Source organism: Terriglobales bacterium, from assembly GCA_035567895.1.
In the GTDB taxonomy this organism is placed as follows: Bacteria; Acidobacteriota; Terriglobia; order Terriglobales; family Acidobacteriaceae; genus Gp1-AA112.
In genome coordinates, this window is the sequence record DATMPC010000034.1 from 1 (window position 1) to 57212 (window position 57212).

Here is a 57212-nt window from a genome sequence, read left to right on the forward strand (position 1 = left end):
CTCCTTTCGCCCGAGCTCTTGGTCGTAAGGCAACCACAGTGTATCGGGCGTCTGGAGCCGTCGTGGTTATGGGATCACGCTCCGCCGCGATGCCGGTTGTGTCTCCAAGCCTAGCGGTGCGGCGCGGGGGACCTGCTGTTTGTGTGCGATATCGAAGGGTTGAAAAACAGCAGGTCCCCGCGCAAAAACGCGAGAGAGATGACAGTACTAAGAGAAACGTCGAGTGAGAATCGAAGCCTGCCGTAAGCGTTGGCGCAAGAACGCTGTAGTATCATAGAAACGCCCCAGTCCCGCTGCCGGCGGGATCTTTCTCTCCTGTCGGGACGTGGCTCAGCCTGGTAGAGCACTCGCTTGGGGTGCGAGGGGTCGGCAGTTCAAATCTGCCCGTCCCGACCAATATTTGTCTGCCGCCCGATGCCATGGCCTCGCCCGAAGACCCAAGCTTAGTCACTGGCAATCACTCAGGTCGGTCTCTATCGATCAATTGAACTCTCGGTTAAAGGGCGGACAGTAATCCGGCTTGGGCAGCAGACGGTCACGGTCGTAAGGTGGGTCGTCGTGCGCAGGGAGGGAATCATTGGGGAAATCCTCGTGCCAATGCTGGCGCGAAGCATCATCAGCGTAATACTTGAGGTAGAGGTAATTATCTTCCTCGCTGCAGCCGCCGAGCATTTGGATGTGCCACGCCGAATTTGCAGCCGACGGCAGCAGCTTGGTTTCCTCCCGTAGGGAATCGGTCCAGAGATGCGTATAGAGGTCGCGGTCACTGAGATGATCTGTCTGCTCGATAAAGACTCGAAGTAGCGCGAGCTTATCGATCACCTCCCAAAGCCTTGCCGTCAGTTCCTGGTCGTTGAGCGAATCCGGCGGCGGGAGCGATACGCCGGCCATCTCCAACTGGTGAAGGTGAGTCGTCCACGGAGCTTCCTCGTAGTCCACCACGTGTTTCCAGAATGACTCTTCCGCTTCAACCGGGCACTCGTCCAGTCTGCCCACCTCGATCTTGCCGTCACAAATCTCTTCTGCACGGCGTTTCAAGTCCTCGGTCCTTTTATCCCGCTGATCCTCAGCATCCTGCCTTGCCACATTACCTCCCGGCACATCGTCCGAGCCTGCCTAATTCAGGGGCCGATGCTACGCGAGTCTGGACTGGTTTACAACCGACAGAATGTTCTCGGCAAGACCAAAAATAGCGGCATAACCCAGCGTTTTCCATTGGCATTAATTCCAGCGTTCTAAAATCGTCTGCTAGGGCCGACCATTTCTCAAGCTTGAGACGGCCACTAGTGCAAACGATTCTGACGCCTAGATCCCATCACTCTAGGATAAGACTCAGCGGTGGCGAACCGCTCAGCATGCATCTCAGCAGGTGAGTCCGGCAGTCGCGGAAGCACCTCCCGCAGCGCCCATTGAATTCGTTCTACAGCCTCGACCACGCCAACTTCCTGTTTCTCGCCTTTGCGACTGTAGAACGTAATCACCTGAAGTGCGTTGCGGATATGGTGATTCATCTCGGCGATTACGCGCAAACGGCAATCGACGTAGGCTCGACGTTGCCGCTCTCGAACAGAGAGAAGATAGACCAAGACTCCGGCCACGAGCCCTACCAGGGAACTGGATAGTACGATCAGATCACGGCTCGGCAGCCCATCGCGATGGAGGCGCAGTTCAAGCACGTAGCTGCTCAGAGCGACTAAGAGGAGAGCAAGCAGGCTTTTGGCAACGCTTCGGAGCGTCATATCTTGTAGACGCTGAAGGCGGCGCCGTTGATCTACGGTAACAACCTTAGATTGACGAGCGGGTTCCCTGTCGTCACGCGTTGGGACGGTTCGGTCCCTTAGATCTTTTGAGCGGATTACAGCAGTCGACTCGAGAGGTTAGTTCGATCCGTCAATTCCCAATTTTGCATATGCCTCAGCGAGAGTCCTGACTACGGTGATGTTCGGCCGCGTACGTAAGGCGAGAACCTGAAACATACGCGACGTTCCATAGGCTACGTCGGAGGGAGCGACCATCACCCGTTGGGCTTCAGCAAGCGGGGATTCGCTATCGGCAACAGAGCGAATCTCGCTCGACGAAATATTGAACTGTGTCACCTGTGTAAAGTCGGTGATCGCGCGATACGCCGGTCCATACGGCGCCTGCTCCCTAACCTGGGAGATCTGATGGGCGACATCCGCGTCTGTGACATCACCGGAGTAGGTGGTGATGACAAGTTTTCTGCGGCGATCTACAGAAACGTTAACCGGCATCGGGCTATTTCGTTGGATTCCCAAAAGCAACTTCAATCAACGTCTTCTGTTCCAAATCGTGAGCCTTGGCCGAGCCAGTGGCGGGACTAGCGCTCGCAGACCGTTTCACGGTTAGGACCTGCCGCCCGCCGGAGATCCGTCTTAAGCGCGGTACGACGAACCAAAGGGCGCCCATGTTAGAAGGCTCTTCCTGCACCCAGACAATCTCGCGCGCATTTGCGTGACGCTGTAATTCGGCCATGAGTTCCGCTTCGGGCCAGGGATAGAGTTGTTCGATAAAGATGATTCCAGTGGAATCATCCTTCCGCTTCTTGCGTTCCATTCGCAGCTCGTGCCCGATCTTGCCTGTGCAGATCAGCAGACGCTTCGGATCGGCAACTTCCGTTTCGGGAAGCACGTTGAGGAACTGGGGACGGCTGAACTCCTGTAACGACGAGCTCGCATCTGGATGCCGCAGCATACTCTTCGGGGTAAAGACAACCAACGGCTTGCGCCATGGACGCAGCACTTGCCGTCGCAACAAATGGAAGTACTGCGCGGCAGTAGATGGCTGACAAACCTGCATGTTGTCTCTGGCAGCAAGCTGCAGATAACGCTCGATGCGCGCGCTCGAGTGCTCCGGGCCTTGACCTTCGTAGCCGTGAGGCAGGAGCAGTACGACCCCGCTCAGCAGGCCCCATTTGTCTTCACCTGCGGCGATGAACTGGTCGATCACGATCTGCGCGCCGTTGGCGAAATCGCCGAACTGCGCTTCCCACAAAACCAGGGACTCGGGATAGTCGCGGCTGTATCCATATTCGAAACCAAGCACACCTGCTTCCGACAGGATCGAGTTGTACACCTCGTACTTCGCCTGCTGCGGAGCAAGATGATTGAGCGGAATGTATTCGGCTTCGTTTTCGACATCGATCAGCACGCTGTGGCGTTGGTTGAAGGTGCCACGTTTGCAATCCTGCCCGCTCAAGCGCACCGGAACTCCTTGCAGCACGAGCGAGCCGAAAGCAACAGCTTCAGCCATGCCGTAGTCGAAGGAACGCTTGCCGTGTCCCATTTCGGCACGCTGTTCCAGCAGCTTCTTGATTTTCGGATGAATGTGGAATTCTTTGGGATAGCTTGTCAGCTGGTCTGAGATCTGCGCAATTTGCTCTGCCGAGATTCCAGTCTCGACGGCGTATTCAGGCTTGAATCGCCCGCCACGGTACTTATCCCAGTACTCAGGAAGCTTGGCCAGCCGGGGCATCTTCTTCAGTTTCGTCGCCTGCTTCTGCGCCTCTCCGATCTCGGCCGTAATCTCTTGTACGCGCTTAGCGTTATCGACGCCGATCCGCTTTGCATAGATTTCGTGCAGCGGCGGGTGATCTTTAATTCGCGCGTAGCGAATGGGTTGCGTGATAGTCGGATCGTCAACTTCGCTGTGTCCGTGACGGCGATATCCCACGAGATCGATGACGACATCGCTGTGGAACGTGTAGCGGTATTCAGTTCCTAGTCTCGCGATGCGCAGCACAGCGTCAGGATCTTCGGAGTTGACGTGAAAGATTGGGATCGGCAAGCGCTTCGCCAAATCCGAGGAGTAGCGCGACGAATTGGTCTCGCACGGTTCAGTTGTAAATCCGATCAGATTATTCGCGATGATGTGCAGACCGCCACCAACTGTGTATCCGTCCACACCCGCGAGATTCATCGTCTCGGCCCAGATGCCCTGCCCGGCAAACGCTGCATCTCCGTGGATCATTACGGGAAGAACCTTCTCCTCGCCCCCCATGCGAATCTGTTTGGCTCGCACGCGTCCGGTTGCAACAGGGTCAACAGCTTCGAGGTGACTTGGATTCGAGACGAGATGGAGATTAATCGTCTGCCCATTGCGGGACGTGAAGGTGCCGGTTGCACCCTGATGATACTTCACATCGCCACCACCAAGCACGCTGCGCGGATCGACGTCTTCAAACTTGGCAAACATATCCGCTGCAGTTTTGCCGACGGTATTCACCATTACGTTGAGGCGTCCCCGGTGGCTCATCGCGATCACAACTTGAACGGCTCCGCGCTCTGCGGCGTCGTTCAGCACTTCGTCAAGAAGCGGGATAAGAGCGGTCACACCTTCGAGTGAAAAGCGCTTGGTGCCGAGATAGCGCGACTGTATGACCTGCTCAAACAGGTCTGCCTTGGTCAGGAGTTCGAGTATGTGCTTCTGGTCAACAGGAACGGGATCGCCTTCGAGACGCTCCTGAATCCACTCGCGCCGCGCCGCATCAGGAATATGCATGAACTCGGCCGCAATGGTGCCGCAGTAGTAGCGCCGAGCTTCGCTGGCGAAGTCTCCCTGAATGTCAAGTTCGGGAACCATTTGGGGAGCGAAATATTGTCCGAGCGGGTCAAGTTGAGCCTGAAGGTATCCCCACCGCCGGAACGCCTCAAAGACGCGCTCCCGGTCATGTGGATCAATGAGAAGTGAGCTCCTCTGATATTCCTGAGTAGTAGAGGCCATGTATTGATTGTAATTGGCGAATTAAATGATTTGAGAATCGGGTGATCGGGCCATCGGGTGATGTCTCGTCTTACCGGAACATCGAAACCTGAAACTCGTCTCCCGGTTTTACTTCACCCGATCACCCGATTTCCTCTACGCCTTCGCTGGGTCAATCTTTTCCGGGTTAATGTTCAGCTCCTGCAGAGCTTTCTGCGCCTTCTTCGCATCGAACTTTTTCTCCCGCGAAAGACGCGAGAGTGCTGCAGCGGCGATGGACTCAGCGTTGACCTCGAAATGCTTGCGCAGGTACTCGCGATTATCGCTGCGACCAAAGCCATCGGTGCCGAGTGTCACCAGCCGCTCGCGCAGCCATGGCGAAAGTTGGTCGGGAACAATCTTCATGTAGTCGCTGGCGGCGATGATCGGCCCATCGGCTCCTTCCAGAGCTTTCAGGATGTTGGGCTGCCTTTCTTTCTCAGCAGGGTGCAGCAAGTTCCAGCGGTCGGTCGCCAGTGCCTCGCGGCGTAGCTCGGTGTAGCTGGTTACACTCCACACGTCGGCCTGCACACCATATTTCTCAGCGAGGATCGCCTGAGCCTTGAGAGCTTCGTTCAAGATTGGTCCACTGCCGAAGAGCTGCATAGTTGCTTTGCCGCCCGGAGCCCCTTTGTACTTGTATATGCCACGAAGAACGCCCTCCTCGACGCCCCTCGGCATCTCGGGCATGGCGTAATCCTCGTTGTACATCGTGATGTAGTAATAAATATCCTCACCGTTCTGATACATGCGCCGCAGACCATCCTGAACGATGATGGCCATCTCGTACGCAAATGCCGGATCGTAGGTAATGCAGTTTGGATAGACACTCGACATCACCACGCTGTGTCCGTCGCAGTGCTGCAAACCCTCGCCGGACAAGGTGGTACGGCCTGCGGTGCCGCCCATGAGGAAACCCTTGCCACGCGCGTCACCGAACGCCCAAATGAGGTCACCCACGCGCTGGAAACCGAACATCGAGTAGTACATGTAAAACGGAATTGTCGGTACGCGGTAGTTTGAATAGGCCGTGCCGGCAGCCGCAAACGAAGCCATCGATCCCGCTTCCGTAATTCCTTCCTCCAGAATCTGCCCATCCTTCTCTTCGCGGTAGTAGAGCAGGATGTCCTGATCGTGCGGCGTATAGAGCTGCCCCTGGCTGGCATAAATACCAACTTGGCGGATCGCAGATTCGAGTCCGAAGGTACGTCCCTCGTCCGGAACGATAGGGACCACGAGCTTTCCTATTTCGGGATGCTTCATCAGCGTACGTAACATGCTCACGAAGCCCATCGTGGTTGAGACAGCACGACCACGCGAGCCGCCCAGCGCATCGGAGAAGAAGTCCAGCGCAGGCGCGTTTAGGTTAGGCTCCTTCTTCTCGCGTGCCGGCATGTAGCCGCCCAGTTCCTTGCGCCGCTGCTTCATGTAGACGATTTCTGGCGTGTCATCTTTCGGGCGATAAGGCACTCCATCCTTCGCGGCTTCTTTCGGCACGGGAATGTTGAAGCGGCGTTGGAAGGCGACAAGTGCTTCGTCAGTCAGTTTCTTTTCCTGGTGCGTGGCGTTGCGCGCCTGTGCGGAGCCGAGTCCGTATCCCTTCACAGTCTTGGCCAGAATGACGGTTGGCCCGCCTTTGTGCTCCACGGCGCGCAAATACGCGTTGTAGATCTTCTTGGGATCGTGGCCGCCGCGGTGCAGGTTCTCGAGTTGCTCGTCGTTCATATCTCGGACGAGTTCGAGCAATTCCGGATATCTGCCAAAGAACTCCTTGCGCACATAGGCACCGCCTTTAGCCTTAAAGCTCTGGTACTCGCCGTCAACGGACTCTTCCATCCGCTTGAGCAAGAGGCCCGAGCGATCGCGAGCAAAGAGTGCATCCCAATCACTGCCCCAGATGACTTTGATTACATTCCAACCAGCACCCCGAAAAGCTCCCTCGAGTTCATTAATGATCTTTCCATTTCCACGCACCGGGCCGTCTAGGCGCTGGAGATTGCAGTTCACGACGAAGATCAGGTTGTCGAGCTTCTCTCGCGTGGCGACGGTAAGAGCACCGAGGGACTCTGGCTCATCAGTCTCGCCGTCTCCGAGATAGGCCCAGATCTTGCGTGGTGTGTTCTCGATCAAATTTCGATTTTCGAGATACCGCATAAAGCGCGCCTGATAGATGGCGTTGATCGGACCAATCCCCATCGAGACCGTCGGAAAGCGCCAGAAGTCTGGCATTAGCCATGGGTGTGGATAAGACGACAAGCCTGGCTCACCACGAGTTTCATGGCGGAAATTCAAAACCTGCTGCTCGCTTATGCGTCCCTCGAGAAATGCGCGGCCGTAAACACCGGGCGAGGCGTGTCCCTGGAAATAAATCATGTCGCCCGGCTGATCACCGTAGCTGGCACGAAAGAAGTGATTGAAGCCCACTTCGAGCAACGTGGCGAGGGAAGAGTAAGTGGCGAGGTGTCCGCCGATGCCGGAATCTTTCTTGTTCTGGCGATGCACCATCGCCATTGCATTCCAGCGGATCAGAGATTCGATCCGGCGCTCCATATCGCGATCGCCTGGATAAGGCAGCTCCTGCTCGACTGGAATCGTGTTCTTGTAAGGAGTGTTGAGCTGAGCCGGAGGCTCTATGCCCGATTCGCGCGCCCGGCGCGAGAGTGCTTCAAGCAGCTCGCCAGCCCGGCTGGGGCCCTCGTCCTGAACAATCTGATCGAAGGCTTCAAGCCACTCGGCAACTTCGCCCTGATCGGACTCAGCCGGCTCAGCCGGCGCAATTGGGAAAGCGTTCATAACCATGATATTTAAAGGGAAACATACCATCATATCGCGGGAGCGAGACGATGTGTTTCATCCGAGAACCGCAAAAACAAAACGCCGGGCCATAGCGCCCGGCGCTCCGTTCCAAAGTCTCGGAACTTACTGTTTTGTTTCCTCTGCTGCGCTCGGAAATTTCGTCTGCGCAATCGTCCAGCTCTGCTCGCCTACCTTGAAGCGGGCGAAGCGGCGGACGGAGATGTTCTCGCCCAGCTTGCCGATCTTAGTAGCGATCAGTTGCGAGACGCTGATGGTCTGCTCCTTGATGAAGGGCTGATCGAGCAGGCACACTTCCTCGTAGAACTTCGCCATCTTTCCTTCGACGATCTTCTCGACTACCGGAGCAGGTTTGCCGGTTGCCGCCGCTTGTGCGCGGTAGATCTCCTTCTCACGGTCGTAGTCTTCAGGCGTAACATCTTCGCGGCGGATGTACTTCGGATCTGTGGCGGCGATGTGCATGGAGATGTCGTGCAGCAGCTCCTTGAAGTCGTCGGTGCGGGCGACGAAGTCGCTCTCGCAGTTGAGCTCGAGCAACACGCCGATCTTGCCGCCGGCGTGGATGTAGCTGGCTACAGACCCTTCGTTTGTACTGCGTGACGCTTTCTTGCCCGCCATGGCGACGCCTTTTTTCCGCAACAGGATAATCGCTTGCTCAACGTCGCCGTTGGCGCCCACAAGAGCGGTCTTGCAGTCTCCGAACGGAGCACCGGTCTTGTCGCGCAGCTCCTTCACTAGTTTTGCGTCAATGTTCACAGTAGTAGTGCTCATGTCCATTATGCCTTCTGCCGGGTTGTAAATCCGGCCTAACAAGTAATGACCCGAGCGCCACAGCGGCTCGGGCCATGAATGTCGCGTTTCTTTCGTGTGTCTATTTGGATGACTTTCAGCAGCAATCCGACTCAGGAGCCCAGCCGCCCCATGAACCCCGGATTAGCGTTCCTCGACAGCAGCTTCTGCTTCCACCGTCGCAGCTGCGGCCGAAGACTTCCGGATATTGCCGCCCAGCACCTCTTCGAGGTTTATGTCGTCGGAGCCCGCCTCGCCGTCCTCAGCGTATTCGCTACCCACGGTGCTCTCGCCAGCAGGCGTTTCAGTGGCAGCTCCCACAGCGCCGACAAACTCTGCGTCTTGCTTGTCTGTCGCAGCCTGCGCGCCTTCCACGATTGAGTCAGCGATCTTCGAAGCAAACAGCCGGATCGCGCGCAGCGCATCGTCGTTGCCGGGGATCACATAATCCACTTCGGTAGGATCGCAGTTCGTGTCTACGACCGCGACCACTGGGATTCCAAGCTTGCGGGCTTCCCGCACTGCAATCTGCTCCTTGTTCGAATCGATCACGAACAGCGTGTCGGGCAGACGTTTCAGCGACTTGATTCCCGCCAGGTTCGCCTGGAGGTGCTTGCGCTCGCGCTCCAGCTTAATGACTTCCTTCTTCGGCAGAAGATCATAGCGGCCGTCGGTCGCCATGTCGTCGAGTTCCTGAAGCCGCTTCACCGATTTCTGGATGGTGACCCAATTCGTAAGCAGTCCGCCAAGCCAGCGCTGGTTCACGTAGAACATTCCACAGCGGGTGGCCTCTTCGGCGATCGCGTCTTGCGCCTGGCGCTTGGTGCCGACGAACATGATCGTCTTGCCTTGCGCGGCCATGTCTTGCACGTACTTGCTCGCGTCTTTGAACATCTTGAGCGTTTTCTGCAGGTCGATAATGTAAATTCCGTTGCGTTCCCCGAAGATGTATTCCTTCATCTTGGGATTCCAGCGCTTCGTCTGGTGCCCGAAGTGGACGCCCGCTTCGAGCAATTCCTTCATGGTGATATTCGCCAATTGACCTCCTTTTTGTGGTTTGCATTCCCAGGATCAGTCCTGCATCCCGAGAATTACATTCCCGGCCCGGACCCGTTGATTGGATTTCGGGTTCGGGAAGATTTACGAGGACTTCGAAGCCACAGAGCTCCGAAGCCTTCGCAGTTTTACCGCTTCGAGAACTGGAAGCGCTTTCGGGCTCCCTTTTGTCCGTACTTCTTGCGCTCTTTACCGCGCGCATCGCGCGAGAGCAGACCTTCGCCCTTCAGCTTCTTGCGCAGCTCGATGTTGAACTCGAGCAGCGCCCGGGCGATGCCCAGCTTTATTGCATCGGCCTGCCCGTTTACGCCGCCGCCATTTACGGTAGCAACCACGTCGAATGTTGTGCCGGTCTCGCTGCTAACCAGCGGGGACTTCGCACTCACGCGCTGGGCTTCGGTCACAAAATAGTTGTCGAACGGACGCCCGTTCACTTGAAAACTTCCGCTGCCGGGACGCAGAAAGACGCGAGCAATGCTCGACTTGCGACGTCCCGTGCCGTAGTACTGAACCAGATCAGCCATAGATTCCTTGTTTGCTCAATCAGCATGGTAGAGACGCAGCATGCTGCGTCTCTACGAAAACCTTTACTTCGCCAAAACCAGCGGCTCGGGCTTCTGGGCCGCGTGCGTGTGCTTGTCGTCGCGATACACCTTCAGCTTGCTTGCCATTGCGCGTCCAAGCTTGGTGTGGGGCAGCATGCCCTTGATCGCGTCTTCCACGACCGCTTCTGGACGGCGAGCGAGCTTTTTGTCGTACTGCTCAGAACGCAATCCACCCGGATATCCGGTATAGCGGTGATAAACCTTTTGTCCTGCCTTCATCCCGGTCAGCTTGACCTTGGCGGCGTTAATCACGACCACGTGATCGCCGGTGTCGATGAAAGGCGTGTACTGCGGGTTATGCTTGCCCGCGAGGATGTGTGCAACCCTAGTCGCTAGGCGTCCCAAGGTCTGGTCCGTGGCATCGACCACGTACCACTTGCGCGCGATTTTCCCCTCAGTGGGGAAAGTAGTAGACATTCCAGTTCTCCAAAACGGATAAAAAGGGACAGGCAGACTCGGCGACCGCCAATCCTTACGAAAAAGAGCAATGAAACCGCAGGCTGAAACTCACCGGCCGATTAGCGCGATGTGACCACCCAGGCGGGCACTTGCAGGACCACAAAGTATAGATATTAGCGGAGTTGTAAAAGGAGTGTCAAACGACGGACGAGGCGAACACGAAGGTCACGAAGGCAAAACAAGAGGTCACAAAGAAATTTTTCGTGACCTCTTGTTTTGCCTTCGTGACCTTGGTGTTCGCCTCTCTTTTGGTCATGATCCAATCCGCCCTAATCCAATCCCGATAAAGTACGTCACTATACCCTCCACGGCGCCAACCAGCGTCATCTCCATGCCGCTCGACCACCAGGAGCGTACCGTAATCAACGATTTGGCGGCTCCGACGGCAAAATGGGCAACCAGTGAAACGATGGCTGCGGTGATTACAGCAGGGTACCCGCTCATGAAAAAGAACGGCACGATAGGGATGAAAGCTCCCACAGCGGTTGATAAAGCGCCGGAAGTCGCGGACACCATTGGATTCCGCAAGCCCTCTTCAGTCGCATTGAGGCGCTCGGCCGCGAGCGTACGCACAAATTGCTCTTTGTCGCGCGCGAGGTGATCGACAAACTTGTCGGCGTCGCTGGAGGGCAGCCCCTTCACCTGGTAGTAAAGGGAGAGCAACTCGCGAGCTTCCGATTCATTGAAAGTGATGGCTTCCCGCTCACGCTCGAGTTCGGCCTCATAGATCTCGCGTTCGCTCTTCGCTGCCAGGTACGCTCCAGAACCCATCGAGAGAGCACTGGCGACCATGCCGGCGAGGCCGGCGATCAAGACGAACTTACTGTTTCCCAACGTCGCTCCCGAGACTCCGGAGACGATGCCGAAAATCGCGCCCAGCCCGTCGTTGATCCCATAGATGGCATCGCCGATCCATCCGGCGGCATGAGCTTGTCCTTGGTCGCGCTTGGCAATCAGCTCATCGAGAAGCTGGCGCGCCTCACCCGGCTTGAGTTGACGCACCCGATGCGGATACGGTCCGCTAGTGCGGATCAGGTCACGCAGCGTTTTGTAGTGCTCGCGCTCGTCCTGGATGACCTGGTGAAGAATCTCAACGCTGCGCCGATCGCCAAGCTCCTTGAGCTGACGTCCGTAGCGCGCGATATCGCGACTCTCATCGAGCTCGAGCCTGCGTAGTGCCATATCGGGACCACCGATGCGATTGGCGAGAGAATCCGCCTCTCCGGTAGGACTGCCGTCGTACTTAGGCTCGGGACCGCCCAGTTCTCGGATGCGCTGCTCCCATAGCTGCGCATGATGAAGCTCGGCCTCAGCGAGGTGATGAAGCTTTTCTTTGCGGACAGGATCCCGCTCCCGCGAAGCCAACGTTTCGTAGGTGTAATAGCCGGACTTCTCTGCTTGCCAGTTCTTTTCCAGCGCGGCAAGGATTTTGCGCGTGGCTGCCGGGGTCGGGCTCGGCGACTGCGGCGTCGTACTCATGGGGGCGAATACGATGCTAGCAGCCGCCGTTGAAACTTGCGGGGTATTGGATAGGAAACTATTTGCCGCTCAGAACCGCTACTTGAGCAGTCTCTTTCGCCGCATTCACGTGGGAGAAGCCTCTCCAGATGCACACGATCGCGTAGACGTGGAAGGCGAACGAGATCCAATCCTGTGCCATAGCAGTTAGGGCGGCATCAAGGGCATAGAACCCCATGCCCATCACGAAGGCCCATTTGTGAAACTTGCCGGCCATGTAGCCGCACATCAGGAAGAAACCAAGGACTAGCAGGTCGATGAAGTACCCGACCATGCGAGCTTGCGGAGAGCGAAACGCATCGGTGACTTCGGTGATGCCCAGTCCGAGCACGAAATGAAAGTTTCCGCCAGTGATGGCGACGATCGTGTTCACGAGCGAGAGGCCCGCGATCCAATAAAACCAGTTGGCGCCACGTTTCACGGCTACTGCAGCGGCCAAGGACTGCACAGTCCGCTGCTGCTGCACGCCGGCGTTATTCCCGTCGTACGTAACTCCTTGCGTCGGAGTCTTGATGACCGTGCTTGTTGTGGACCCAGTTGCCGGCGGTTGGCCGACGAGTGTATCTGGCATGATTCGCCTCCACGGGGAAACTGGCTGATTTCAGCACAGGTGGAGTCGGTAAGACCACCGCAAACAAGTAACGTGACCCAATCGGAAGGTCAGGTCCAACAGAGATGTTTCAGGCTGCGGTTCCTGAAACGAAACCAGGGACCCGCTGGAAGACTAGGTGCAAGGCTAATGCGATCGCGTAGGGTTAATTCCCTGCTTCAGGGAATTGACCAGGGAATTTTTCCCGGGGGGAAAATTCTTCTTGCGAAAACCCGCATGGATACTGGCGATTTGAGAGACACCAGGGAATCTGCAGGGAATTAGCAGGGAAATCCCTGCTGGATCGGCGATCATGCTCGTTCACACCTATTTATCTTTATCCACATCAACCGACGCATTCCCGATCTAGATATCCACTCTTCCTTGCTACGATGCGGACCGCTTCGTGTCAATGCTTTTTTCGGTTGTCGGATCTGCAGGAGAGTGCCGCTGAACTATTCCGCAAACGCAATCACGCACTTGAGGTAAGCCGTCTCCGGAATCCCGGCGACTACTGGATGATCCTGACTCTGGCCGCGAACCTCCAGCAGGCGAATACGACGACGCGCATCGCGTGCCGATTCTGCCAGCATTCCTAAAAACTCCTCCTGAGAGACATGATGCGAGCACGAACAAGTCAAGAGAATCCCGCCCGAGTCGAGCATCTTCAAAGCGCGAAGATTCAGCTCTTTGTAACCACGCAGCGCGGTCGGAAGCGCCTTCTTCGTCTTGGCAAAAGCTGGCGGATCGAGAATGATCGTCTGAAACTTCCGTCCGGTGTCGGACCAATCGCGCAGCAGATCAAAGGCATTCGCCTCCAGCCACTCGATCTCCGGAACAGCCAGCAAACTGCGATTCAATTCAAAATTACGCTCACCTGCTTCCAGCGCTGCACGCGACGCGTCCACTCCCGTTACCTGTTGGCACACGCGAGCAAGGTGTAACGCGAACCCTCCCTGGTAGCAGAAAACGTCCAGCGCGCTTCCGTGCGCGTAACGCTGGGCCGTCGCGTAGTTCTCTCGTTGATCGAGGAACGCTCCCGTCTTTTGTCCCGCGGCTGCATCGTATTCAAAACGCAGCGGAGGCTTCTCGGGCTCTGCTCTCATCTCGATGATCGTTCGCGTCTTGTCGCCACGGATGAGACGGCCTTCTATCGCAGGCAGTTCTTCCAGTTCGCGAATTCGCTCTTCTACTCGCTCGACAATGCCTGCAGGACGAATCTCCGCTTCTAAGGTCTCGAGAATTGCTTCGCGAACGTCGGTTCGATCCATCGCCTGTGTGAGCACCTGAAAGGCGAGCACGTCGTTGTAACGATCGATGATCAGCCCGGGAAGTTGATCGGCTTCACTGAACACCAGCCGATAAGCGTTGCTCTTCTCCGGAATGTTGAGCGCATTACGGTATTCGATCGCGGCCTTGGTCCGGGCAGACACAAGGGAAGGAAGTTCAGCCTCGTCGCAGTCCCGATCTGAAATCATCCGCAAGGCGATTTGAGAGCTGGAGCTGGAAATCGCGCAGCCGAGAAAACGGCCACCTTCTTCAAGCACACGAACCACTCCAGCACGCGGGAGTGTGGGCGATCCTTCCAGGTCGGAGCGGTAGACCCAGGGATGTCCATTGCGCAAACGCAGTGATCCTCTCCAACTCACACGGACTGACTGCTCGGTGCGTGGTTCCTGCTTCGTCAGGGTGGAGGATCGAGGCGTCATCCAACTTGATTGTAAGTCCTTGTTCTAGCGGAGCGTCCGGGCGCCCTCGCCCGGCGAACTTTGAACACCGGAATTCTGCAGAGTTCTACCAGCGCATGCCTCACGCCGGGCGAGGGCCCGGACGCTCCGCTCTAATCCCAAGAACCACTCAAGGTAAGGCAATAGTCGCCGCGTCGCGTGATATCCTCACATGTTTTACCCTCATGCGCTTTCCCGCTTGAGGAACCTTCCCCGAATTACGATGTCTTCTCCTTATGGACTTTCAATTCACTGAAGAACAAGAGCAGCTCAGGCGTTCAGTGCGCGAGTTTGCCGAGCGGGAGATTCGCCCACATGTAATGGAGTGGGACGAGAAATCCGAATTCCCGCTGGCCACGATCAAAGAACTCGGCAAGATGGGGCTGATGGGTGTCGCCTTTCCCACGGAGTACGGCGGCGCCGGGCTGGGCTATGTCGAGTACGTAGTCGCAATCGAAGAGCTTTCGCGCGTCGATGGCTCGATCGGAATCATTGTGGCGGCTCACAATTCGCTCTGCTCGAACCACATTTACGTCGCAGGCAACGAAGAGCAAAAGCGAAAGTACCTCCCGAAGCTGGCAACTGGCGAGTTCATCGGCGCATGGGGATTGACCGAACCCGGATCAGGCTCCGATGCCGGAAGCGCTCGCATGACAGCGGTGCGTAAAGGAAAGAGCTGGGTACTGAACGGGACCAAAACGTTTATCACCAACGGACATTACGCGGATGTTGCGGTCATCATCGCTGTCACTGATCGGACTACAGGCACGCATGGATTGTCTGCATTCGTCGTGGAGAAAGGCACGAAGGGTTTTCGTCCGGGCAAGAAGGAAAACAAGCTGGGACTTCGCGCCAGCGATACCGCCGAGCTGATCTTCGAGGATTGCGTCGTCCCGGCCGAGAACCTCGTGGGCAAAGAAGGCGACGGATTCATCGATGCTATGCGAGTCCTCGATGGTGGACGAATCTCCATCGCTGCCCTTTCTCTCGGCATCGCGCAAGGCGCATTCGAAGCTGCGCTGAAGTACTCGAAAGAGCGCAAGCAGTTTGGGCGTCCGATCTGCGACTTTCAGGCGATCCAGTGGAAGCTCACGGACATGGCCACGGAGATCGATGCCGCACGTCTGCTCACCCTACGCGCCGCGTCTATGAAAGACGCTGGAATGAAGACGACGCAAGAGTCCTCAATGGCCAAACTCTACGCCAGCGAAGTTGCAGTGCGATGCGCCAATGAAGGTGTGCAGATTCACGGTGGATATGGCTTTATCAAAGACTATCCAGCGGAGAAGTACTACCGCGACGTGAAGCTCTGCACGATCGGCGAAGGAACCAGCGAGATTCAGCGGCTCGTGATCGCGCGACAGTTGCTCAAGAGCTACTGAAGGAGCCGCCAAACTTCTGAGCTGTTGAGCCGTGGCGATTTCGTTCAGCGGTATTCAAAATCGAAGAACAGCGAAAATAACAGTGAATTTCCCGAATCTCACCGGGATGTTATCGACTTTTGCCCAAAATCCGCGAACTCGATTTTAGGAACAGTGAATAACAGTGAATCAACAGTGAATTTTGGCCGCATGGGAGTCGACTGTATGCTGCCCTTTTTCCAGTAAGCTCGTGAGTAAAGCTCCTCGACGAGCGAGCGCCTAACAGCAGCTCAGGAGCTTAGCGGCTGGCTTTCCAGTTGCTTGAAGGCTGAGTAAATGAATTTCCCGAGATGCCAGCCGTCGATGAACTTAAATGGGATTTCACCGACCGTGTAGTGGCCGCACGGGAGAGCTACCGCTTTGAAGTCGATCTCGTATTCGCGGAAGTGTTGGACTACCTGCTCTGAGAATTCGCGCAAGAAAGTCAAATCGTACTTGGCGTAGACCACAAGTACCTTCTTGCCGTGAGCAGCGAACTTCCTCATGTAGGCCGCGGGGCTGATCGCTAGCCAGATTTGCCGCAGGCGATCGAGGTCCATCACGCTCTCAAGAGCGGCGCGGATGTGGCGCGTGGATTGTCCCGTCCAGACAACATCGCCGAAGTACGTGGATGCGTGATTGAACGCATTTACCTCCAAGCGCGGATCGTGCGCGCTGGCTATGAAGGCGTAACAAGAACCCAGACTCGTCCCCAGAATGCCGAAGCGTTCGCACCCTTGCGTCTCCAGCCAGTCGAGACAGCAACGGATGTCGATAACGCCTTGCCGGCAAGAGTCGAGTGTGCGGCCGATGTTCGCTGAGACGGCGTAATCGCTGCGTTCGATCTCAGCCGGGCGGCGAATGTCGTGGTAGGGCTTGCTCAGGCGGAGAGCCGACACGCCATAGCGATTCATGATCGCGCAAAGGGCGTTATGGCTGAAGGCGTCGGCGTTCCATTGTGGGAGGACGACAACTGCTTTCTTACTCGGCCTGCCTTCACGATCGAAAGCCGGGAACCAGCGCGCGTTGACGACGTCGTTTTCCGGGTAAGGTGTGCGGACCGGCGATGTGAATCGCAAGAATTGCGCCGGCCGTAATTTCCCGGTCCGCGACATCTTCTCGAGCTTCTCGAGCTGTTTCTGCTGCCGCATGTTCGTGGGAAAGAGCTTGGGCAGCCGTTCCTCGAGGTAAAAATCGGTTGGGGTCTGATAGCTGAAGAAGCGATCGCTATCGGAGACGATGCGCCGATTCAACTCGTTGAAATAGCGTTCGGCGCGGGCGTTGTCGTATTCCGAAGACGATGCCGGAAAGCTGCCGTTTACTTGTGGCCACTGACGCGTCCACTCAATGCCCCACTCCAGAGGACGCACGATGCGATTGGTGTCGCGCGTGGTGAGACGCGTCTCCCACGCGAACATCCACTTCTCCCAAAGTTTGAGCATCGTAATTCAATTTAGCAAACCTGAAGCTCCGAGGTAACGAAGACAGGGCGAGCCGGCGCTCAGAACAGTTTTTCGGAATCGATCAATATTGTTACTGGACCGTCGTTCACAAGAGATACATGCATCATCGCCTGAAACTCCCCGGTGGCGCATTCAATGCCCTGCTCGCGGATCTTGGCGACGACATATTCATACAGAGCACGCGCTTGTTCCGGTCGGGCAGCATCATCGAACGACGGACGTTTCCCCCGTCGCAAGTCACCGAAGAGTGTGAACTGCGACACGACGAGCATCGCTCCACCGACGTTGCGGACGCTTAAGTTCATCTTTCCGCCATCATCGTCGAAGATTCTCAGGCCAAGGAGCTTCTCAACTATGTAATCGGCGGAGGCCTCAGTATCGCCCCGACTTACACCAAGCAGCACCAGCAGCCCGAGCCCAATCGCTCCGACGACGGAGTCTTCTACCGTGACCGCGGCTTTTGTGACTCGCTGAACGACGGCACGCATAGCGGGAGGATAAAGCAGCGGTTAGCAATTAGCGATTAGCCATACACAGATTTTTGCTTACTGCTAATCGCTAATTGCAGCGTTTGCTAATTGCTGCTTCTCCCATTTACTCTGCTGTGTCTCTGTCGTTTTAATTCCATCCTCACAACTCATTAAGGAGAATCGCGATGGCAATATTTCTCCGGGCGTTCCGCCTGGGTTTCATTGCGCTCGTATTCACTCTTTCTGCTTTCGCCCAAAGTGCAGGTGACGCGCAAACACCTGCCAACACGCAGTCTCAAGCGGATCTGCTGATCAAAAACGGCACCGTGCTGACGGTCACTCATGGAGTCATCCAGAACGGCAGCGTGCTGGTACACAACGGCAAAATCGCTCAGGTCGGAGCAAACATCTCTGCCCCTGCGGGAGCAACAGTGATCGATGCTACCGGCAAGTTCGTAATGCCCGGCATCATCGACGCGCACTCACACCTCGCACTCGATGGCGACGTAAACGAGGCAACCAGTCCGATCACGCCGGCGATGAACATGCTTGATGCCTTCGTCAATACCGACAAAGGCCTATATCACGCGCTGGCTGGCGGAGTGACATCGCTATTGCTGCTGCACGGATCGGCCAACATGATTGGCGGCCAGGCTGTCGTCATCAAGAACAAATTCGGATTGAGCCGCGATCAAATGCTCTTTCCCAACGCTCCGCGCTCGATCAAGTTTGCCAGCGGCGAAAATCCTAAGCGCGTCTATGGGTCGCGAAATCAGTCACCTTCCACACGTATGGGCAACTTCGCTGTGCAGCGCGATGCTTTGCAGCAGGCGAAGGAATATATGCGCGATTGGGACGATTACAACGCCAAGGTACAAAAGGGTGACAAGGAAGCTCGAGCGCCAAAGCGGGATCTGAAACTGGAAGCATTGGCCGACGTGTTGCGCGGCAAGCTTCTCGTACAAATTCACTGCTATCGTGCCGATGAATTTCTGACTGAGATGGCGATGGCGCGCGAGTTCGGATACAAGGTACGCGCCTTCCATCACGCGCTCGAAGCCTACAAGGTTGCAGACAAGATCGCGGCTGAGGGAGTTGCGATCGCCACGTGGCCGGACTGGTGGGGCTTCAAAGATGAAGCCTGGGACGCACAGCCGTGGAACGCCATCATGTCTTCGCGGCACGGAGTGCGCGTCGCGTTGAAGAGCGACTCGAACGATGTGGTCCGTCGGTTGAATCAGGATGCAGGCAAGGTAATGCGCTACGGCGGAGCAACAGAGGAAGAGGCGCTGAAGATGATCACGTTGAATCCCGCGTGGATCATCGGTGTGGACGATCACGTGGGCTCTCTCGACGTCGGGAAAGACGCCGACATCAGTATCTGGGACAAGGATCCACTCTCCAGCTACGCCAAGGTCGAGAAGACGATCATCGACGGAGAAGTCTACTTTGACAGTTCACTGCCGCGCCTCGGGCTCACTCACTGGAAGGATGCGCCGATGTCTGGCGCTGATTTCGATGGCAGTGAGATGGACGAGATGGGCAGTGGGAAGGCGCACTGATGAAACATCAACTAACGGTGGGAGCGCCCTGCTTCAGCGGGGGATTGGACTTCAGTCCAATGAACGGCAATTGGGGATGTGCGGAGGGCTTTAGCCCCGGGCTTTACGGCCCAGCGCTAAAGCGCAAGAGAGGATTGGGACCTTCCGTGAGCGCTAAAGCGCTCTCCCCGCATAAATGCGGGGGCTTCCACCCAAATTCCTTCAAGCTTCTTGATCTGTTGCTAACTATTTGCTTGCTTACTCTGATGCCGGGCTTCTCGTTTGCGCAAGCTTCGAAGCAAAAGACAAAAATAGCTACCTCGCAGGCTGAGGCCACTGGTCCCATCGCAATTCGCGGAGGCAAGCTGCTTACCATCACTCACGGCGTGATTGAAAACGGCGTCGTGGTAATGGAGAACGGCAAGATCACGGCTGTCGGCCCGGCGGGAACGTCGATTCCGCGCGGCGCAACGATTATTGATGCAACCGGCATGACGGTATATCCGGGGCTCATCGACTCGGAAACGAACCTCGGTCTTGTGGAAGTTGAAGCCGATCAGATGAGCAACGACATGAACGAACCGAGCGACGAGATCATGCCGCACATGCACGTCGCCGATGCGTTCCACTCCGAAACTCAACGCATTCCCGTGGTCCGGGTGAATGGGATCACGAACGCCATCGTTGCTCCCGGAACCGAGGACAGCCTGCCTGGGCAGGACATCTTCATCCAACTCGACGGCAAGGATCGCGATCAGATGATCCTGGTTCGCGACGTTGCCTTGGCGTTGAACTTCTCCGGAGACCAGCGCCGGCGTGGCGGACGCGGCGAAGGCGGCGGTGGCGGTATCGGCAATCGTTACCCCTCGACCAGAATGGGACTCGCCACGCAGCTACGGCAGGCGTTCATGGACGCACAGGATTATGAAACCAAGATGAAAGCTGCCGAGAACAGAAAGCCCGAGGCCAGCGGCGGAAGCGGTGGGGGAAGGAGCGGGGGCGGAAGCGATCGGCAGAAGCGCGATTTGAAACTCGAAGCTCTGCTCCCATATCTGCACGGGCAGAAACCGGTCGTAATTGGAGCTCGTGACGCTTACGACGTCGAGAATGCCATGCGTGTGGCGAAAGAGTTCAATCTCAAGGTCGTACTAAACCACGTAACGCACTCGCAGCAGATTCTGGACGAGATTGCTTCCTGGAAGGTGCCGGTCATTGTCGGTCCCATCTACGACTTCCCGCGAAGCGACGAACGCTACGACGCCGTGTATTCACTTCCCGCTGAACTTGCGAAGCGAGGAGTGAAGATCGCCTTCGCGTCCTATCGCGTGGAGCACAATCGCAATCTGCCTTACGCGGCTGGGTATTCGGTTGCGTTCGGCTTGCCCTATGAGGAAGCGCTGAAGGCGGTGACCATTAATCCCGCAGAAATATGGGGCGTCGCTGACAGACTGGGTTCCCTCGATGTGGGCAAGACCGCGAACGTGGTCATCGCCAACGGAGATCCGCTGGATGTGAAGACCGACGTGAAGCAGGTCTTCATCGACGGCCGTAGTATCCCGATGGAGAACCGCCAGACGCACCTGCGGGACCAGTACGGCGGGGTGCCATCGGCTCCCTCTGCCTCGAAATGAGCCGATTCCCCACGGAGTCACGGAGTCACGGAGAAAACCAAAAACTTACCACAAAGGACACGAAGGAGCACGAACGGAAACAAGCCCGAATCCATTGTGATCCTTAGTGTCCTCTGTGGTTTCTCTCGGCGCTTTTCTCCGTGACTCCGTGTCTCCGTGGTGAAAAGGTGTTCCCTTGCCAGCTTTTCCTAGCGCCATATAGACTGAGGAGTTTGTGGTGTGCGCATTTGCGCATCTAGGAGGAGTTTGCATGCCTGGGGTAGAAGACAAAGTTAAGCAGATCATTGTGGACCAGCTCAGCGTGGAAGAGGGCGAGGTCACACCCAGCGCATCTTTCGTGGACGACCTCGGCGCCGATTCGCTCGACCGCGTAGAACTCATCATGGCTTTCGAAGAAGCTTTCGATCTGGAAATCCCCGACGAAGAAGCCGAGAAGATTAAGACCGTGCAGGACGCCGTCAGCTACATTGAGAAGAATTCCAAAATAGCCAAGCAATAGGAATCGATTCGTATGAACGATTCTCTCGATTGCCTCAAGTTGATGATGGCTTTCGAAGAGGCTTTCGACATAGAAATTCCTGACAGTGAGATGAAAAACGTCGGAACCATGAATCAGGCCAGAGAGCTGATTAATCGGTTAAAAATAGAGCAGGACAAAAAGAAATCAAAGAAAAAGCAGTAGCGGTTGCAGTCACATCCCAGAAGAGCGAGGAACGCGAATGGCCGCAGTAGACGAGAAGGTTAAGCAGATTATTGTGGAGCAACTTGGCGTCGATGAAGGCGAAGTCACCCCCAACGCGTCGTTCGTGGACGACCTTGGCGCCGACTCGCTCGATACTGTCGAACTCGTGATGGCATTCGAAGAGGCCTTCGACATCGAGATTCCCGACGAAGAAGCCGAGAAGATCAAGACAGTCAAGAACGCCATCGACTACATCAATGCCCACGCGAAAGGCGGCAAGTAAGCTTGAGTCGTAGAGTTGTCGTCACTGGATTGGGCCTGATTTGCGCCGTGGGCAACACCAGTGCGGAGGTCTGGACGAATCTTCTGGCGGGCAAGAGCGGCGTCGCTACGATTACGGGATTTGATGCTACCGGATTTGCCTGCACCATCGCCGCCGAAGTCAAGAACTTCGATCCACTGAACTTCATCGAGAAAAAAGAAGTCAAGAAGATGGGCCGCTTCATTCACCTGTGCATGGCGGCCACCGATGAAGCGGTGAAGATGTCGGGTTTGAACGTCACGCCGGAGATCGCGGAGCGCGTGGGCGTTCACATCGGCTCGGGCATCGGCGGATTCGACATCATCGAGCGCGAGCACTCAAACCTGATCAACGGCGGCCCGCGCAAGATCTCGCCGTTTTTTATTCCTGCAGCCATCATCAACCTGGCTGCTGGGCATGTGAGCATCCGCTACAACGCCAAGGGACCGAACGAAGCGACCGCGACGGCGTGCACGACGAGCGCGCACTCCATCGGTGATGCATACAAAATCATTGCTCGCAATGACGCCGACGTGATGATCGCCGGCGGCACTGAGGCTGCGATCACTCCAATGGGCGTCGGTGGATTCGCGGCTATGCGGGCACTCTCCACGCGCAATGATTGTCCGGAAAAGGCAAGTCGGCCATTTGACGTCGATCGCGATGGCTTCGTGATTGGCGAGGGCGCGGGCATTCTAATCCTCGAAGAGTTGGAGTTTGCTCGCCGCCGTGGCGCCAATATCATGGCCGAAATAATCGGCTACGGTATGAGTGCCGACGCTTACCACATCACTCAGCCTGCCGAAGAAGGAGAGGGCGGATATCGCGTGATGCTGAATGCGCTGCGCGACGCCAACCTCAAGCCGGAGCAGGTGGATTACATCAACGTGCACGGTACTTCGACTCCGCTGGGTGACGTGCTCGAAACCAAAGCCATCAAGCGCGCATTCGGAGATCATGCCAAGGATGGCCTTGCGGTAAGTTCCACGAAGTCGATGACCGGGCACCTACTCGGAGGCGCCGGCGGCCTCGAAGCAGGCATTACCGTTTTGGCACTACGTAACCAAATGCTCCCACCGACTACTAATCTCGACAATCCAGATCCAGAGTGCGACCTGGACTACGTTCCAAATAAGTCGCGCAAAGCCAAGGTCAACATCGCGCTCTCGAATTCGTTTGGATTCGGCGGCACCAACGGCTCGTTGATCTTCCGCCGCTGGGCTGAATAAAGAAAAGCAAGAACACGGATCGAACTGATTTAACGGATCTGACGGATACTTCTCGACTTTGCTCTGGTTTATCCGTCCGATCCGTCATATCCGTTTAATCCGTGTTCTTGCTTTCTTAAGTGGGCGCACAACACGCCAATACGAATTGCCCATCGCGGCTCTCCCATTGAGATTCGATTCGAAATCCTGCACGCGCAACTAGATTGAGCAAACTGTCTCGATTCGTGTATTTGATCGAGCTGCTCATGCGCAGCTTTTCTCCCGAGCGAATGTCGATGGAATGCCTACCCACATTCACACGCAGGTCGCGCGTCGCGGTGAAGTGCTTCGTGACGGCGAACAGACCGTCTCCTGCCGGTGCAGTAGAAAACTCCAGCTTTCCATCGTTGTCGGTGATCCCCACCCCAGTAAGGGGCCCCCACGCAAAACGCCGATTCGTCGGATTATCGTAGCCTCCAAGCGTTTGTTCACTGAATATCTCGCCGTCGAAGAGGAAGCGGTCCTGGCTGCGCATATGGATTCGAAGGCGTCGGGGAAACTTGCTCGGCTCGAATGCTCCGAGAGTGTTACCCAAAACTGAGAACAAGACAGGCCCGTCGAGGCTCTCGGCAGCGCCGACAGTCGCAGCCAAATGACCGTCCTCGAAAATATCGAGCTTGCATCCGAGACTTGACTGGGCAATGCCGTCCGCCTGATCAGCAGCAAGTTCCAGCAACGACTGGCTGAAATCGGCAGCCACGTAGTTCAGGCGATTGCCGCTGTTAGCAAACTGTTCGAGCAACACGAGATCTTTACTTCCTTCTCCGCATCCGAGACCACAAAGCGTGCGAATGTGGGAAAGCTCTACTGTCAAGCGCGGAGCCGCAAGGTTCAACACTTCGAGCGCGCGACTTGCGTTTTTGTATTCGGTTGAACGGCACAGATCCACCCACGCCCGAACCGACGACGGCAGCCAGTAAAACAGGTGCTCCGGAAGGTATCGCTGCTGAAAGGCCATCCGTAGCTGTTCGACAATCTCCTGCTCGCGCAGCAGCACGATGGTATAGAAAGGCAGTTTCGCTGGATCAGGTACCGAATTGGAAGCCATCTCAACCGCATTGTATCGGGCACCAGATCGCGCCAATCAACGTCAGGGATGTAAAAACTGCTCAATTTGCCCAAATCCGGCCGGTCTGAGAAAATTTCGAACACCAGTTTGGATTCTGGGGCATCTAGTTACTGGCTGTACCGCAATTCGGAGAATTACAAGGAGAAACACTGAATGAAGATTATCGAAATCAGCGAAGTAGCTCCGACATGTCACTCCAACGTAAAACTGGTTGAGGCCGCCGAGGTGGCCCCAACCTGTCATAACAGCGTAAGGCTGGTTGAGAGCACCGAGGTCGCTCCCACCTGCCACTGATCAAGGTTTGGTAGAGACGTTCGCCGTGGCGAACGTCTCTACCGATTCTGCGCATGCCTTCCATTCCTCAAGACCGGCTCTCCATCGGCACTTTCTACAATCCACATCTTGCGCAATTCACGCTCGATCATGCTGAGCTGATCGATCATCTATCGATGGCCGATCCGCCCGCGGCGGACGACGAATTCTTCACGCAAATCCAGCAGGAATTTCCGCTGCTGCTGCACGACTATCTCGGACAGCTTTCCGATCCGCTCAGCGAGTTCGCCCTCACGCGTGCGAGAGAACTCCAGCAGCGCTACCAAGGCCCCTGGATCGCAGAACACTTTCAATGCCTCCACACCCAGGACCGGGCGCGATCGCTCGATTACGTCTTTCCTCCGCTATATACAGAGGAATTTCTAAAGCGCTTTTGCGAAAACGCTGTCATTCTGCGCGACGCAGTCGGTGCGCCATTAGTGATGGAAAATATTCCAGGTTTCTTTTCGGTCCGGCGCGCGCAAATGAATGAAGCAGAGTTTCTGCGACGTTTCTTCGAACAAACAGGATGCGGATTTCTAATAGACCTGCCGCACACCTGGCTTGCCGCTCACTATCGTGGCATCGATCCCCGACGGTATCTCGAAGATTTTCCTCTAGACCGTGTGGTTGAAATCCACGTCGCTGGCGTCGAGTACGACCGTGACTTGCAGGGTCCGTGGATTGCGCCGACTCCGCCGACCAATGAGATCCTCGACCTTGCCTGCTGGGTAGCGGAACGTGCACCAGACTTGCGGGCTGTCACTGTCGACGTCTTCTCCCCAACGGTAACTGCTGCTCAACTTGAGGACGGCATGAGTCGCACGCGAGCTGCCTTCGCCACGAGAAGTGCCGCAGCGAGCTAATCAAATGCCACCCACCGGACGCGGACCAAGCCAACGCTCGGATAGAAATCTTCACGATCAGCTAATCCGTTATCTGACCGATGCCAGCTTGCGATCTGCGAACAAATATCCCGATTTCCTGGACGAGAACGAAGCCGAGCGCGCGGAGCGTTTCTCCCAGTTTCTCGCGCGGCGCTATTACCGCGATCGACTCCATCGAGGATTTCGCCACTCAGCGCGCCTGCTTGGGTCGGAAGGCGCAGCAGCAAGCCTCGTAGACACTCCGGCTTTTGACGTGATCTTGGAGAGCTTTGTTCTAGGATCGCTCGCGACAGCCAGAACAGTTGGTGATCTGGTGCTCTCGGCACTAAGAGGAAAACGATCAGAGGAGTGGCGGACCGAGCTGTTGCAATACGAGTTTGCATTTTTTATACAGCTTGCTACTTCTGAACCGACTCCACCGAGGAGTTTTCCGCAGCGTGGCGTCTCCGCTCTGGTTCGGGAGTTCCAGTTCTCAGTTCCCGAGATCCTCGAAAAAATAAAGAACGGACATGGTCCAGAAGATGCCCGATGTGTCTCAACGACGCTGCTGTTTTCGAGAACTCAGCACGGCAGAATCTATGTCGTACAACTCGATGCAACCGCATGCAGAGTGATGCATGCAGTGAACGGATCTCGAGAGCCTGCGGAGATCGCGGAGACTGCTGGTGTCTCAGAAGAGGAAACAAACCGAGTCCTTAACGATCTGATCGGCATCGGTGCGGTGTTGCCTCCCGTCCGCGAGGCTGCTTGAAGCGCTTGCAAGCCGCACGACAACTCTACGATTGATTTATCATCGCCGGTTGGCCTTCGCGGGCTGAACTTGCAAGATAAAAAAGGAGAAAGCCGTGGCGCACTCACTTCCGCCGCTTCCGTACGACTATTCCGCGCTGGAGCCTACCATCGACGCGCAAACCATGACGTTGCATCATGACAAGCATCATGCTGCTTATGTAAACAATCTGAACGCAGCGCTCGAGAAGCATCCGCAGCTTGGCAGTAAGAGCGTTGAGGACCTACTACGCGACATAAACAGCGTTCCCGAAGATATTCGTGCCGCTGTTCGCAACAACGGCGGCGGTCACATGAATCACACGATGTTCTGGCAGATCATGAAGCCGAAGGGGGGAGGCCCTCCAACCGGGCGCGTTGCCGACGAGATCAAGAAAGCATTTGGTAGCTTTGAAGAGTTTCAGAAGCAATTCAATGACGCAGGCGTAAAACGCTTTGGCAGCGGATGGGCGTGGCTGATACGCAGCAAGGCCGGAAAGCTGGAAATCATTTCGACTGCGAATCAGGACAATCCCATTATGGATGGACATCACGCCATTATGGGAAACGACGTGTGGGAGCACGCCTATTATCTGAAGTATCAGAACCGGCGGCCCGATTATCTGGCGGCTTGGTGGAATGTCGTCAATTGGGATGAGGTCAATAAGCGATTCAAGTAGCGGGCTCGGGAAAAAACAAAGGCCGCCATCTTTGTGGCGGCCTTTTCCCTATGCCCCTGTCTTATCTTCTGAAGTCGGTTCTAGGCTGGCTCAATGCAATCAACTCACCTACCAACGCGTGGCTCCAGGCCACAAGCCAGTCGTGAAGCTCGCGGATTCGATTCACAATCTGCATGATTCACGCCTCGAAGCGAACGATTCTTGTGACGAGAGTTGCCGGTTCGTTCATTGAGTGGGATGAAAGTTGGCACCAGCGGGTTACCGGGAAATCGCGTGCTCCTGCGTTGAAATCTGAGCTGCTGCGATCTTTTAACACGGTTGAAACCTGAACTTCAGGAATCCTTCGCCAATCGCCACCTTCACGGAACGGTCTTTCAAGTTTGTTTGGCGAAGTTGGTTTCGACGAATGAAATTGCTTCTTCGTGTGTGTGCAGCACTCCTTCCAGTTGGGCATCCTCGACAGCCTGAAGCACGGTGCGAAACTGCGGTCCCGGCTTCCAGCCACGTGCGATTAAATCCTTGCCTGTAATGAGCGGTGACGGACGAATCTCCTCCTCTGGTGTGTTCTCCAGCTTCTCACGCACAAATTCATACAATGCAAGATCCCTGTGGCTCGCCGAACAGTCGAGCCGATGCAGCTCGAGGTGCTCCTGGAAGGCCGGCAACCGCATGAAGCGCTTGAGCGTAGACTCCTTCATCTTCTTCACATCGCCGAAGCGCATGTGGTTCGCAACTAAAGCGCTGACTTGTTCTGTCGTATCGTTTGGGAAGCGCAAGCGTCTGCAAATCTCCTCGGCCATACGCGTTCCGACCTCCGCATGCTGATCGAAGCGAATGCGATCGGGAGCAACACGAAACGTTGGCGGCTTGCCGACGTCATGCAGCAACACTCCCCAGGCCAGTGACTTAGAGCAACCCTTTTCCAACCCACCTAGAAGCAGCAAGGTGTGAATCCACACATCGCCCTCGGGATGATATTGAGGCGGTTGCTCCACTCCTTTCAGCGCGCTCACTTCAGGCAATACCTCAACGAGTTGGCCCGTGGCATCCAGCAGCTCGAAGCATTGCCGGGCGTGGCCTTCAGTAAGCATCTTGTCCAGTTCGTCGCGAATGCGCTCGCGGCTTACCTGATGAATCTCGCGTGCCCGTTCGCGAATCGCAGTCATCGTGGTTGGCTCGATCTCGTATCCCAGACGGGCGGCGAAGCGCACGGCGCGCATCATGCGCAACTTGTCTTCGCGGAAGCGTTGCCTGGGATCGCCAATCGTGCGGATGATCTTTCGTTCCAGATCGGAACGACCGCCTGCGTAGTCAAGAACCCGACTGCTCAGCGGATCCAGCAGAAGACCGTTGATGGTGAAGTCGCGCCGCTGCACGTCTTCCTCTGCGATCTCGGAGTATCGGACAGCATCAGGATGGCGGCCATCGCTGTATCCAACATCGCTGCGGTAAGTCGCGACCTCCACGTGGATCGGCTTAGTCTCGTTATCCTCATCTAGACCCTCGACCACGATGACGACTCCGAACTGCGCTCCGACTGCGATCGTGTTGGGAAAAAGCGACATCACTTGCTCAGGATGAGCGCTGGTTGCAATGTCGTAGTCCTGCGGCAAGGTCCCAAGTAGCAGATCGCGCACGCATCCGCCTACGAAATAGGCCGTGTAGCCGCGCTCCCGTAGCTGCTGGAGAACCTTGAGTGCGGTGGCTTGCGCCATTTCCGCCCGATTTTGTATTGCGCCGGATTGTTTGTTTGCGCTCAATGAATCAGCGACTCCGCTGCCGGACAACTCCTGCCCTTATCATAGGGAATCGACAATGCTAATCCTCGGGATCGAGAGTTCGTGTGACGAAACTGCTGCCGCCGTAGTGCGCGACGGGGAGCAATTGCTGTCAAACGTTGTTTCCTCGCAGATCACAACGCATCTCCCATACGGAGGAGTGGTCCCGGAACTCGCCTCCCGCGAGCACTTGCGCGCAATTGTCCCAGTTGTACGTGAGGCGGCAACTCGCGCCGCAGTCAGTCTGGAGCAGGTGGATGCCTTCGCGGTCACACAGGGTCCGGGACTCGCTGGGTCACTCCTCGTGGGCATCACGTATGCAAAGGCGCTTTCGTTTGCTCTTTCGAAGCCGCTGATAGCAGTAAATCACCTCGAAGGACACATTCATGCCGTTCTCCTCGAACATCGACAGTCCTCGAACGCAGATATAGCTCTGCCCGCGTTGGCGCTCGTGGTTTCGGGAGGACACACGCATCTGTACATGGTGAGTCGTTCCGAACCGACACAATGGAGTTATCTGAATGTCGGGCACACGCTCGACGACGCAGCCGGGGAGGCGTTCGACAAGGCTGCAAAACTCCTGGCACTCAGTTATCCCGGCGGTCCCATCATCGAAGCGTTAGCGAAGCATGGAAATCCGCATGCGATTGCAATGCCGCGCTCGCAAATCAAAGCCCACGAAAAACGCAGGTCGCGGGGCGAGAATGCGCAGAAGCGGTATGACTTCTCGTTCAGCGGCATTAAGACGGCCGTGCTCCGTTTTGTAGAGACTCATCAAATGAAGAATTCAATCGAACGGCGTCGTCGCGCAGTCGCAGATTTTCCCGATCCCAGGCCTGAAGATTTTCTCCCGCATCTCGATCCGCTGACGCTGGATCTGATTGCGTCTTTTCAGGAAGCCGTCGTTAAAGACTTGGTGGGCAAGAGTTTGCGTGCGGCTGAGGAGCTCGAAGTTGAAACTCTGATCGTTAGTGGTGGCGTTGCCTCCAACGAGCGCCTCCGCTCAGAATTCGTGAAGCAGGCTGGGTCCGAGGGTATCAAGGTCTTCTTTCCCTCGCGAGGGCTCTCAACCGACAACGCGGCGATGATCGCTGCTGCGGCATATCCGAAACTACTGGCCCGTGACTTTGCCACGGAGCACTTCTCCGCTGAAGCCTCTCTTGCACTCGGATGAGTGAGACCGGAAATGCAACCGTCCTTCCCTCCTACCGCGTGATAGATTAAAAAATTCGATGACCATCCGCAGGCCGCGGTTTGAGGTTCACAAAGCGCAGAAGGTCGCCGCGGTCTTCCTGATCTTGTTTGTCGTCCAGTGTCTCTGGCTGGTTTCGCATCTTCCGCTTAGCATGGCTGAAACTCGCAGCGCCTTAGCCGGCAGATCGTTGTGGTCCTTGCGACAACTCGCAAATGGAAGTTCCCCACTGATTCCAGGCGACAGCATTCTCGAGTTGAGATGTGCGGGATTGCTTCCATCGATCGCGCGGAGCTGGGCCACCGATGGCAGGACCTTTAGCATCTATGCTCCGCCCAACCGATGGCTCGTGCGGCTGCCATTCGTTTTGTTTGGCGCGTGGCTCGGTGCTGCGCTATGGTGGGTAGCGCGGCGGATCTTTGGGAATGAGGGCGGATATGTAGCCCTCGGCCTTTATTGCTTCAGTCCAGCTATGCTGCTGGCAAGTGCGACCGTCGGGTCGGGAATCCTGGCAGCATGGGGGCTCTTCGGATTGATCTATACCGCCATCGGTGTGGCCCACACGCTATACGCACCGCCGAAAAAATGGCGTCCCAGAATAGTTCTACTTGGCCTTGCCATTGGCCTAACGGCAGCCGCAAGTGTGCCTGCCGCTGTTGTGGGCTTGGCATTTGCGACAGCGTTTATGCTCTACCTCGCACCGGGGCGCCGTGCGGTATCAATCGCTATTCTGGCGCTCAGCACCGTGATTGGAGTAGGTGTCTTGCTGTTGTGCTTCGGCTTCAACGCCCGCGACCTTTCGGCAGCGGCTCTTCTCCCGAATGCGGAATACTTTCGGGTTACTTCGTTGAGGTTGATGTCCCTCATTGCTGTGCCCGGAGGCTTACTCGAGATTCTGGCTTTCGTAAGCTGCCTGTTTGTATTCGCGTTCTGGAAGCGATCGCGCTATTTTGGGAACTCATCCGCGTTAATTCCTGCTCTGCTTCTGCCATGGTGGCCCGGGAGATTTTTCCCCAGCGCTTCAATTATCTGGACTCTGCCATATGCTCTCGTCTTCATTGGCGGGATCTACGCCGATTTGCTTGAACTGTACTTCTTCGGTGGAGATTTTCGCCGGCATGTGGCCGCAACCGCTGTTGTTCTGATTGGCGCGAGTGCCGTGTTCAGCCTAATGCTGGTCGCAGGCGCATAGCCTGAAGCTGAAAGGGCCGTCCATACCGGACGGCCCTTTCAATAACAGCTAACTGCGGACGGGTCACACAACCCGCTGCTGGCGGCGCTCTACGAGCATCTCCTTCTGCATCACCTGCTCCACCATGCGCTCAACGCTCGGCATGAACGGCTCCGCAGGTAGATTCACCGCAACGCGACCTCCGCTGTGACCGAGCACTAGAGCAACTTCGTTCCAGCGCAGCAATGGCGAAGTAACCGGAATGTGGATGGACTCTCGCGCCGGCTCTGGCTGTACCAGGTAAACCACCCAAATCAAGATCGACATGTAGTAAACCATCGGGAGAAGCTGAGCGAGCATCGGCATCTTGCTGATGTGTGAGTTCGCGAGAGCGCTGAATACCATTAGCTGAAAGAAGGCATCGATGCCAAATCCGAGCGCAAATCCGAAGACTCGGTTTCTCTTCGAAACTCCTAAATGCTGCGACCCCATAAAGAGGAACAGCAGCAGAGCGCACTCCATCAGACGCACAATGCGTTCAAAGCTATTAATGCCGACAATGAGCCAGTTGAACCGGATCGGCTGTGAGACTGGAGTCGTCACAAACACTAGGAAGCCGATCAGCACAATGCTGGCGGCTGCCCACTTAAACGCCACCTTGGCCAAGTCCTGCAGGCCGGCAAAAGGCTTAAAGGCGGCGCAGAAGATCTCATAAAGAACGGCGATCTTGAACATGTCCGCCATCGCAGTCCCCACCCAGTAGCTCGCGAAATACGTCCACGGCCCTTGAGAGGAGTGGCGATAGACAAGAAACAACACGCCAGTCTTGATGGTCTGAAAAATCAGGAAGGAAGCAAAGAACTTGAATTGGGACAGCAGCTTACGCCGATACAGCAAGTAGACACAAAACAGCTGTAGGAACGAACCAGTGGTCCAAACCAACACTTCCGAAACCGGCAGGGCGGGCATATGTCACCTATCCGGTGGGAGAATAGCTTCTCCACCGCCCTGCTTCAAGAGAAATCTTGCTCTAAAGTAACCAGTACTAACCAGTTACCTAGTTAAGAGCACAGACTCCCGGAGGGCAGATCGGTACCGGCTCGAGGCCGCTGCCCATCTGTTGCTTCGTGTTCGAGGTGGATGCAGCAGCCACAGCAGCGGCCATAACGATGGTGGCGAACAGCAGACGGAGCGACTTCTTCATGGGAATCTCCCTAAGTGATATCAGTAATCCGCATTACCAACGTAATCCGGTAACTGGTTACTTTCGTTTGGGACAATACCAATGGGTGCCGAATTTGAAAACACTTATTTCTGTGGAAGTCTGTGGAAAAGTAGGGCTAAATTCCGAGATTCTTCACACGAAACGGAGATGATTTCAGCCGTTCAGCCTCGAATTTACGGCATTCGTCAGGTGCTCATGTGTGATAAAATGGGCAAGTCAAAAAGGCTATAAATCCCTGAATAATCAAGTATTTTCCGACTCAAGCGTGCGCGTCTTCGGCGGCTCTTGGGCGAGTTTTATCGCGCTGCTCCCGCATGCGTGATTTGTAGGGCTTAAACAAGCTAAGTGGGGTCCCCCAAATTGAAAGAAGCAGCTACCAGGACGCAAGCAGAAGTGGACGAAAAGCAGATTCCAACCAAGGAAGCGAAGCAAAAGAAGGCTAATGGCGGCACGAACGGCGACTATACCGCCGATTCCATTAAGGCTCTCGAAGGTTTAGAGGCTGTCCGGCTTCGCCCTGCAATGTACATCGGATCCACGGGAGAGATGGGACTTCACCATCTCGTGTACGAAGTCGTCGACAACTCTGTTGACGAGGCTCTGGCTGGCTACGCCGATCGCATCGACGTCACGATTCACATCGATAACTCCATTACTGTCGTGGACAACGGACGCGGCATCCCCGTGGATGACATGGAATATCACGGAGAAAAGCTCCCCGCAGCTCAGGTCGTGCTTACCGTCTTGCACGCCGGCGGAAAATTCGATTCGTCCACGTACAAGGTTTCCGGTGGTCTTCACGGCGTGGGCGTCAGTGTGGTTAATGGCCTCTCGCATCAACTGGATCTCGAGATCTGGCGCGATGGTTTCGTTTGGGAACAGGCGTACACCAAGGGAGTGCCCTCAACCAAGTTCAAGAAGACGGGCACCACGAAGAAGCGCGGCACGAAAGTGCACTTCCTGCCGGACACAGACATCTTCGCGACCATTGAGTACAACTACGACACGCTGGCGCAGCGGCTGCGCGAACTCGCGTTCCTCAACAAGGGCCTGACGATCACTCTGACCGACGAGCGCGCCACTGATACCAAGACGGGCGAAGCCAAGCACGCTGAATTCAAGTACACAGGCGGCATCGCTGAGTTCGTGAAGCACCTGAATCGCGGAAAGCAGGTGCTCCACGATAAGCCGATCTACATGGAAGCTGAGCGCGACGGCGTGGGCATGGAGATCGCTCTGCAGTACAACGACGGCTACTCCGAATCGGTGTTCTCGTTTGCGAACAACATCAACACAGTCGATGGTGGTACTCACCTCTCAGGTTTTCGGACGTCGCTGACGCGCACAATTAACTATGCGGGTCAGCAACTCGGACTCTTCAAAGATTTGAAAGAGAATCTTTCAGGCGATGATGTCCGCGAAGGGCTCGTTGCCGTAGTCAGCGTGAAACTCTCGCAGCCGCAGTTCGAAGGACAAACCAAGGGCAAACTGAACTCAGACATCGCAGGTATTGTGCAGGCATTCGTCAATGAACGCCTTGGCGCATTCCTGGAACAGAACCCGACGATCGCGCGTCGCATCATCAACAAGGCAATTGAGGCGGCACGTGCGCGCGAGGCGGCGCGTAAAGCGCGCGATCTAACACGGCGCAAGGGCGCGCTCGATGGCGGAGGTCTGCCCGGCAAGCTCGCCGATTGTTCCGAGCGCAACGCCGATCGCTGCGAGATCTATCTCGTCGAAGGTGAATCAGCAGGCGGCACCGCAAAGCAAGGGCGTGACCGTCGCTTCCAGGCCATTCTGCCCCTGAAGGGCAAGATCCTGAACGTCGAGAAGGCGCGTTACGACAAAATGCTCGGACACGAGGAAATCCGCGCCATGATCACAGCGCTTGGCTGTGGCATCGGCAAGGAGGATTTCGATCCGGCAAAGCTTCGCTACGCCAAAGTCATCCTGATGACCGACGCCGATGTTGACGGTTCGCACATCCGCACGCTGCTGCTCACGTTCTTCTTCCGCCACATGACCGAGCTGATCAAGCGCGGGCACGTGTACATCGCGCAGCCTCCGCTCTATCGCATCAAGAAAGGCAAGTTCGAGCAATACATCAAAGACGATCGCGAGTTCGTGAAGGTAATGGTCCGGCGCGCGGCAGACGGCATGAGCATTCGTTATGGTGAAGGCGCCGCCAAGCTTGAAGGGCCGGAGCTTACAAAGTTCATGACCAAACTGAACGAGTATCTCGGGTTCTTCGACAAGGTGAACAAGCATCTTCGCGAGGAGCGCATCACCGAGCTGCTGCCGAAGATCGACTTCACTTCCCGGGCGGACTTCGAGGGCTCCGACAAGAGCGTTCCCTCGAAAGTGAAGGAACTCGAAAAACGAATCAAGTCGCTGCTGAAAGACTTGGGGTTAAAGTCCGTCGAGACGCGTCACGAAGAAGAACACAACACGTGGCTCGTGAGCTTCGTCGATTCCAACGGCGCCGAGCGAGTCATTAATTGGGAGCTCATCACCTCACCCGAGTACAGACAGATGATCTCCAAGTACAAGCAGATCGCGACCTACATGGATCCGCCGTTCATCATCGAGCACGCACCGCGGACGGAGAAAATTAAAACAGGTGGCGAGGCAGAAGCCGAGACTCCGATCCTCGAAACAGAAGCAGCCCGCCAGGACAAGGGGACGACAAAGCGCAAGTCAGCCGTTGAGCCCGTTGAAAAGCAGTCTCCGCGCGAGTTGTTCGACTACGTCTTAAGCCAGGGCAAGAAAGACTACGACGTCCAGCGTTACAAGGGACTGGGAGAGATGACCTCGACCCAACTTTGGGAAACAACCATGAATCCCGACGTCCGCAGCCTGATGCAAGTCAAGCTCGAGGACATTGCCGAAACCGAAACGATCTTCACAACGTTAATGGGCGAGGATGTAGAGGCGCGCCGCAAGTTCATCGAAGAAAACGCGCTGGATGTGAAGAACCTGGACATCTGAGCCGTGCTTCGTGGTAGAGACGCAGCATGCTGCGTCTCTACGATGCTTCCAACATGATCGAACTGCCGGATTGACCTGCCCTCGCAACCATCCCTAGAATCGAAGATTCTGTCTAGCCCTCCACCTCCAAGCATGGCGCTCGAAGTCTTCAACACACTTTCAGGCCGCGTCGAAGAGCTGAAAACGCTCGAAGACAGGCGCATCCGCATGTACTCCTGCGGGCCCACTGTTTACGACTACGGCCACATTGGTAATTTTCGAACGTTCGTCTTTGTCGATCTCTTCCGCCGTTTTCTGCGCCGGAGTGGCTATCAGCTCGACCACGTAATGAACATCACCGACGTGGATGACAAGATCATTCGCAACTCTTCGGCCAAAGGACTAGGGGTGCGCGAGTATGCCGCCAAGTACGAGCAGGCATTCTTCGAGGACATGGACATCCTCTCGCTGGAGAAGCCCGAGCAAATCGCCCGCGCTACCGAACATATTCCCGAAATGGCTTCGCTGATAGCACGTCTTCAGAAGAAGGACTTCGCATACAAAACCGAGGACGGATCTTATTACTTCCGCATCGCGAAATTTCCTCAGTACGGCAAGCTCTCCAAAAAGGACATGACTGCGATCTCAGATGGCGCACGCGTCGATGTCGACGAATACGAAAAAGACAACGTGCGTGACTTTGCTCTCTGGAAGTCACCGAAGCCGGGAGAAGCGAAGTGGGAGACTGAGATCGGCCCAGGCCGCCCTGGCTGGCACATCGAATGCTCGGCCATGGCAATGGAGTATCTAGGCGAGACGCTGGATATCCATCTCGGCGGCGAAGACTTGATCTTTCCGCATCACGAAAACGAAATTGCGCAATCGGAGGCAGCGACCGGAAAAACCTTCGCGCGATATTGGATGCATGTGCGCTTTCTGCTCGTCGAGGGACAAAAGATGTCGAAGAGCCTTGGCAACTTCTACACTCCTCGCGATCTCATTCTCAAAGGACACAAGCCCTCCTCGATTCGCTATCTGCTGTCATCCGTTCCTTATCAAAAGCAACTCAACTTCACGTTTGAGGGACTCAAGCAAGCTGCGAATTCTGTGGAACGGCTGCGTAATTTCAAGGCACGGCTCGATACAGGACGATTCCCGGCTGGTTCCAATTCGGAAATGGGCACTCTGGCGAAAGTTACGCGGGAGAAGATCCGTACTTCGCTGGAGGATGATATGAACACGGCACAGGCTCTGGCGGCGATCTTCGACATGGTTCGCGAGGCCAATGCTGCCGGAGACAATGGCAAACTTCTTCGCGACGACGTTCCAGCACTCCAGGAAGCGTTGGCCGACTTCGACGAAATCTTCGCGGTGTTAAAGGATGACGACGCGGAGAAAATCAAACAAGTCCTACAGTGGGCTCGGACTGAAGGAAAGCTCGCCGATGCCTCGATTGTCGAGCCGACTCTGAGCGACGCGGCTGTAGAAGCTCTGGTCGAGCAGCGCCAGCAAGCACGAAAGTCGCGCGACTTCGCTAAAGCCGACGCAGTGCGCAAGCAACTCGCCGATGCCGGGATCGTCCTCGAGGATACAAAAGACGGGTTACGCTGGAAGCGCAAATAACGGTCTTAAGGCGGCACCGCAACTGCGTGTCTAGTTAGGCTGTCTAGCAGCCAATTCGTTTTCCCAATCCACACGAAAGACTGGGATCGGTTCCGACTTGCCTTTAACCGTGAGAGGGCTGAGGGTGGTGAGAACGAATTTACCCTCGGTCAGATCTGCCGCAGTGGCCTGCGAGATGATGATCTTTCCCGCTGGGGCATTCGACATCAAGCGCGAAGCTGTGTTGACCGTGTCGCCGATCACTGTGTAGTCAATCCGCCGCGGCGATCCGATATTGCCTGCGGTGACGATTCCGCTATTGATTCCGATTCCTACTCCGAATTCCGGCCATTGCCGTTCTGCGGCGTCGCGATTCAATTCAATCACCAGGCGCTGAATCGCCTGCGCGGCCCGCACGGCGTTCTCTGCATCGTTGCCTTTGCTTAGCGGCGCACCGAACAGTGCCATGACTCCGTCGCCAAGATACTTATCGAGCGTTCCTCCGTGATCGAAGATGATGTCGGTGACATGGGTGAAATAGTTATTCAGGATTTCAACAACCTTCTCCGGCTCCATCTTTTCGCTGAGCGTGGTGAAGCCTCGGATATCAGCGAACATAATGCTTACTTTCTGATTGATCCCGCCGAGGCGTACTCCTTCGGGATTCTTCGATACCATCTCCACCACTTCGGGCGACAGAAAACGTTCCAGAGCAGCGCGCTGTGTTACCTGTTTTGCAATCTGCTCGTGGGCGTAGAGAGTGTCAATGGCGGCACCGGCCTGGGCTGCCACCAGAGCAAAGACATTCCATTCGTCCTGTGTGAAGGCTTGCGGCTTCTCCAGGTTGTCGACGTACAAAATGCCGAACAGCCTTCCACTTCCCAGCAGAGGCGCGCACATGGCTGAGCGAAGGCCGGCGATGCGCATGCTTTCACTGCCGCGGAAGCGCTCGTCGGTAGCAACATCGGTGACCAAAATGGGCTTCTGCTCGGTGCGAATGCGATCCAGGATTGCTCGGCTGAGGATGATATGGGGCTGGCTGGCAGTTCCATTCTGTGGGCGGCGATAGCGCACTTCTGTCTGTCGCGTAACCTCGCCGCTCTCGTTGAAGAGCATCATGAATCCGCGTTCGACTCCCTGAATGCGGAAAGCAAGATTCATGACCTGCTCGGAAATTCCGTCGAGAGAAAGCTTGGAGCTGAGTGCTATTCCCGCGTCGTACAGCATGGTTAGGAGATGGTTTTCGCGCTCCAGACGCTTGATCTGGTCGGTGAGCTCCGCGGGTATCTGGCCGGAAAATTGTGCTGCGAGACCTTCACGACGACTACCGCCGCGCAGAACATCATTCAGCGTGGGCGGGATATCGGCGCTCTTTATGAGAATTCCCGAGTCGCGAACTTCTTCAAAGCGCAGCTCGTACGAGCCCAGGTGTGCAACGTCGTTGTGACGCAGCTGGCGCTCACCGGCGATCCGCTCGCCATCGATGACTACTCCATTGGTGCTGTTGCGATCGGCAATGAAGGTCTGGCCATCCTGACATTTGATGACCGCATGAAAGCGGCTCACGCTGTTATCAGGCAGTACCAGATCGTTGGCTGCGCCTCGGCCGATGCTGACAAGTGGCTTGGTCAATTCGAGCATGCCGCGCTTGCCGTCAGGCGCCGAGATGATGATGCGGCTCATGAATTATCGCGGATCCAGCCTAAACCTATTGCGGATCCAGCTTGGCTTCCACCTTAGAGATTCTACCGACGTCCACATGCACGGTTTGCTGAACCGGCTTATAACCGGACTGACGCAGCTCAATACGATAATTCCCCGGCGGGAAGGGAGCGTGCGCCGGAGTCGCGACTGCCACTGGCTTACCGTTTACGACTATTTTCGCTCCGGGGGGAGTGGTAACGAAATCTATCATGCCTTTTCCTGCAGGGATACCCCCACCAAATAACTTTCTGAAGCGCGAAGTTACGGCATTCGAGTTACCCGCTTCCCGTGCGTCGACGCGGTTCAGTACAGGCGAAAACGGTAAGACCTGACCCTTGTTGATGGTCGCGTTTACCTGCGCATTACGATAACCATCGAGGTGCACCTCGATCCGGTGCTGCCCCTCTGCTACCGGAACGCGTGCGGGAGTGACTTTGCCTGTCGGATGCCCATCGATTTCGATGGCCGCACCAGCCGGCTCGCTCATCACTGCGACCGCCGTAACTTCAGGGGACAAACTGATGTGGTAAGCCGAGCTGCTGGGATTGACTTCTATTTTGCGTGTCTCTTCTGCATAGCCCGCCTTGCTGAAAACGACGTTGTGCGCTCCAAGCTTCAGGTCCGACGCCGTAAAGGGAGTCATCCATGCCGAACTGGTGACGCCGTCGATCTGCACAGCAGCACCCTCAGGCTTCGAGGTAAAACGCATCTCAACGCGGCCTAGGGCAGAGGATGGTTTCTCGCTGGCGTGGCCGGCCGGCCTCCCGCGTGTACCATCGGCCCTCTTAGCGTCTGCCGCCACCTGCTGCGACTTCTTCCAAGGATTCGCGATAAGGAGGGCGGCTCCTGCCACCACGACGCTTAAAGAGACGACGACAACCGCAGCAGCCTTTGCCCTTTTTCTGTGCAACTCGGTTGCGGGTGTTTGCTCGGCAAGTCTCGTCGAGTCGTGGGGCAATTGAGTCAATGGCCCAGACGAAGTTGAAACTCGGGCCTCCTGGACAGCCGCCACCGCGTGCGAACCAGATGAACGAGCCATTACTAATCCACTTGCCGACACCAGGCTCGACAAGCCATTCGACTGCGTGGCTTTGATGCGAACATCTTCCGGCAAAACCGAAGTGATCTCGTCCTCAGAGCCGACTGAGCGGTAATTTTCGAGATCGCGTGCGAGTTCGGCGCCTGTCTGATAGCGCTCTGCAGGATTTTTTGAGAGGCATTTCCCGATTACTGCGCTCAGACCCGGATGGACTGTTACCTCCAGGTCGCTGGGAGGAATCGGGTTCTCGTTAACGATCTTGTAAATGATGGTGGTTACATTTTGTCCCGTGAACGGGCGCTCTCCGGTCGCCATTTCGTAGAGCAAGACCCCGAAACTGAACAAATCAGCCCGCCCGTCGAGTTCCAGCCCTTTTACCTGCTCAGGTGACATGTAGTTCGGCGTGCCCAGGACCTGGCCGCTATGCGTCATGCTGCCTGCTGCCTTGGAGATGCCGAAATCCATGATCTTGGCTACGTTCTGACGAGTGATCATGATGTTGGCCGGCTTGATGTCGCGGTGAATCACCCTCATTTCGTGCGCGTAATCAAGCCCGGCAACCACTTGCTTGGCAATCTCCACGATCTGGTCGGCCGAAATAACTCGCTTCTCGACCATTAAGGATTGCAAAGTCTGGCCCTCGAGGTACTCCATGGCAATGTAGAAAAGGCCATCGACTTCGTCGGCGTCGTAGACGGTAACGATGTTGGGGTGATTCATCGCGCCCGCCGCTTTGGCTTCGTAGCGGAAGCGGCGCAGCAATTCGTCGTGGTCCATGCCATGGACGTCGAGCCGCATGGTCTTGAGGGCTACGGTTCTCCCAATGTTGGGATCTACCGCCCGATAAACAAGCCCCATTGCGCCGCGGCCAAGCTCGCCTACGATCTCGTAACGTCCAACCTTTTCCACCGTGGGCACCATGCTACCTATGACAGACGAAGTACCGTTCGTGCAATTATTTCCAAGCCTCGTCTTATGTGTGAATTGGCGGGTTCTGGCCGGTTTTTCGGCCGAGAAGGGGGGTCCCGAGCCGGAACTTACAGCAACTTACCTTAAAGGTCAACAAATTGGGCACCCCGGCAGGTTACTACTGAGGCAGTGTTTATAGGGCTGACCAAAACGATTCACATACCTGCAACATTGTGAGAAATGTAGCGAAAGGAACGGCGAATTCTTTTCAATTTGAACGCAGCCAAGACAGAGCGATCCATCTGCCCAGCCCTGCAAATTCAAAGACGCCCAGCCATACGCACCGATACGCAGGCATATGCCAGGGCATACGCATAGAAAACCCAGAGGGTACCAATGGGTATACGCATCCCGAACGCCGGGGTATCGGCTGCGTAGGTGCCGCGCGTGATGAACTAACCGAACGCTGACGGCTGCTGCGGATTGGCCCATTTTCTACCCGATCCCAGGATCTAAAGGACTTAGCTATCGAGATCCCACGGGATCCCACCAAACCCATGGGATCACGCTGGGATATCCCAGAACAGTTGATGGGATCGCGGTGGGATATCCCACAAATTTCGCTGGGATCATTCTGGGATCGCGGTGGGATACTTATTGGCGGGCGGCGCCTGTTGCGCTGCCGCATCGATCGCTCTTCGAGAGAGTCGCCTTTCACGGTACCCAGCTGTCCCTGTCCCGGCCGGCAGACAGCCGGCTTCCTGTTTCCCAAATTGGAACCTATCGTCGACATAGCTACTGCTGTGGTACCACGAAATGCGGCAGGAATGGAAGTGGCAAAGCTGCCACAGAATGATCAGAAACCGTCGGTCGTCCCGATTGCAGCCAGGCTCTTCCGCAGCCGAAAGAGCCGGTGAACTCGGCTTCCCATAGTCGCCCAAAAACCTGAGCTAGTGGTCTCCGCAAAAATGCCCCGCCGCAGCGGGGCACTTCGTACGCCTCTGTTTAGTTTCTTAACGGCGATAGGATCCGCCGCCGTTGTATCCCTGCTGATAGCCTTGCTGGTACGCCACGCGGTAGGCATCCTTGTACTGCTGACGGCCACCGTACGCCTGGTTGTAGTTGTGGTCGGCGTTCTTATAGGCCTGTTGCTGCGTCGGACGGAAACTGTGTCCGGTTTGGCGATCCTGCCTGCCGTCGTTCACGCCGTCCGCATAGCCAACCTGCTGGGCACCATTGTTGCCCCGGTTATAGCCACTATTGCCGTATCCGCCGTTACCGTATCCGTACCCGGCTCTATCCCTATCGCGGCCCCATCGTCCGTTGCTGTTCACGCCGTAACCGCGGTTGTATCCGGTCTGATAGGCTGGGTCGTTGCTGTACCGTCCTCTGTACTGCTGTGAGCGGTTGTCGGACCGGTCGCGCTGACCATCCCGCATGCCCTCTTGGTACGCGCGGTTGTTCGACCAGTCTTGATTCCCATTCTGACCATACCGATCATGCCCGTCACGATCCTGCGCGGTTGCATTTACCACGCCGATCGAGCCTCCTAAAGCAAGAGCAAGAGTCCATACGATATGCTTCTTCAATGATTTCATTGTCTTCTCCCTCATAAAGACGTCAGTGCGTCGCACCTGTACCAACTCGGGAACATGCAGAACCAACTCTCCCGCCTGGCTTTTCTGACAGTCTTGATTACTTAGAACCCGGAATCTGGCGTGAAGACGCCTAGATATGCACGGTATTTGAGAGCTGCTGAAGATGCAGCACTCCTCTGGGTTGGCTGACGAACTGCGGATTCCCGACACTGGAGCAGCTCGATGCTCACCGTCGAGACGGGCCTGGTCAGCTTTCACAGACGCCACTACTTCGCAGCCGATGTCTCGCTTCGCAAAAATAGACATGCCCTCCCGTTTCGGAACTGCGCGGGAGGGCATCACTGTTTAGCGCCAATGGGGAATGTCTTACGCTAAGACTTGTCGTAAACCGCAGTGCTTTTGGATTTCTTGCCCTTGGCATCGGTTCGCGTAGTGGTTACTGTGCGGGACTTGCCGTCGGCTGCGACGGCGATGCGTCCGCTAGTCATAACCTTTCCGTCCTTCTTGACGGTCATCGCCATCGTGTGGTCGTTGACCTTCTCATACGAACGCGTGTCCTGACTTGGATCGCCGGTAACTGGATAATCCTTGCCGTCGAACTTGCCGGTCCATTCGTTGTGTATGGACTTACCGTCGGCGTCGGTTCCGTCAACCGTGACCTTCACGTTGTCGCCATCAGCGGCATAAACAACCGTGTTGTTTTTTGGACTTCCGGCGGCGATCTTTGACTTTGCCTCGTTCAACTTCCAGGTCCCCATCTGCGGATCGTCGGCAGCGAAGCACCTAGTGCCCACGAAGCAGAGCGCAAGCGTCACTAGCATTGTCCTTGCTTTCATTGGTTCCCTCCTGATTGTTAAGCAGATTTTCGTGTCTGATGTTGTGCGGCATTCTAGTGCTGGTCGGTGCAATCGGCAAACCGGGCTCCGCCTCATCCTCTTCCACAGCGAAGCTGATCACGTGTCATGATTGCAACTCCGATTGCGGATCTGCTTTCTTGAAGTGATTGCGAAGAGACAGATCGAATGGCTTTGACTATGTGGTCGATCAACGACCGCGCGCGAGCGATCGCTACATGATTGTCCACAACATCGGCGAAGCCCCAAAAATGGAAGATGTCCTGTTCAACTGGAAGATCACCGGCCACTACCGCTACTACGGGCCATGATGGCGCAGCAGCGGCAGTGACGGCCTCGCCGTGGGCTGCGGGCAGGCACCGCGAATGCAGTCCAGGTCGCGTTGCTTCATCGACTGCCCTCGCTTTGCAACGGACAATGTCAGGTAGAGTCAGCCGCGATGTTCGGCTGGCAAAAAAGACCCGGCTGCCGCCCGAGGAGTGCAAAAATTGCTCACCCTTTGCACCCCCGTTTCACATTAGCTCCAACCTATTCAAGAACTTAGGACTGGCTACTCATCTGCACCGTATTAGGGCACCCCCCAGGACTCAAACTCACACAGTGCCAGACGTAAGAGGACCAATGTCGCAGCTTAGTACACAGGTTAGGCCAATCGGCTTGGGCGCTGCACCAGAACGACGCAGACAGCCTCGGGTGCAACTTTCGCTGCTTGCTCGCGTCTCCCGCTCGACTTCTGAAAGTGACTCCCGGTTGGCGTACATGCGAGATGCCAACATTCGCGGCGCATTTTTTTATTGCGATCTGCAAGTCGCTGTTGGGGAGACGCTACACGTGCGTTTGGCGCCCACTCATGCGGCGGCACTCGATGTGAACTGCGAGGCGACCGTGGTGCGAGTCGAGAAAGCAGATATCACCGATTTGGTGGGGGTGGCCGTCGAATTTCACCGCTTCGAAGTTGAGAATCCTGCGCGTGTGTCCGAGGATGCAACGAACTCGTTGATCAACTGGACGGCGGAGAAGTTTGATCGGCTGTTTGCGCGCAGGCTGGAGCTGGAAAAGTGCGCGTTCCGCATTCAGGGCGCTGCCTAGCGCCTTAGAAAGTGCTCGAGTGCGAGTACCCGATCAGAACTGAATCACTCCGCGCTGTCTTAGAAGCGGCGATTCAGTCCTCCGGTCTGCTCCCCTGATTCCCAAAATGGTCAGCGAGGGCCTTTCCATCGAAGCTTGCGGAAATTGCTTTCGGATCTTCCGCCAGCATGGTGGCATTCCACGCATCGTACTGAGCGACCAATCTCTGATAGAGATCTGGTTGGCGATCCTTCAGGTTCGCGCGTTCGAGCGGATCGTCGACAACATTGAAGAGAAAAGTGTTACCGGCGATTTTCAGCCACTTCATATCGCCCTCGCGAATGGCACGCTGCTGATTGGCCCTGTAACGCCAGAAGAGAGTACGGGGAACGGGAGTGGCATCTGTGGTCAGCGTTGGGAGCAGGCTCATGCCGTCGGTCGGATATTTTGGATCGGGCTCACTTCCAGCGGCGGCCAGCAGCGTGGGCAACCAGTCCATACCGATTGCTACCTGCTGAGATGTCTTGCCGGCGGGGACGCGATCTGGCCAGCGAACGATCGCTGGAATTCTCAATCCACCTTCGAGCAGTTCGGTCTTCTTGCCTGTGAATGGCCAGGTCTCAGCGAAGCGCTCACCACCGTTGTCGCTGGTGAAAATCACAATCGTGTTCGAAGCAATTTTTATGGCGCCGAGTGCGTCCATCACACGTCCGATTTGCAGATCCATCTGCCGGACCATTCCGGCATAGGTTTTTTGCGAACCACCATCGAGGTGATACAGCGACTTGATTCGTCGCGCTTCAACTTCATCACCTGGCGCCTCCCAGGGCCAGTGCGGAGCATTGAAGTGCAAACTTAGGAAGAGTGGGGCAGGCTGTTGTACGTAGGTCTTGATAAGCTCTATAGCTTTGTCGCCCAATAGGTCCGTCAAATACCCAACTTGATGGATCTTGGCGTCGTCATCCCAGAGATCTTCGTCGGCAGCATTTCCCGTCCCATCTTTGTGGGTGAAATAATCGAGCGCGCCGCCGCGAAATCCCCAAAAGTGATCGTAGCCGCTTCTTAGCGGGCTGTAGTCGGGAAGCCATCCGAGGTGCCACTTTCCCACCAGCGCAGTGTTATATCCCGCTTTTTTCAAAAGAGACGGCAATGTCGGATGCTCAGGCGGCAATCCTACTTTTTGCGCGGCGCTGCCGAGCGGCTCCTGAAGTCCAACCGCCAAGCGGTATTGATAGCGACCGGTGATGATCGCGGTGCGGCTCGCCGTACATACGGGCGAGTTGGCATACGCCTGCAAAAACCTCATTCCCTCTTTTGCGAGACGATCCAGATTTGGAGTTTCGAAGTCGGGCCTGCCGTAACAGGAAAGGTCGGCGTAACCGAGATCGTCGGCAACGATGAAAACAATGTTCGGCTTTCGTCTGGCGGCTTGATCCGACCGTGTCCCGGAAAGCAAAGCCGCCGGGGCAACTGCCGCAGCCGCGAGAAACTGTCGTCGCGAGATTGGGCTCATCGATTACTCCACTGAGAGCAGAAGATATTCGGAATTGGCGAGGAAACTAATCGCTATTGAGGGTGGTGTCAATCGGTAGTGCTTGAGGGTCAGGAAATCGGGTTTGCACAGCCTCAGCGGTCGGCTCCGCTGTTTCTGGTCAGTACCTGACTCTCCTCCGCGGGCAGGAAGCGGACGGTGATTGCGTCGGGTCCTAATACCGTAAATATCATGTGGGTCTCGACCTCCACCGGCTGCCCGTTCAGCAAATACGGCTGGTAACGCCATTGCTTGACGGTCTGTGAAATCGCACTCGCCAAACTCAGAGTCTGTCCGGGAACCTGCACATCATCAACTGTGCCATTCATGCTGACTAGCGCCTTCACCAGGATGTCTTTCTTCTGGTCAGTGGAGATTCCTGAACTGGGAAGAGAAGGGTAGATGACACGGCGCGGAGCGAGAAAAACGCGGAGGCGGGAGCTCTGGGGGCCAGGTTTGGCATCTGACACCGCTCCATCCGCCCTCACGGGCTGGGGAGTAGGAGTGATAGCTTCAAGTTTCTTTGAAACCGTGGAGGCCGCTTGTGGAGAGACTTGCAGCGCTGCGAGAGTGACTGGTTTCTTAGGAAGAGTCTCTGGTGTAAGTATTGGTGTAGTCACCACAATCGGCTGACTTCCTGTCACGGTACTAGCCTGCTCCGGCGCGACGGGCTGCGTCGAAGGCGCGCTGATGGAAGGAGACTGTTTGCCGTGATTGATCCACAGGCGCTGCGCTACCGCGCCGCTAATTATGACGAGGGACACTAAGGCCAGAGTCAGCACCAGGGAATATCTGGCGTGGCTTCGGGTTCGCCGGCTGGCGGAGATGGCGATGGTTTCGGCGGCGTGTCGAGCGATGGCACGCGGAAGCTTCGCTATCGAACTCACCCTTCTTGGCGACATATGCGAGACGCCCACCGCAGGCTGCGTCTCTACCGTTTGTTGGTATGGGACGATCACCGGGCTGGGCGGCTTGCGCGCGTGCAAGGCAGGGAACTCCGCTCTTCCAATCACTACTGCTGGATCAATTCCTTTACCTTCGTCGGTGCGCGCTGTATCCGACAGCCTCTCCAGGATCCGGCGCTGCCGTTGGTTCAGTATGCGCACGGAAAGACGGCGAAAGTTGCGGAAGGTCCAAAGCAGGTAGGCGCGCTGCAAGAATGACGGATCCGCATAGCGGCAGTCGTCGCCGGCGGCGATCTCAACGACACCACGGCGCAGCTTCGCCAACACTCTCACGGGAACGACCTTGCTGGGGAGGGAGGGCTAGAATTCTAGCAAAAATGCTGGTTCCTAGTGATTTCTTGAGATTGCTGCAACTTCACCCAGCGGCTACCGCCGCCCGTACTGACTCAGGTGCTCTCGAGACATATCTGAACAAAGTTCCTTACCAGAGCGGATTCGTGCAGTCTGTGCCAAGCGACGCCTACGTCCCATTCAGCTTCGCGGCTGCGAATTTCGCCGAACCTCACGCCGGTCACGTGCATTTCCTTTGCTGAGCGCGGCACTAGAGAGACGCCCATTCCGGCTCGCACCAGGTTGAGGAGTGTGAACGTATCGCGCGCTTCCTGCACGATGCGCGGGCTGAAGCCTGCGCTTCCGCATAGCCGAATGCAGTGATCGTAGTAGGTGGTCGATACTTCACGGCCGATCATGATGAAGGGCTGGTGGCGAATCCTCTCCAGCGTAAGCATGCCGCGGAAACTGCTGGAGACGGCGATCGTCAATTGCTCCTTGAGAACCTTCTTCACCACCAGCTGAGGGTGACGAATGGGGAGGCGAAGAAATCCCACGTCTACTTCGCCCGCGAGCAGCGCATCGATTTGTCCAGGCGTGGACATGTCGCCTATCTGGATCTCGACTCGCGGATGCGCTTCGCGAAATTTCCTCAGAGCAGGCGGCACGAGGCTATGAACGGTCGCGATGCCAACCGCGATCCGGAGCTTTCCCGCCTCACCACGAACTGCGGCCCGGGCGGCTTCAAATAGCGAGTCCAGGTCGCGGAGAACACGGCGACCTTCGCCGTAGAGCAGCGATCCGGCGGGGGTGAGACGAACGTCGCGGCGATTGCGCACGAGCAGAGGACCACCGACTTTCTCTTCCAAACCTTTGATCTGCTTGCTCAGCGCCGGCTGCGAGATGTGCAGGAGATTCGCGGAGCGGCCAAAGTGCAACTGTTCAGCTAACACCAGAAAAGACCGGAGTTCTCGATCTTCGAGGCTCATAACCATTAGTTATCACAGGCGGCATGAAGTTTCATTGGAATAATCGTTCCAAAAGAGACTCTAATTGTTAGTTGAGATGTCTACTGAGGTGAGTCGAGCATGAGCGTTACGGGCGTCATTGGATTTATCGGCACAGTTGCAGCGTTGTGCACAACAGGAGCGTTCGTTCCACAAATCCTGAAGATCAGGAAGCAAGGCGGGAAGGACGTCTCAGTCTCGATGCTCGTCGTGTATCTGGTTGGCGTGCTGTTATGGCTGATCTACGGGCTGATGTTTCACGCCCGCGCTGTAATTTGGGCAAACGTAGTCGCGACGATTTTGGTAAGCATTGCGCTAGTTCTCAAACTTACGTGGAGAGAGAACGCGGCTAACCATCGTTGGAGCGGCCGTCGTTTGCGAATTGCCGTGGATATGGATGAGGTAATAGCCGACGCCCTGACACGACACCTCAGCCTCTATAACGGCGCGACAGGCGAGAACCTCACTCCCGAGTTGATTCGGGAGGTGGGACTGGAAGCGGCGGTACCGCCGAAACATCGCGCCGTTTTTGAGGGTCTACCGCACGAGGATGGATTTTTCGACAATCTCGAGGTCATCCCGAACAGCCAACGCTCTCTCCAGATGTTGTCGTCAGAGTTCGATATTTTTATTACTACCGCAGCTATGGAAGTGCCGCGATCTTTTGACGCGAAGTTCCGCTGGCTGCGCGAGCATTTTCCATTTATTCCCACGAGCAACATCGTGTTCTGCGGCGACAAGGAGATCATTGACGCCGATTACCTCATCGATGACCGCTCGCGTCATTTCGCCCGCTTCCGCGGAACCGGAATTCTTTTCACCGCTCCTCATAATGCCCGGGAAGGTGCCAGGCTTCGTGCCAACGATTGGGATGAGGTGTTGGGGATGTTGATGAAGAAGCCCGCAGCACTCGGCATTCAGCACTCGGCCCAAATCAACATCAATACCGAAGAACAGGAGCTGGCGGTCAGCAATTAGAAGCGGAGTCAACGCGATTTGCGGGCTCGCACTTCGGTTTCCAAGTAATCGTTGAGATGAGCTTGAACTTCGCCAAGCGCATGATGGTTGCGTTCGAGCCGGCTAATCATAAGCGCTCCCTCTAGTGAAGAGATGATGAGAGTCGCCACTTTCTTCGGCGACGTGCTTTTTCGAATCTCGCCCTTCTTAATGCCGGCCGCAGCGATCGTACTTAATCGGCTTTGCCATTGACGCAGGGCCTGGAGCGCGCGTTCCCGCATCAACGGACTGCCGTCGTCGGCTTCGACCGCGGTGTTCAGTAGTGGACACCCTCCGGGTACGGGGGAACGCCGCTCGACAAAGTTCGTTACGAACCGCTTCAGCCGCTCGACGCTGTTGGGAACCGAGTCCAGGTCATGCATCCGGGCATCAGTAGCAGCCTGCCAGGCATAATCGAAGGCCTCGGCAGCCACCTCGTCCTTGCTCGAGAAGTGGCGATAAATCCCACCCTTTTCCAGGCCGGTGGCCTCCATCAAATCGGCCATTGAGCTGCCGGCAAAACCCTGCTTGTTAAACAAAGCTGCCGCCTCCTTAACGATTCTTTGCCTGGTTTCGTCGCCCTTAGACATAACTGACCCTTTTCTTCAGATGCGAATTGGGACCGAATGGTCCCTTTTATTGTAGTCTATCAAAAATTCAATTGCGACCAACTGGTCGCATAGGGCATCCATCTCCGGGACGAGTAAGACCATGGCCGCTCCCGCAGCGCAAATCAGTTTCGAAACGATTCCGCCTCCGCAGCAACGCACCGTAAATCCCTGGATCATCGCGATTACCGTGACGTTGGCTACGTTCATGGAGTTGCTCGACACTGCGATCGCCAACGTGTCGTTGCCGCACATCGCCGGCGGACTTGCCACCAGCTATGACGAAAGCACGTGGGTCCTCACCAGCTATCTCGTATCCAATGCGGTTGTATTACCGCTTAGTGCCTGGTTGAGCCGCGTGTTTGGCCGCAAGAACTACTACATGGCTTGCGTGGCGATGTTTACGGTGAGTTCGCTGATGTGCGGCCTGGCGCCGAGTTTGGGATTGCTGATCTTCTTCAGAGTTCTGCAGGGAATCGGCGGCGGCGGGCTCGCGCCGGTTGAGCAGGCGATTCTCGTGGATACCTTCCCCGCTAGCAAGCGCGCCGCAGCGTTTGCCCTCTACAGCATGGCAATTGTCACTGCGCCGGCAATCGGTCCTCCCCTGGGAGGCTGGATCACCGACAGCTTTTCGTGGCGCTGGGTGTTCTTCATCAACGTTCCGATTGGAATCGTGTCGCTGCTTCTCAGCAGCCGCATCATTTCTGATCCACCGGAGTTCAAGCGGGAAGTCGAGGCCGCGCGAAAAGCCGGCAAGCTGAAAATCGATTACGTCGGGATTTCACTCATTGCCATCGGATTTGCGTTCCTCGAGGTGGTCCTCGATCGCGGCCAGAGAGAAGATTGGTTTGAAAGCCGTTTCATCGTGACATTCTTCACCATAGCGATTGCTGCGCTGGTCTTCGCCATCTTCTGGGAGTTGCGTCATCCAGATCCGGTCGTCGAAATCAGTTTGCTCAAAGAGCGCAATTTCGCGATCGCCAACATCTACTACTTTCTCTTTGGATTTGTCCTTTTCGGCTCGACCGTACTCATCCCGCAGATGCTGCAGTCTCTCTACGGATACACCGCCACCGATGCTGGATTGGTACTCGGGCCGGGAGCAATGGTGATCGTGATCATGGCTCCGGTAGTGGTTAAGCTCGTCGAGCGTATCCCTGTTTCCTGGCTGATCGGTTTGGGATTCACGATCCTCGGCGGCGCCATGTGGTACTACGCGAGCTTCAATCTCGCGACCGATTACGCGCATGAATCACTGGCTCGGATAGTCCAGGGATTCGGCATAGCGCTGCTATTTGTACCGACCAGCCAGTTGGCATATTCGTACTTGCCCAAGAGCAAGAACAATAAGGCGTCAAGTTTGACCAACCTGTTTCGCAATCAGGGCGGCAGCTTCGGCATTGCCTTTGTGACGACCATTCTGGAACGGCGGACTCAGTTTCATCGCACTGTCATCGCGTCGCACGTCACCAGTTCGGACCTCAGCCTGAAGGCCACTCTCAGCGGTCTTACGAGCCAGCTCATGCAGCACGGCCTCTCTGCCGCCGACGCCGCATCGCACGCTCTCGCTCAGGTGGAGGCGTTGATCCAACGTCAGGCTGCAATCTATGCGTTTCTTGATTGCTTCTGGCTGCTCGGCGTCGTCGCATTTTGCGGGCCTGTGCTGGCTCTCTTCATCCGCAAGTTTAGACAGGGTGGGGGTGGGGCGACCCATTAAGGCGGTAGCGGCGGCGGTAGCCGCTGGGTCAGTGCTCCTGTGTTTCATGGCATCACGCACTCATAGTGCGCGCCCAGCGGCTCCCGCCGCCGCTACCGCCCTCTCAGCCTGCCGCCTCATTCTTGACACCCCCACTTAACAATCCTTATTCTTAAGTTTTGCCCTGCTGGTCGTATTCTGTGCTGTGGGCTCCTGCGCGAGCCGGCAACCTGCGTGGAGTCGGAAGTCCGACGTTTCGGAACGCCTTCCACGAAGATCGAAAAGCCTAGGGTGAGCTGGCGATGTTCATCAGTCTTCAAGAGCTGGAAGTAAGAGAAGTCGAGTTCTCTCAGCAACTTGCACCGGGAACGGTCGATTTGCTGCCGGACCTTCGGCAATCTGGTGTCCTCAAAACCAAGGGGCGGGCGGAGCTGCTGGCTGAGCATCGCGGCGGCAAGAATATCGTCAAGGACATCCGCGTTCTGGGCGATTTTTCGACCGAGGTTGAGGCTCGCTGCGCGCGTTGTGTCGAACCGGTTCCGACCAAAGTTGGAGGCGACTTCGATCTGCTCTATCGCCCGCTGGGAGTCGATGCTGGCAAGGACGAGCGCTCCATCTCTGAGGCTGAGACCGAGATCGGGTACTACTCAGGCAACGGCATTGAGCTCGAAGACGTTCTGCGCGAGCAGGTTCTTCTGGCACTACCGGCGAAGATCGTTTGCCGCGAGAGCTGCCGCGGGCTCTGTCCCAGATGCGGAAAGAATTTGAATGTCGAGTCATGCGACTGCGAAGAACAGTCGCCTGATCCGCGGTGGGCCGCGCTGGCCGACCTCAAGAACAAGTTGAAATAAATTCTGTGCGTGCCCGCCTCGCGGATACGCCGAAGTAAGGAAACGATTCAATGCCTAATCCAAAACGGCGGCACTCCAAAGCTCGTACCGGACGTCGCCGCGCTCACGACTTTCTCACACCGCACTCACTCTCAGAGTGTCCCAACTGTCACGAGAAGAAGATGCCGCACCGTGCGTGTCCCAAATGTGGACACTACAAGGGCCGCGAGGTTCTCGACACCGAAAAGGCCAGCTAGGTTACAATCGCCCTTCCGCGAATGCCAACCATAATCGCAGTCGATGCGATGGGCTCCGACCGGGCTCCCAAGCCCGAAGTGGAAGGGGCGATTCTCGCCTGTCGTCATTACGACGTTCAAGTGCTCCTCGTCGGCCGCGAAGCCGAGATTCGCGAAGAGCTCAAGCGCGAGATCGAGAAGCATCCCACCGTCAAGAATTTGCCGATCGATGTAGTTCACGCCACGGAAGTGATCGGCATGGGTGAGAAGGCGGCCACAGCTGTGCGCAGCAAGCGTGATTCTTCCATGCGGGTGGGACTGCGACTGGTGCGCGAAGGGCGCGCCGCGGGATTCGTTACCGCCGGCAACACCGGGGCCGCGATGGCTACAGCCAAGATGGTGCTCGGAGCTCTGCCTGGCGTTGATCGTCCGGCGCTCGCCGCGGTGTTTCCCACCTCGGCAGGCAAAGCCGCCATCCTTCTCGATGTCGGCGCCAATGTCGATTGCAAGCCACATAACCTCGAGCAATTCGCGGTCATGGGCGAAATCTACTCGCGCAGTATCTTTGGCACACACCGGCCCAGAGTGGGACTGCTTTCCATCGGCGAAGAGGAAGGTAAAGGCAACGACCTTACGCGCGAAGCTTATGGACTCCTGCGGCAGCTGCCGCTGAACTTCGCCGGCAATGTGGAAGGACGCGACCTCTATAACGGCACAGTCGATGTCATCGTCTGCGACGGATTCATCGGCAACGTGGCGTTGAAGGTCTCGGAAGGCCTGGTCTCAACCGTGCGCTTTCTGTTGAAAGAATCGCTGAAATCGACAATCAGCTCCCAGGTTGGTTTCCTGCTCTCCCGCCGCGCCTTCGAAGATTTCAAGAAGCGCCTGGACTACGCCGAATATGGCGGCGCTCCTCTTTTGGGAATCAAGGGTATCTGCATCGTTGGACACGGGTCATCGAATTCCAACGCGTTGAAGAACGCCATCCGCGTAGCCGCACAATCCGCGGAAACGAAGATCAACGACAAGATCGAAAAAGGCCTGAGCTCGCAGCGTCCCCGTCGCGAGCCCCTCCCGAGTCAGCCATTGGGAGCCGGCAGCGCTCCCGTTTAAGACTGTTTCTCTACAATTCACTTCTTGGGTGTGATGTCACTCACCGGTAGATCCCAGTGAGCCAGGAGAATCTCGAAGCGTCTGGCTTCTTCGCGCTTATAGGTCACCTGATCCGGCCAAAGCTGCTTGATATCTGATTCATCGTCGGGATCCGACGTGGTGGCCACCGTAGAGTTCTTGAACTTGATGGTTACGCGATAATCCCAGCGTGCATCCTCGGTCATGTGGTTGGCTGGAGTTTCAATTTTCACTGAGACCATCCGACCTTTTTCAACACTCTTCTTGAGCAATGGATAGTGATTTTTCAGGAAAAGATCGAGGAACTCCTGCTGGTGTCCCCATTGCACTTTGTAGTAGTACTCCATGGTGTACGGCTGGTTAGCTCCGCCTTGGGGCGGAGCACCTTGGGTGAGCGCGGGAAGCGCGAGCACTGCAAACAAGAATGCAATGAGCGAATTCTTCATCGATCCTCCGGTTGTGAGTGCATTGAATTCTAACGCGGACATACATGTTCACTTGCACTGACGCGGAACTCGAAGCCCTGCTGGATCCGGCGCAGGTGATCGCCGCAATCCGTGCAGCATTTGCCGGCGGCTTCGAGAAAGTCAGCATGCCTCAGCGCTTACATCTAGAGACGGAGACGGGCACGCTGCTCATCATGCCGTGTGCCACTGCGGACGACGATGTCTTTGGGCTCAAGATTGTTAGCGTAAGTCGTAAATCTCGTCCGGAAGGGCGTGTGAGAGCTTCCTACATGCTGCTCGACGCGAAGACGAGCAGGACCATCGCCGTTCTCGAGGCAAACTATTTGACTGACCTCAGGACGGCAGCAACCACCGTGATTGCTAGCGAAATACTTGTGCGACCGGATGCGGTCACACTTGGCGTCTTCGGCACCGGACGCCAGGCTGAGGCACACCTGACGATGCTGTCGCTTTTGAGAAGGTTCCGGCGAATCCTGGTATCTGGAACAAGCGCGACAAAGACGGATGCTTTCGCGCAACGCATGCAGGAGCAATGCGGATGCGACATTGAAGCTACGGATGCCGAAACCTGTGCAGCCAGCTCAGATGTAATTTGCACTTGCACCAGTTCGGCTCAGCCGTTGTTTCGTGGAGACCTCATTCGACCGGGCACGCATTTGAACTTAATAGGAACATTTCAGGCTCACGCACGCGAAGTCGATTCTGTCCTCATCCGGAGCGCACGCGTTTTCGTCGACACGTATGAGGCAGCCTTGGCCGAGGCGGGAGACATCCTCCTGCCGCTGCGCGCCGCAGAGATTGGGCGCGAGCACGTGTTGGGTGATCTGCATGAACTAGTAACCGGTGAGAAGCTTGGCCGCGCCAGCTCCGAAGACATAACGGTCTTCAAGAGTGTTGGTTGTGCTCTGGAGGATCTGGTCACCGCTAAGCTCGCTTTGCGAGCAATCGAGAGCCGCGCTGAGGCGACTGAAGAGAGCGCGACTTCATGAGAGCAGGCAACACCGATTTCGTGGTTATAGGCGCGGGAGTATTCGGCGTCTGGACGGCGCATGCGCTGCGCAGCCAAGGTCACTCCGTTATGCTGATTGATGCGCATGGTGCGGGGAACAATCGCTCAAGCTCGGGCGACGAATCTCGCATCATTCGCATGGGATATGGCGCAGACGCGCTATACACTCGCTGGGCTACCCGCTCGCTTCGACGTTGGAGGGCATTGTTTCATGCAACCGGCCAAACCCTGTTCGTAAATACAGGCGTCTTGTGGCTCAGCTCGGAGTTGGATCGCTACACTCAAGACCTCTTACGCACGCTTGCGACAGAAGGCATCCCGTACGAAGAGCTCTCGACAAGCGAGCTAACCGCCCGATTTCCGCAGATCAATGTCGATGACGTCGCGTTCGGAATCCTCGAGCCGGAAAGCGGTGTCCTGCTAGCACGTCGTGCAGTGCAGGCCGTGCTCGACGACGCGATTCGATTGGGCGTGCAATATGCGATCGACGCTGTGGCTCCACTCCAATCCGCCAACGGGAATCTTGCGCATGTCCGAACCAGAAGCGGAGAGGACATTAGCGGAGGAACATTCGTGTTTTCGTGCGGTGCATGGCTGCCACAACTCTTTCCTGAGCTTTTGGGAAGCCGGATTTTTCCTACGCGGCAGGAAGTGTTCTATTTCGGGACGCCGCCTGGAGCCCGCGGATTCAAGCCGCCGCGGATGCCAGTCTGGTTACACCATCAAGATGACATGTACGGACTGCCTGACATCGAAAATCGCGGGATAAAAGTTGCCAGCGACCGGCACGGGGAGCCCTTCGATCCTGAAACGGGCGATCGCACAGTCAGCGAAAGCGGAGAGCAAGAAGTTCGGGCGTATCTTTGTCACAGATTCCCATGGCTCAAACGTGCGCCCTTAACTGAAACTCGCGTGTGCCAATACGAGAACACGTCGAATGGCGATTTTCTAATTGATCGCCATCCTGACATTGAGAACGTCTGGCTTGTCGGAGGAGGCTCCGGGCATGGATTCAAACACGGGCCGGCCGTCGGGGAATATTTAGTGGGAAGAATTCTCGAGACGACTCCTCCAGAGACTCGTTTTTTACTCATGCGAAAGCGGTTGGTGCAGCAAAGAACGGTCTATTGAAAATCAATCGCAGGAGTTCGCGGAGAAGCGGTTAATAGTCTAGCTTCATAGGCAGGCGATGCATCACGGCTTGCTCCGCCAGACCCATCAGAACCGACATTCCGAAGCGGGCCGACACCTCGAATGGAGCATTCTTTGGTCCGCCGTCCAGCTTCCATTGCTTGAAGTCTTCAGGCGTGCCTCTTAAGGTTATTCCGTTCAACTCCCGAAGCTGGCTGAGAAGAGTGGTGCTCCATCCCATCCAGAGCTCTTTGCCGGTGATGTATCCGGCTTTGAAGACGAATTGGTTGTCGCCCGGTAGCCAGAGTTCAGGGAACAGAACCTGTGAGTACTTCGTCTTGAAGCCTTCCGCAGTAGATTTGCGATAGGCTTCGTCCTTATTGAGATCTTCCGGCACAACATCTGGCAACCTCACTTCCGGATGCTCATCGTGGGCGGCCAGCAGCGCAACGGCGGAATAACAATCCCAAGCTGGCTTTTCTGTGAAGTACTCCGAGGAGTTATCTTCCATCCACCGCAGTGGCTGCTTGAGAGCTTCCGCGAGGCCCGACTGCCAGGCAACGACAGCTTCACGAATTTGATCGGCGGAGAGTCTTGGCGAGCTGTCGGTCGAAGGTGGTCGAACGATCTGGCACTTCAGGCCGTTGATTCGAGCGTACTGTTGTACAACCGTTTCCCAATTGCCGGTGTGATAGCGCGTGAGTGGACCGACATAGATGTCGAGGCCCATCGCTTATCTTTTCGCGGAAAGAATGCCCAGGACGTCGCGTAGGCCTTGCTTGATGCTACGCAGATCGGTGCCGTTCGAAACGGGGACGGCGAATGGCAAAGCAGTCTGTGAGCGGTCCCGCTTGGATTCTGATTTGATGAATTGGCGGGCGCCGTTAATCGTGTACCCCTCCTCGTAGAGAAGCTTTTTTACGCGGACGATGTTCTCGACGTCCTTGCGGCGATAGAGGCGTTGTCCGGTATTGCTCTTGTTGGGCTTGAGTTGAGGAAACTCGGTCTCCCAGAAGCGGAGTACATAAGCAGGCAGTGAGCAGAGCTTCGATACTTCGCCGATGCGAAAGAAAAGCTTCTCAGGGATGACGATCTCTTCCCCTGGCTTTCGCTTCGTTCGGGAGATTGCCGCCCTTGTACCCACGAGCGCATAGTATGTCGCGACCGAGGGAAAGGTCAACCAAAACTGAAAGGGATTTTCACCACGGAGGCACGGAGGCACGGAGAAAAAACAATCCACTGGAAGGAACCACTTTCGACTAGAACCGCGTGATTAGCGACAGCCCACTATTCTCAAGTTTCTTGCGTTCATTGCATTTCTCCGTGCCTCCGTGTCTCCGTGGTGAATGGATCTTTCGCCACAAAATGAAAAAGGCCTTCGACGTTGCGAAGGCCGCAAATCAGTTTGCCTGGCAGCAGTTATTTCTTTTTCGCTGCTTTC

53 protein-coding genes and 1 tRNA gene are annotated in these 57212 nt (G+C 56.2%); 25 read left to right on the forward strand and 29 right to left on the reverse strand.

Annotated elements, in window-relative coordinates:
* Nucleotides 1-319: 319 nt before the first annotated feature.
* A tRNA-Pro gene (locus VNX88_07890) sits at nt 320-396 on the forward strand.
* A gap of 84 nt (nt 397-480) precedes the next feature.
* Here the strand turns inward: VNX88_07890 and VNX88_07895 are convergent.
* The 12 genes from VNX88_07895 to VNX88_07950 form a co-directional block, all read right to left on the reverse strand.
* Nucleotides 481-1038, reverse strand: coding sequence for a hypothetical protein (locus VNX88_07895; GenBank protein HWY68572.1), 558 nt, complete (start codon nt 1036-1038; stop codon nt 481-483).
* A gap of 245 nt (nt 1039-1283) precedes the next feature.
* Nucleotides 1284-1739: a hypothetical protein gene (locus tag VNX88_07900; protein HWY68573.1), complete on the reverse strand. Its 456-nt coding sequence runs from the start codon at nt 1737-1739 to the stop codon at nt 1284-1286.
* Between the two features lie 138 nt (nt 1740-1877).
* Nucleotides 1878-2252: a hypothetical protein gene (locus VNX88_07905; protein HWY68574.1), complete on the reverse strand. Its 375-nt coding sequence runs from the start codon at nt 2250-2252 to the stop codon at nt 1878-1880.
* 4 nt (nt 2253-2256) lie between these two features.
* Complete coding sequence (locus VNX88_07910) at nt 2257-4740, reverse strand: 2-oxoglutarate dehydrogenase E1 component (protein HWY68575.1); 2484 nt, start codon at nt 4738-4740, stop codon at nt 2257-2259.
* 135 nt (nt 4741-4875) lie between these two features.
* Nucleotides 4876-7551, reverse strand: coding sequence for a pyruvate dehydrogenase (acetyl-transferring), homodimeric type (aceE, locus tag VNX88_07915; protein ID HWY68576.1), 2676 nt, complete (start codon nt 7549-7551; stop codon nt 4876-4878).
* Nucleotides 7552-7677: 126 nt separating this feature from the next.
* Nucleotides 7678-8343 (reverse strand): translation elongation factor Ts, encoded by a 666-nt coding sequence (locus VNX88_07920; GenBank protein HWY68577.1) that lies wholly within the window; start codon nt 8341-8343, stop codon nt 7678-7680.
* A gap of 162 nt (nt 8344-8505) precedes the next feature.
* Complete coding sequence (gene rpsB, locus VNX88_07925; GenBank protein HWY68578.1) at nt 8506-9399, reverse strand: 30S ribosomal protein S2; 894 nt, start codon at nt 9397-9399, stop codon at nt 8506-8508.
* A 146-nt stretch (nt 9400-9545) separates the two neighbouring features.
* Nucleotides 9546-9941, reverse strand: coding sequence for a 30S ribosomal protein S9 (rpsI, locus tag VNX88_07930; protein ID HWY68579.1), 396 nt, complete (start codon nt 9939-9941; stop codon nt 9546-9548).
* Between the two features lie 63 nt (nt 9942-10004).
* Entirely contained in the window at nt 10005-10439 is a 435-nt protein-coding gene (rplM, locus tag VNX88_07935) for a 50S ribosomal protein L13 (protein HWY68580.1), read from the reverse strand.
* Between the two features lie 294 nt (nt 10440-10733).
* Nucleotides 10734-11960, reverse strand: a complete 1227-nt coding sequence (locus VNX88_07940) for a VIT1/CCC1 transporter family protein (protein HWY68581.1) — start codon at nt 11958-11960, stop codon at nt 10734-10736.
* A gap of 58 nt (nt 11961-12018) precedes the next feature.
* Nucleotides 12019-12570, reverse strand: coding sequence for a hypothetical protein (locus VNX88_07945; protein ID HWY68582.1), 552 nt, complete (start codon nt 12568-12570; stop codon nt 12019-12021).
* Nucleotides 12571-13043: 473 nt separating this feature from the next.
* Nucleotides 13044-14297 carry a class I SAM-dependent rRNA methyltransferase gene (locus tag VNX88_07950; protein ID HWY68583.1) on the reverse strand — a complete coding sequence of 418 codons (1254 nt, stop codon included), beginning with the start codon at nt 14295-14297 and terminating at the stop codon, nt 13044-13046.
* Between the two features lie 254 nt (nt 14298-14551).
* On the opposite strand from VNX88_07950, the gene VNX88_07955 reads away from it, so the two are divergent.
* Nucleotides 14552-15697, forward strand: coding sequence for an acyl-CoA dehydrogenase (locus VNX88_07955; protein ID HWY68584.1), 1146 nt, complete (start codon nt 14552-14554; stop codon nt 15695-15697).
* Nucleotides 15698-15966: 269 nt separating this feature from the next.
* On the opposite strand, the gene VNX88_07960 is transcribed toward VNX88_07955, so the two are convergent.
* Both VNX88_07960 and dtd read right to left on the reverse strand, forming a co-directional pair.
* Nucleotides 15967-17157: a hypothetical protein gene (locus VNX88_07960; GenBank protein ID HWY68585.1), complete on the reverse strand. Its 1191-nt coding sequence runs from the start codon at nt 17155-17157 to the stop codon at nt 15967-15969.
* A 59-nt stretch (nt 17158-17216) separates the two neighbouring features.
* Nucleotides 17217-17666, reverse strand: coding sequence for a D-aminoacyl-tRNA deacylase (gene dtd, locus VNX88_07965; protein HWY68586.1), 450 nt, complete (start codon nt 17664-17666; stop codon nt 17217-17219).
* 167 nt (nt 17667-17833) lie between these two features.
* Here dtd and VNX88_07970 point away from each other — a divergent pair, with 167 nt between their 5' ends.
* The 6 genes from VNX88_07970 (at nt 17834) to fabF (ending at nt 23032) form a co-directional block, all read left to right on the forward strand.
* On the forward strand, nt 17834-19210 hold the full coding sequence (locus tag VNX88_07970; protein ID HWY68587.1) for an amidohydrolase family protein: 1377 nt from the start codon (nt 17834-17836) through the stop codon (nt 19208-19210).
* Nucleotides 19210-20820, forward strand: a complete 1611-nt coding sequence (locus VNX88_07975) for an amidohydrolase family protein (GenBank protein ID HWY68588.1) — start codon at nt 19210-19212, stop codon at nt 20818-20820. The genes VNX88_07970 and VNX88_07975 overlap by 1 nt, the downstream gene beginning before the upstream one ends.
* Nucleotides 20821-21070: 250 nt before the next feature.
* Nucleotides 21071-21319 (forward strand): acyl carrier protein, encoded by a 249-nt coding sequence (gene acpP / locus VNX88_07980; GenBank protein ID HWY68589.1) that lies wholly within the window; start codon nt 21071-21073, stop codon nt 21317-21319.
* 12 nt (nt 21320-21331) lie between these two features.
* Nucleotides 21332-21502: a hypothetical protein gene (locus tag VNX88_07985; protein ID HWY68590.1), complete on the forward strand. Its 171-nt coding sequence runs from the start codon at nt 21332-21334 to the stop codon at nt 21500-21502.
* 37 nt (nt 21503-21539) lie between these two features.
* Entirely contained in the window at nt 21540-21785 is a 246-nt protein-coding gene (gene acpP, locus VNX88_07990) for an acyl carrier protein (protein ID HWY68591.1), read from the forward strand.
* 2 nt (nt 21786-21787) lie between these two features.
* Nucleotides 21788-23032 (forward strand): beta-ketoacyl-ACP synthase II, encoded by a 1245-nt coding sequence (gene fabF, locus VNX88_07995; GenBank protein HWY68592.1) that lies wholly within the window; start codon nt 21788-21790, stop codon nt 23030-23032.
* Between the two features lie 115 nt (nt 23033-23147).
* Here the strand turns inward: fabF and VNX88_08000 are convergent, their stop codons facing one another.
* Nucleotides 23148-24119, reverse strand: a complete 972-nt coding sequence (locus VNX88_08000) for an L-histidine N(alpha)-methyltransferase (protein HWY68593.1) — start codon at nt 24117-24119, stop codon at nt 23148-23150.
* A gap of 174 nt (nt 24120-24293) precedes the next feature.
* Between VNX88_08000 and VNX88_08005 the strand changes: the two genes are divergently transcribed.
* The 4 genes from VNX88_08005 (at nt 24294) to VNX88_08020 (ending at nt 26787) form a co-directional block, all read left to right on the forward strand.
* Nucleotides 24294-24434, forward strand: coding sequence for a hypothetical protein (locus VNX88_08005; GenBank protein ID HWY68594.1), 141 nt, complete (start codon nt 24294-24296; stop codon nt 24432-24434).
* Between the two features lie 53 nt (nt 24435-24487).
* Nucleotides 24488-25318 carry a DUF692 family protein gene (locus VNX88_08010; protein HWY68595.1) on the forward strand — a complete coding sequence of 277 codons (831 nt, stop codon included), beginning with the start codon at nt 24488-24490 and terminating at the stop codon, nt 25316-25318.
* A gap of 4 nt (nt 25319-25322) precedes the next feature.
* Nucleotides 25323-26090, forward strand: coding sequence for a hypothetical protein (locus VNX88_08015; protein HWY68596.1), 768 nt, complete (start codon nt 25323-25325; stop codon nt 26088-26090).
* A 94-nt stretch (nt 26091-26184) separates the two neighbouring features.
* Complete coding sequence (locus tag VNX88_08020; GenBank protein HWY68597.1) at nt 26185-26787, forward strand: superoxide dismutase; 603 nt, start codon at nt 26185-26187, stop codon at nt 26785-26787.
* Between the two features lie 374 nt (nt 26788-27161).
* Here VNX88_08020 and VNX88_08025 read toward each other — a convergent pair whose 3' ends face one another.
* Nucleotides 27162-28547, reverse strand: a complete 1386-nt coding sequence (locus VNX88_08025; GenBank protein HWY68598.1) for a CCA tRNA nucleotidyltransferase — start codon at nt 28545-28547, stop codon at nt 27162-27164.
* Nucleotides 28548-28602: 55 nt separating this feature from the next.
* Between VNX88_08025 and tsaD the strand changes: the two genes are divergently transcribed.
* Both tsaD and VNX88_08035 read left to right on the forward strand, forming a co-directional pair.
* The gene (tsaD, locus tag VNX88_08030; protein ID HWY68599.1) at nt 28603-29739 is read left to right on the forward strand and encodes a tRNA (adenosine(37)-N6)-threonylcarbamoyltransferase complex transferase subunit TsaD; all 1137 of its coding nucleotides are present in this window, start codon (nt 28603-28605) and stop codon (nt 29737-29739) included.
* A 58-nt stretch (nt 29740-29797) separates the two neighbouring features.
* Nucleotides 29798-30949, forward strand: a complete 1152-nt coding sequence (locus tag VNX88_08035) for a hypothetical protein (protein ID HWY68600.1) — start codon at nt 29798-29800, stop codon at nt 30947-30949.
* Nucleotides 30950-31012: 63 nt separating this feature from the next.
* Here VNX88_08035 and VNX88_08040 read toward each other — a convergent pair whose 3' ends face one another.
* Complete coding sequence (locus VNX88_08040) at nt 31013-31897, reverse strand: hypothetical protein (GenBank protein HWY68601.1); 885 nt, start codon at nt 31895-31897, stop codon at nt 31013-31015.
* 88 nt (nt 31898-31985) lie between these two features.
* Nucleotides 31986-32132 (reverse strand): hypothetical protein, encoded by a 147-nt coding sequence (locus VNX88_08045; GenBank protein HWY68602.1) that lies wholly within the window; start codon nt 32130-32132, stop codon nt 31986-31988.
* A gap of 381 nt (nt 32133-32513) precedes the next feature.
* Here VNX88_08045 and gyrB point away from each other — a divergent pair, with 381 nt between their 5' ends.
* Both gyrB and cysS read left to right on the forward strand, forming a co-directional pair.
* Nucleotides 32514-35141: a DNA topoisomerase (ATP-hydrolyzing) subunit B gene (gene gyrB, locus VNX88_08050; GenBank protein ID HWY68603.1), complete on the forward strand. Its 2628-nt coding sequence runs from the start codon at nt 32514-32516 to the stop codon at nt 35139-35141.
* Nucleotides 35142-35273: 132 nt separating this feature from the next.
* Entirely contained in the window at nt 35274-36743 is a 1470-nt protein-coding gene (gene cysS, locus VNX88_08055) for a cysteine--tRNA ligase (protein ID HWY68604.1), read from the forward strand.
* 30 nt (nt 36744-36773) lie between these two features.
* On the opposite strand, the gene VNX88_08060 is transcribed toward cysS, so the two are convergent.
* The 4 genes from VNX88_08060 to VNX88_08075 all read right to left on the reverse strand — a co-directional run bounded on the left by VNX88_08060 (nt 36774) and on the right by VNX88_08075 (nt 42808).
* On the reverse strand, nt 36774-38405 hold the full coding sequence (locus VNX88_08060; protein HWY68605.1) for an adenylate/guanylate cyclase domain-containing protein: 1632 nt from the start codon (nt 38403-38405) through the stop codon (nt 36774-36776).
* A gap of 25 nt (nt 38406-38430) precedes the next feature.
* The gene (locus VNX88_08065; protein HWY68606.1) at nt 38431-40386 is read right to left on the reverse strand and encodes a serine/threonine-protein kinase; all 1956 of its coding nucleotides are present in this window, start codon (nt 40384-40386) and stop codon (nt 38431-38433) included.
* 1001 nt (nt 40387-41387) lie between these two features.
* Nucleotides 41388-41972, reverse strand: coding sequence for a hypothetical protein (locus VNX88_08070; protein ID HWY68607.1), 585 nt, complete (start codon nt 41970-41972; stop codon nt 41388-41390).
* Between the two features lie 371 nt (nt 41973-42343).
* Complete coding sequence (locus VNX88_08075) at nt 42344-42808, reverse strand: hypothetical protein (GenBank protein ID HWY68608.1); 465 nt, start codon at nt 42806-42808, stop codon at nt 42344-42346.
* Nucleotides 42809-42975: 167 nt separating this feature from the next.
* On the opposite strand from VNX88_08075, the gene VNX88_08080 reads away from it, so the two are divergent.
* Entirely contained in the window at nt 42976-43137 is a 162-nt protein-coding gene (locus VNX88_08080) for a DUF1287 domain-containing protein (protein ID HWY68609.1), read from the forward strand.
* Between the two features lie 310 nt (nt 43138-43447).
* Complete coding sequence (locus tag VNX88_08085; GenBank protein HWY68610.1) at nt 43448-43915, forward strand: PilZ domain-containing protein; 468 nt, start codon at nt 43448-43450, stop codon at nt 43913-43915.
* Between the two features lie 73 nt (nt 43916-43988).
* On the opposite strand, the gene VNX88_08090 is transcribed toward VNX88_08085, so the two are convergent.
* The 3 genes from VNX88_08090 to VNX88_08100 form a co-directional block, all read right to left on the reverse strand.
* On the reverse strand, nt 43989-45407 hold the full coding sequence (locus tag VNX88_08090) for a sulfatase-like hydrolase/transferase (GenBank protein ID HWY68611.1): 1419 nt from the start codon (nt 45405-45407) through the stop codon (nt 43989-43991).
* Between the two features lie 113 nt (nt 45408-45520).
* Nucleotides 45521-46663, reverse strand: coding sequence for an energy transducer TonB (locus VNX88_08095; GenBank protein ID HWY68612.1), 1143 nt, complete (start codon nt 46661-46663; stop codon nt 45521-45523).
* 113 nt (nt 46664-46776) lie between these two features.
* Complete coding sequence (locus tag VNX88_08100) at nt 46777-47649, reverse strand: LysR substrate-binding domain-containing protein (protein ID HWY68613.1); 873 nt, start codon at nt 47647-47649, stop codon at nt 46777-46779.
* A gap of 99 nt (nt 47650-47748) precedes the next feature.
* Here VNX88_08100 and VNX88_08105 point away from each other — a divergent pair, with 99 nt between their 5' ends.
* The gene (locus VNX88_08105; GenBank protein ID HWY68614.1) at nt 47749-48645 is read left to right on the forward strand and encodes a SemiSWEET family transporter; all 897 of its coding nucleotides are present in this window, start codon (nt 47749-47751) and stop codon (nt 48643-48645) included.
* Between the two features lie 8 nt (nt 48646-48653).
* Here the strand turns inward: VNX88_08105 and VNX88_08110 are convergent, their stop codons facing one another.
* The gene (locus tag VNX88_08110; protein HWY68615.1) at nt 48654-49253 is read right to left on the reverse strand and encodes a TetR/AcrR family transcriptional regulator; all 600 of its coding nucleotides are present in this window, start codon (nt 49251-49253) and stop codon (nt 48654-48656) included.
* A 121-nt stretch (nt 49254-49374) separates the two neighbouring features.
* Here VNX88_08110 and VNX88_08115 point away from each other — a divergent pair, with 121 nt between their 5' ends.
* The 4 genes from VNX88_08115 (at nt 49375) to plsX (ending at nt 53146) form a co-directional block, all read left to right on the forward strand.
* Nucleotides 49375-50988, forward strand: a complete 1614-nt coding sequence (locus tag VNX88_08115; protein ID HWY68616.1) for a DHA2 family efflux MFS transporter permease subunit — start codon at nt 49375-49377, stop codon at nt 50986-50988.
* 281 nt (nt 50989-51269) lie between these two features.
* Nucleotides 51270-51818, forward strand: coding sequence for a DUF177 domain-containing protein (locus VNX88_08120; GenBank protein ID HWY68617.1), 549 nt, complete (start codon nt 51270-51272; stop codon nt 51816-51818).
* 50 nt (nt 51819-51868) lie between these two features.
* Complete coding sequence (gene rpmF / locus VNX88_08125) at nt 51869-52054, forward strand: 50S ribosomal protein L32 (protein ID HWY68618.1); 186 nt, start codon at nt 51869-51871, stop codon at nt 52052-52054.
* Between the two features lie 21 nt (nt 52055-52075).
* Nucleotides 52076-53146 carry a phosphate acyltransferase PlsX gene (gene plsX, locus VNX88_08130; GenBank protein HWY68619.1) on the forward strand — a complete coding sequence of 357 codons (1071 nt, stop codon included), beginning with the start codon at nt 52076-52078 and terminating at the stop codon, nt 53144-53146.
* 17 nt (nt 53147-53163) lie between these two features.
* Here plsX and VNX88_08135 read toward each other — a convergent pair whose 3' ends face one another.
* Nucleotides 53164-53610, reverse strand: a complete 447-nt coding sequence (locus tag VNX88_08135) for a hypothetical protein (GenBank protein ID HWY68620.1) — start codon at nt 53608-53610, stop codon at nt 53164-53166.
* Between the two features lie 44 nt (nt 53611-53654).
* Between VNX88_08135 and VNX88_08140 the strand changes: the two genes are divergently transcribed.
* Together VNX88_08140 and VNX88_08145 are read left to right on the forward strand one after the other, a co-directional pair.
* Nucleotides 53655-54620, forward strand: coding sequence for an ornithine cyclodeaminase family protein (locus VNX88_08140; protein HWY68621.1), 966 nt, complete (start codon nt 53655-53657; stop codon nt 54618-54620).
* Nucleotides 54617-55771, forward strand: a complete 1155-nt coding sequence (locus tag VNX88_08145; protein HWY68622.1) for an FAD-dependent oxidoreductase — start codon at nt 54617-54619, stop codon at nt 55769-55771. The genes VNX88_08140 and VNX88_08145 overlap by 4 nt, the downstream gene beginning before the upstream one ends.
* A 31-nt stretch (nt 55772-55802) precedes the next feature.
* On the opposite strand, the gene VNX88_08150 is transcribed toward VNX88_08145, so the two are convergent.
* Nucleotides 55803-56501 (reverse strand): hypothetical protein, encoded by a 699-nt coding sequence (locus VNX88_08150; protein HWY68623.1) that lies wholly within the window; start codon nt 56499-56501, stop codon nt 55803-55805.
* A gap of 3 nt (nt 56502-56504) precedes the next feature.
* Entirely contained in the window at nt 56505-56951 is a 447-nt protein-coding gene (locus VNX88_08155; protein HWY68624.1) for a MerR family transcriptional regulator, read from the reverse strand.
* Nucleotides 56952-57212 lie beyond the last annotated feature (261 nt).

What these genes read in the sequence shown, in the direction of transcription:
- cysS (HWY68604.1), top strand. Translation starts at nt 35,274, where the DNA reads ATGGCGCTCGAAGTCTTCAACACACTTTCAGGCCGCGTCGAAGAGCTG.
- VNX88_07955 (HWY68584.1), top strand. Translation starts at nt 14,552, where the DNA reads ATGGACTTTCAATTCACTGAAGAACAAGAGCAGCTCAGGCGTTCAGTG.
- VNX88_07950 (HWY68583.1), bottom strand. Translation starts at nt 14,297, where the DNA reads ATGACGCCTCGATCCTCCACCCTGACGAAGCAGGAACCACGCACCGAG.
- VNX88_08000 (HWY68593.1), bottom strand. Translation starts at nt 24,119, where the DNA reads ATGGCTTCCAATTCGGTACCTGATCCAGCGAAACTGCCTTTCTATACC.
- VNX88_08065 (HWY68606.1), bottom strand. Translation starts at nt 40,386, where the DNA reads ATGGTGCCCACGGTGGAAAAGGTTGGACGTTACGAGATCGTAGGCGAG.
- VNX88_07985 (HWY68590.1), top strand. Translation starts at nt 21,332, where the DNA reads ATGAACGATTCTCTCGATTGCCTCAAGTTGATGATGGCTTTCGAAGAG.
- VNX88_07960 (HWY68585.1), bottom strand. Translation starts at nt 17,157, where the DNA reads ATGCTCAAACTTTGGGAGAAGTGGATGTTCGCGTGGGAGACGCGTCTC.
- VNX88_07970 (HWY68587.1), top strand. Translation starts at nt 17,834, where the DNA reads ATGGCAATATTTCTCCGGGCGTTCCGCCTGGGTTTCATTGCGCTCGTA.
- VNX88_08085 (HWY68610.1), top strand. Translation starts at nt 43,448, where the DNA reads ATGTCGCAGCTTAGTACACAGGTTAGGCCAATCGGCTTGGGCGCTGCA.
- VNX88_07920 (HWY68577.1), bottom strand. Translation starts at nt 8,343, where the DNA reads ATGAGCACTACTACTGTGAACATTGACGCAAAACTAGTGAAGGAGCTG.
- rpsI (HWY68579.1), bottom strand. Translation starts at nt 9,941, where the DNA reads ATGGCTGATCTGGTTCAGTACTACGGCACGGGACGTCGCAAGTCGAGC.
- acpP (HWY68591.1), top strand. Translation starts at nt 21,540, where the DNA reads ATGGCCGCAGTAGACGAGAAGGTTAAGCAGATTATTGTGGAGCAACTT.
- VNX88_07905 (HWY68574.1), bottom strand. Translation starts at nt 2,252, where the DNA reads ATGCCGGTTAACGTTTCTGTAGATCGCCGCAGAAAACTTGTCATCACC.
- VNX88_08045 (HWY68602.1), bottom strand. Translation starts at nt 32,132, where the DNA reads ATGAAGAAGTCGCTCCGTCTGCTGTTCGCCACCATCGTTATGGCCGCT.
- VNX88_08060 (HWY68605.1), bottom strand. Translation starts at nt 38,405, where the DNA reads ATGAGCCGCATCATCATCTCGGCGCCTGACGGCAAGCGCGGCATGCTC.
- VNX88_08090 (HWY68611.1), bottom strand. Translation starts at nt 45,407, where the DNA reads ATGAGCCCAATCTCGCGACGACAGTTTCTCGCGGCTGCGGCAGTTGCC.
- tsaD (HWY68599.1), top strand. Translation starts at nt 28,603, where the DNA reads ATGCTAATCCTCGGGATCGAGAGTTCGTGTGACGAAACTGCTGCCGCC.
- VNX88_08040 (HWY68601.1), bottom strand. Translation starts at nt 31,897, where the DNA reads ATGCCCGCCCTGCCGGTTTCGGAAGTGTTGGTTTGGACCACTGGTTCG.
- VNX88_07945 (HWY68582.1), bottom strand. Translation starts at nt 12,570, where the DNA reads ATGCCAGATACACTCGTCGGCCAACCGCCGGCAACTGGGTCCACAACA.
- VNX88_08120 (HWY68617.1), top strand. Translation starts at nt 51,270, where the DNA reads ATGTTCATCAGTCTTCAAGAGCTGGAAGTAAGAGAAGTCGAGTTCTCT.
- VNX88_07910 (HWY68575.1), bottom strand. Translation starts at nt 4,740, where the DNA reads ATGGCCTCTACTACTCAGGAATATCAGAGGAGCTCACTTCTCATTGAT.
- VNX88_08035 (HWY68600.1), top strand. Translation starts at nt 29,798, where the DNA reads ATGACCATCCGCAGGCCGCGGTTTGAGGTTCACAAAGCGCAGAAGGTC.
- aceE (HWY68576.1), bottom strand. Translation starts at nt 7,551, where the DNA reads ATGAACGCTTTCCCAATTGCGCCGGCTGAGCCGGCTGAGTCCGATCAG.
- VNX88_08100 (HWY68613.1), bottom strand. Translation starts at nt 47,649, where the DNA reads ATGAGCCTCGAAGATCGAGAACTCCGGTCTTTTCTGGTGTTAGCTGAA.
- VNX88_08145 (HWY68622.1), top strand. Translation starts at nt 54,617, where the DNA reads ATGAGAGCAGGCAACACCGATTTCGTGGTTATAGGCGCGGGAGTATTC.
- acpP (HWY68589.1), top strand. Translation starts at nt 21,071, where the DNA reads ATGCCTGGGGTAGAAGACAAAGTTAAGCAGATCATTGTGGACCAGCTC.
- rplM (HWY68580.1), bottom strand. Translation starts at nt 10,439, where the DNA reads ATGTCTACTACTTTCCCCACTGAGGGGAAAATCGCGCGCAAGTGGTAC.
- VNX88_07900 (HWY68573.1), bottom strand. Translation starts at nt 1,739, where the DNA reads ATGACGCTCCGAAGCGTTGCCAAAAGCCTGCTTGCTCTCCTCTTAGTC.
- VNX88_07940 (HWY68581.1), bottom strand. Translation starts at nt 11,960, where the DNA reads ATGAGTACGACGCCGCAGTCGCCGAGCCCGACCCCGGCAGCCACGCGC.
- VNX88_08070 (HWY68607.1), bottom strand. Translation starts at nt 41,972, where the DNA reads ATGAAATCATTGAAGAAGCATATCGTATGGACTCTTGCTCTTGCTTTA.
- VNX88_08110 (HWY68615.1), bottom strand. Translation starts at nt 49,253, where the DNA reads ATGTCTAAGGGCGACGAAACCAGGCAAAGAATCGTTAAGGAGGCGGCA.
- VNX88_08105 (HWY68614.1), top strand. Translation starts at nt 47,749, where the DNA reads ATGAGCGTTACGGGCGTCATTGGATTTATCGGCACAGTTGCAGCGTTG.
- VNX88_08135 (HWY68620.1), bottom strand. Translation starts at nt 53,610, where the DNA reads ATGAAGAATTCGCTCATTGCATTCTTGTTTGCAGTGCTCGCGCTTCCC.
- dtd (HWY68586.1), bottom strand. Translation starts at nt 17,666, where the DNA reads ATGCGTGCCGTCGTTCAGCGAGTCACAAAAGCCGCGGTCACGGTAGAA.
- VNX88_08015 (HWY68596.1), top strand. Translation starts at nt 25,323, where the DNA reads ATGCCACCCACCGGACGCGGACCAAGCCAACGCTCGGATAGAAATCTT.
- VNX88_08010 (HWY68595.1), top strand. Translation starts at nt 24,488, where the DNA reads ATGCCTTCCATTCCTCAAGACCGGCTCTCCATCGGCACTTTCTACAAT.
- VNX88_07975 (HWY68588.1), top strand. Translation starts at nt 19,210, where the DNA reads ATGAAACATCAACTAACGGTGGGAGCGCCCTGCTTCAGCGGGGGATTG.
- VNX88_08005 (HWY68594.1), top strand. Translation starts at nt 24,294, where the DNA reads ATGAAGATTATCGAAATCAGCGAAGTAGCTCCGACATGTCACTCCAAC.
- VNX88_08115 (HWY68616.1), top strand. Translation starts at nt 49,375, where the DNA reads ATGGCCGCTCCCGCAGCGCAAATCAGTTTCGAAACGATTCCGCCTCCG.
- VNX88_08140 (HWY68621.1), top strand. Translation starts at nt 53,655, where the DNA reads ATGTTCACTTGCACTGACGCGGAACTCGAAGCCCTGCTGGATCCGGCG.
- rpmF (HWY68618.1), top strand. Translation starts at nt 51,869, where the DNA reads ATGCCTAATCCAAAACGGCGGCACTCCAAAGCTCGTACCGGACGTCGC.
- VNX88_08075 (HWY68608.1), bottom strand. Translation starts at nt 42,808, where the DNA reads ATGAAAGCAAGGACAATGCTAGTGACGCTTGCGCTCTGCTTCGTGGGC.
- plsX (HWY68619.1), top strand. Translation starts at nt 52,076, where the DNA reads ATGCCAACCATAATCGCAGTCGATGCGATGGGCTCCGACCGGGCTCCC.
- VNX88_08150 (HWY68623.1), bottom strand. Translation starts at nt 56,501, where the DNA reads ATGGGCCTCGACATCTATGTCGGTCCACTCACGCGCTATCACACCGGC.